The sequence below is a fragment of the Bacillus sp. L_1B0_5 genome (assembly GCF_000836715.1).
Taxonomy (GTDB): Bacteria; Bacillota; Bacilli; order Bacillales; family Bacillaceae_G; genus Bacillus_A; species Bacillus_A thuringiensis_S.
In genome coordinates this window covers 1-57,671 of the sequence record NZ_JXIS01000045.1, presented here as the reverse complement: position 1 = coordinate 57,671, position 57,671 = coordinate 1, and the positions used below count along the sequence as shown (strand labels likewise).

The following is a 57,671-nucleotide window of genomic DNA, read 5'->3' as shown; positions in this document are numbered from 1 at the left end:
GAATTTCGTAATCCGCTTACTTCCATTATGGGATTTGTCAAATTATTAAAGGCAGATCATCCGAGTTTATCGTATTTAGATATTATTTCGCATGAATTAGATCAATTAAATTTTCGTATTTCGCAATTTTTACTCGTATCGAAAAAAGAAATGTGGAATGAATCGGAACGGTTTTGGCTTAATGACTTGTTTCAAGACATTATACAATTCTTATATCCGAGTTTGGTCAATGCGAATGTTTCGATTGAAAAGAATTTACCGTATCCAATTCCGCTTGTTGGCTATCGAAGTGAAGTGAGACAAGTATTTTTAAACATATTAATGAATTCAATTGATGCTCTTGAATCAATGAAAGAAGAACGGAAAATTATCATTGATGTATTTGAAGAAGATCAAGCTATTCGAATTGTGATAAAAAATAATGGGCCAATGATTCCAGCTGAAAATGTAGAAACGATTTTTGAACCATTTGTAACTACTAAAAAGTTAGGAACAGGTATTGGATTATTTGTATGTAAACAAATTGTGGAAAAACATAATGGGTCCATTATGTGTCGATCAGATAACGATTGGACAGAATTTCAAATTGCATTTCAAAAATAAACAGTCTACACCAAATGAATGGTGTAGACTGTTTTAATTTGTAAGTATAACTGCTTCTAATTTAGGATCTTTATTTGAATAACCTGCTATTGAAATTGTATAAATAACATTTGGTTCAACATTGAATTTCGGTATAGTCAATAAAACGTTTTTATTATCTGCGAGTGAAATTTCAATATCTGCTGTACCGGGGCTAACTTGCAAAAAATCTGTTATTTGTTTAAAGAGTACATTTTCAAATAAATGATCCCCATCTTTTAAATCTACATTTACAACAGGGGTATCTGGAGAGAAATGTGCAAAGCGTATTTTGGCTTGACCAGCTGGTAAATGTGTATTATCAAGTATAGGTTGTAATTGTAGGTGATTATCACTGTTTATTGCAGCAAGAGTATAAGTATGATTTCCCATTATTGGTACCAATGCTGAAAAGATTGGAGTTTCATTTCCGACGGGTACAATATCTATACGGTATTTACCTTGTACTAATGATAAATAAGGGCTGAATTGCTTAAATGAAATATTTTTAATAATCTTTTGTCCGTTTACTAAAATGTCAACCGCCGGTATATTTGGATCGGCATGAAAAATTCTTATATGTGACGGTAAAGCAGCTTCTTGTGAATCCCTTGTTTCATACGCCTGTACAAGTTTCGATAGTGCATCGCAATATTTCATATATAATTCTATATATTTTTTAGGATTACGAAACTGATAGTAACGTGCGAGCTGTTCGTATTGCGTAACTTCTTGTCCATATTTTTCGATTTCAGGTTGAGACATGAACATTCCTCCTTTGTCATCATTAAAACTATATGCGAAGCAAGAAAGCGGTTATGCGAAAAAAATAATTTTATAAAGGGAAAATTAAAAATTGACAACAAATATGTCGTCATAAAGAGGTGCTGGTACTTACGAGTATTTCGTAGATTAAAGCAGTACATATGACTGCACGAAAGTAAAAACATATAAATGCCAAATTGACAGTGCATTTCAATTAACATATTGAATACATGTCCAACAATCGCTAGAAAACTAGAGTTTTTTTAAATTATAGGCAAATACACATACAAAGTGATAATTGTCCTACATAAATTATAAAGGAAAGGTAGTTTGAATCTGAGGAAAGGGGTGCCACTTCGGGATAGGGATATCCCGATAGTAATTGTGAATGAAGTTATGAAAAGGTTTTGTCTTATAGGCTGTAGGATGAATTTGTAAACTTGATTTTTCTATTTATTTAAGCAATTGACAGTATTAACCCATAAGAGAGCGTCATGACGAACTGATTAGTGTGGTTAATCGGTTCTTTTTTTATAGTTTAAAAATGAAAAGTTTACATATTAAATATGAATCTGAATTGATTAGTAAGGCAGGGTGTCGAAATTTGTTTTAAAATATGCAATTTAAAGTAGGATAATAGGAAGGAGTTTAACCGGAGTTCCGTCGAAGTGTACAGAATGTCGGCATATAAGGGCAGCTGGCATTATGCTATAAAACCATTTGGTGATGTAGTCATTTCATATAAAAGGGAGGGTTATTTGGGCGTATAGAAAAGGGTTGGTCTTCGTTTTGAGTTCTGAATTTTCTGTTTTATAAATATTTTTAAGCACTCATTTGTATATTTTATAATAGTTTTTTGATAAATTCACTGCTTTTGCAGAGGATTCTTTTTTATGAAAGAAACGTCAATTTTCTTCATATATATATACAAATTGGAGAAATGGGGGAGCGCTATGCGCGATTACTTAATTAAACCACTTGTTGGTCAGCCGTATCCAATGATTTCACATGGAAAAGGTGTTTATTTGTATGATCAAAATGGCAATAAATATTTTGATGGTTCGTCAGGAGCAATTACGGCAGGTATTGGGCATGGCGTAAAGGAGATTGCAGACGTTATTAAAAAGCAAGCTGAGGAGATTGCTTTTGTTTATAGATCACAGTTTACGAGTGAACCAGCTGAAAAATTAGCGAAGAAGTTAAGTGATTTAAGTGTAGGAGATTTGAACTGGAGTTTCTTTGTAAATAGTGGTACGGAAGCAAATGAAACAGCTATGAAAATTGCAATTCAGCATTTTCAAGAGCGAGGCATTCAAGGGAAACACAAAATATTATCAAGATGGATGAGTTATCACGGCATTACGATGGGTGCGTTATCGATGTCTGGTCACCCACTACGTAGACAACGTTTCGTATCTATTTTGGAAGATTATCCGACTATACCAGCTCCATATTGTTTCAGATGCCCTGTTCAAAAGGTATATCCAACTTGTCAGCTGGCATGTGCGACTGAACTAGAAAGATCAATTGAAAGAATTGGTGCAGAGCATATTGCTGCTTTTATTGCTGAGCCGATTATCGGAGCAGCTGGAGGCGCGGTTGTTCCGCCGAAAGACTATTATAAAGTCATTAAAGATATTTGCGACCATTACGATATTTTATTTATTGCGGATGAAGTAATGACTGGGCTTGGTCGTACTGGAGCATGGTTTGCGATGGAGCATTGGGGTGTAGAACCGGATATTATGACACTTGGTAAAGGGTTAGGAGCGGGATATACACCGATGGCAGCGACAGTTGTAAGTGATCGTGTTATGGAGCCAATATTACGTGGGTCACGTTCAGTAATGAGCGGTCATACGTTAAGTGCAAATCCATTGTCTGCAGCAACGGCTTTAGCTGTTATTGAATATATGGAGAAACATAATCTCCCTGAAAAAACAGCAGAAAAGGGAGAGTATTTAATAAAAGGCTTACAGAAAGTTCAGCAACAATCGACAATCATTGCTGATGTGCGCGGAAAAGGGTTGCTAATCGGAGTAGAATTGCAACCGTTTACAAAAGCGTCGGAGCTTATTTCAGTTGCAGCTAAAAATGGCCTGCTTTTATATCAAGCAGTTTCAGGGCAAGCAGGAAAAGAAGATAGTGCACTGCTTGTAGCACCGCCAATGACAACTACATATTCCGAGTTAGATGAATTACTTTCAATTTTCTCTAAAAGTGTGGAAGAGATGATGCAAAAAGGAGGGCATAGTATCGCATGACAACTATTACAAATACATTCGGTAAATTAAAAGAAATTGAGGAAGTAATTTCTTTGTTCCATGATGATATGACATTAATGTTTGGGGGATTTGGAGGGATTGGATCCCCTCCATCTTTAATACAGGCAATTTTAGAAAAAGGCGTTACAAATTTAAATTTGATTGGAAATGACACTGGATTTCCTGATGTAGGTATCGGTCGTCTTGTTACAAATGAAAGAGTTAAATCACTAATTACTTCTCACATTGGATCCAACCCAAATGCAGGAAGGCAACTAAACGAGGGAAGATTACAAATTGAGTTTTCTCCGCAGGGAACATTAGCGGAACGCATTCGCGCAGGTGGTGTTGGTCTTGGTGGTATTTTAGTTGATGTTGGTGTTGATACGATTGTGGAAGAGGGAAAACGAACAGTTGAAATGAACGGTAAGACATATTTAGTTGAAACAGCATTAACTGCTGAAGTTTCAATTGTATATGCGAAAAAGGCAGATCCGTTTGGTAACCTTGTATTTGACAAAAGTGCACGAAATATGAATCCTCACGTAGCAATGGCTGGGGATATAACAATTGTAGAAGCAGAAGAAATAGTCCCGCTAGGAAGTTTAGATCCAGAGGAAATTGTCGTTCCAGGTGTTTTCGTAAATTATATTGTACCGTCGGAAGGAGTGAACTGGAAATGGGTATGGGCGTAGAAGTGAGGGATAAGATTGCTAGGCGTGCGGCGAAAGAAATACAAAATGGTATGATTGTAAATTTAGGTATTGGCATACCATCGCTTGTACCAAATCATTTGCCTGACGATATAAATGTTATGTTTCATGCGGAAAATGGAATCGTCGGCATGGGACCAACGCCAAGTAAAGGGAATGAAGACGAAAACTTGTGTAATGCAGCAGGTTTACCAACTTCTCTTATAACAGGAGCGAGTTATTTCGATAGTTGCACAGCGTTTGGGATGATTCGAAAAGGTTTGCTAGATATAACGATTCTTGGTTCATTACAAGTAAGTGAAAATGGTGATTTAGCAAACTGGATTGTACCTGGAAAACGTGTTCCAGGTATTGGTGGAGCAATGGATTTAGCACAAAAAGCGAAGCGGGTCGTTGTTGTGATGAATCATGTTGATAAGTACGGAAATGCAAAAATTGTTTCAGAGTGTACATTGCCATTAACTTCAAAGAAATGTGTAGATTTAATTATTACTGATATGGCGGTCATGGAGGTAACTCCGAGTGGACTTATATTACAAGAATTAATGAGCCCATACACAGTAGAAGATATAAAACGACATACAGAAGCGGATTTTCAAATTAGTTCTAACTTACTAGTAATTGAATGAAGGGAGATGTAATATATGGAGCAATTAAAAAAGCAAGTTTGTGATTATATTGAGAGACATGAAGAAGAAAGTGTGAAATTTTTAAAACGATTAATTCAAGAAAAGAGCGTATCTGGTGATGAAAGCGGTGCGCAGGCGATTGTGATTGAAAAATTACGTGAATTAGGTTTGGACCTCGATATATGGGAGCCTTCTTTTTCTAAAATGAAAGATCATCCTTATTTTGTATCACCCCGTACAAGTTTTTCAGATAGCCCAAATATTGTAGCAACTTTAAAAGGAAGTGGAGACGGGAAATCTATGATATTAAATGGGCATATTGATGTAGTTCCAGAAGGGGATGTCAATCAGTGGGAACATCATCCTTATAGCGGTGAGAAAATAGGAAATCGTATATATGGCCGTGGAACGACGGATATGAAAGGCGGAAATGTCGCACTCATGCTTGCGATGGAAGCGATTATTGAATCTAGCATTGCATTAAAAGGAGACATCTATTTTCAAAGTGTAATAGAAGAGGAAAGTGGCGGAGCAGGGACATTAGCAACTATATTACGAGGATATAAGGCAGATGGTGTCATTATTCCAGAGCCTACTAATATGAAGTTTTTCCCGAAACAACAAGGTTCCATGTGGTTTCGTTTACGTGTAAAAGGGAAAGCTGCACACGGTGGAACGCGTTATGAAGGGGTTAGTGCAATTGAAAAAAGTATGTTTGTTATAGAACATGTAAGAAAGCTAGAGGAGAAAAGAAATAGTCGAATTACAGATCCGTTATTTAAAGGGATTCCGATTCCAATTCCAATTAACATTGGGAAAATTGAAGGAGGGAGTTGGCCAAGTTCTGTTCCAGATGAATTAATTTTAGAAGGAAGATGCGGTGTTGCGCCGAATGAGACTATAGAGGCGGCAAAAGAAGAGTTTGAGAATTGGATTGTTGAATTAAATGATGTGGACAATTGGTTTGTTGAAAATCCAGTAGAAGTAGAGTGGTTTGGAGCGAGATGGGTTCCTGGTGAATTAGAAGAGAATCATGAACTCATTACGACACTTCATCACAACTTTGTTGAAATCGAAGGGAACGAACCAATTATTGAAGCATCTCCGTGGGGGACTGATGGAGGTTTATTTACACAAATTGCAAACGTACCAACAATAGTATTTGGTCCAGGAGAGACGAAAGTAGCACACTATCCAAACGAATATATAGAAGTTGATAAAATGATAGCTGCCGCAAAAATTATTGCATGTACATTACTAGATTGGTGTGAGGTGAAAAAATGAAATACTATGAATCTTTTAGAGAACAGACGAATTGTTATACAGTAGAAGGCGTTTTAGATTATTTTAATAAGCGTATTCGGGTAGATCACTATACAGGAAATGTTGAAAGTATTATACAGACAATTGACGAACTAGCAGAGAAGCATTCTTTCACTAAATGTATTATTAAAGGAAAGGGAGAGCATGTTTCAACATGGCTCTCTTTCGGTTTTTTGTTGGAAGCAACGATACCTCATTATTTTCAAGGACACGATGCATACTTTTTTGTGAAATATAATAATGATGAAAGACGAAATAGTATGCATTGGACTGAGGAAGATACTATATTAAGCGGTGTAAAAGGAAAAGAAATAAAAGAAAAAGTAGTTCCAGAGAAATTTTTGCTGAGAAAAGCGAATGAAGAAGATGCAGAAGAATTAGCAACTGTATTCGGAAAAGTATTTGAAGTGTATCCGACACCTTTAAATGAAGCGAGTTATGTATTACAGACGATGAAAGAAGACGATACAATTTACTACGTATATGAATTTGAGGGGAAAATTATTAGTACAGCATCTGCAGAAATGAATATAAAAGAAGGGAATGCAGAATTAACGAATTGTGCTACTTTACCTGAATATCGTAAACATGGATTTATGAAAAGTTTACTAATTAAATTAGAGGAAGAGCTTCGAGAAAGATCTATTTTCTGCTCCTATACAATTGCTCGATCGCTTTCTTTCGGAATGAATGCTGCCTTTCATCAATTAGGCTATACGTATACAGGAAGACTGGCGAATAATTGCTACATTTTCGATAAGTTGGAAGATATGAATATATGGGTGAAAGATCTATCTAGCTATTCTAAAGCAGTAAAACTTCCGCCTCAAAATTCGGCTGTAAAGCAAAACAGTTAGGTGGAGCTGGGTGTTCGAAAAGCTATACTAATTAGAGTTTCGAGTTATCTAATGAAAATATAAAATTGGTCAAAATTATAGAACGGAATCGTCATGCTTACAATCGCACATAGGTGTGCCGAAAATTCGGCATGTAATTGCTGGATTTTCGGCAAGAGGGGGGATGACATTGCTAGCAGTTTCGACACAAGAAGTCATTGAAGCGATTTTGGGCAGTATTGATGAGGCTATACACGCTGTAGATGAAAATGGAATTACAATATTTTATAATTCTGTAGCTGCAAAACACGATGGATCGAAGATTGAAAAAGTGTTAGGGAAACATCTATTAGAAGCGTTCCCGTCTTTATCAAGGGAAACGAGTACATTGATGAAAGTACTAGATACAAAAAAACCTATCGTACATCAAGCACAGCATTATCAAAATTTAAATGGTGAAGATGTTTGTACAGTAAATACGACGTTACCTATTTTTATAGATGGGAATATTGCTGGGGCTGTTGAAATTGCAAAGGATTACTCTACAATTCAAAAACTTACTGACACAATTGTTGACTTACAGTCGAAAATAAAGCGATCATCTAGAAAAAAAGTGATTAAAAAGCATGCTGCATTTGAGACGATAGTGACAAATGATACGCGGTTTAAACAGACGAAAGAGTTAGCACAAAAAGTAGCACCAACAGACGCAAATGTTTTAATATATGGTGAAACAGGAACAGGAAAAGAACTGTTCGTACAAGCAATTCATGAAGCTTCTAAAAGAAAAAACAAGCCATTTATTGCACAAAACTGTGCAGCTTTACCAGAGTCGTTATTAGAAAGTTTATTGTTTGGAACGACAAAAGGAAGCTATACAGGAGCGATTGAAAGAGCTGGGCTATTTGAACTTGTTGATGGTGGTACATTATTTTTAGATGAACTGAATTCAATGCCTCTTGATTTGCAGGCAAAAATGTTACGAGTGTTAGAAGATGGAGTCATTAGAAGAATTGGTGATAATAAGACGAGAAAAGTAGATGTTCGTGTTATTACCGCAATGAACCAGCCTCCAGAAATATGTTTACGAGAGAATAAAATTCGCACTGATTTATATTATCGCTTAAACGTATTTTCATTATATATCCCACCGCTTCGTGAAAGAACTGAGGATGTATTATTATTAGCATCATATTTTTTGAAAGAATATAATAAAAGTTATAAAAAAGGTGTACTTCAAATTGATGAGGAAGCGAAAGATAGACTGCAAGCTTATCAGTGGCCTGGAAATGTCCGGGAGTTAAAACATACGATTGAACATGCTGTTATTATTGCAGAAGGGAATACATTAACAGCCAATTGTTTACCACGTACATTTCGGAAAGAGAATTTTTCGAAGAAGAAGGGTATAATGCCACTTAGAGAAGCACTTCATCAAACAGAAAAAGAATTAATAGATCAAGCGTTGATTGAAACGGAAGGGAATATATTACAAGCCGCAAAAATGTTAGGTATCCCTCGTCAAACGCTTCAATATAAACTGAGCAAGTACGACAAAACCGCCGAATAATCGGCGGTTTTTGTGTGTTTGCACGAATAAAAGAGCGTTTACATATATAAAAAGTAATGAATATGATGTTAAGTATTGATTTCATACAACGCTTAAAAATATTTTTTCGCTTATGTAATAGGGTTCTCCGCACATTTACTTATCAACAATGTAAAGTTGGCATAACTATTGCTTATATAAAGGATGAGCGTATAAAAAGGGGGAATAGCAATGTTACATGATGTATACAAACCAAATCGTCACTGGAAGGATATCGAATTATGGAAAGATGTTACTGAAGAGCAATGGAATGATTGGGTTTGGCAATTAACGAATACGATCAAAACGTTAGATGACTTAAGAAAAGTAATTAACTTAACACCTGAAGAAGAAGAGGGCGTTAAAATTTCAACGAAAACGATCCCGTTAAACATTACACCGTACTATGCTTGGCTAATGAATCCTGATGATCCACGCTGTCCGATTCGGATGCAATCAGTACCGATTTCGGAAGAGTTATATAAAACAAAATATGATTTAGAAGATCCACTTCACGAAGATGAAGATTCACCAGTTCCAGGGCTAACACATCGTTATCCAGACCGTGTACTATTCTTAGTAACAAATCAATGTTCTATGTATTGTCGTTACTGTACACGCCGTCGTTTTAGTGGACAAATTGGAATGGGTGTACCGAAGAAACAATTAGATGATGCGATTGCTTATATTAGTGAAACACCACAAGTACGAGATGTATTAATCTCCGGTGGTGATGGACTTCTAATTAACGATAAAATTTTAGAATATGTATTAAAAAATTTACGAGAGATTCCGCATGTTGAGATTATTCGTATCGGAACGAGAGCACCAGTAGTATTCCCGCAACGTATTACAGAAAATTTATGTAACATTATTAAAAAATACCATCCAGTATGGTTAAATACACATTTCAATACATCTATTGAAATTACTGAAGAATCGAAAAAGGCATGTGAAATGTTAGCGAATGCTGGTGTTCCAGTCGGAAACCAAGCAGTAATTTTAGCTGGTATTAACGACAGCGTTCCAATTATGAAAAAACTTATGCATGACTTAGTAAAAATCCGTGTACGTCCATATTATATTTATCAATGTGACTTATCTGAAGGTATCGGTCACTTCCGTGCACCAGTATCTAAAGGTCTTGAAATTATTGAAGGTTTACGTGGACACACATCTGGTTATGCTGTTCCGACATTCGTTGTTGATGCGCCAGGTGGAGGCGGTAAAATTGCACTTCAACCAAACTATTTAATCTCACAAAGTGCAGATAAAGTTGTACTTCGTAACTTTGAAGGTGTTATTACGACGTATCCAGAGCCAGAGAGCTATATTCCAGGAAGAGCGGAAGGATACTTTAAAGAGATTTATCCGAACTACGAAGAAAAACGTTCAGATGTTGGTATCGCAGGTCTTATGAGCGATAAGAAATTTAACCTCGTTCCAGACGACTTACAGCGTATGAACCGTCGTAAAGACTATGAAGATAATGATACTCATGCATCTTTAAAAGATAAACGTGATAAGCGCGATCAATTAAAAGATAAAAAATATCAAGCACAAATGGCTAAATTAGAAGAAAACGACAAAAAAACTGAGGGTGATGCAGTATGAATTGTATGTGGTGTGACAGTACAGAAGCGAAAGAAAGCTTGAATACTGTATATTGGGAATTACCAGATGGTACGAAAGCCATTGAAATCCAAAAGACACCATGTATTTCTTGTTCCTCGTGCGGGATGGACTATCAATCAGACCATACAGTAAAAGAAATTGAAGATCAATTATTTTTAATTTATACGAAAGATTTACCAAAACAACTAACATATGAAGAATTAATGGGAAGACCACGTCTATTAAAAAGAAATTATTTCGACTTTTAACCAGCTTTTATGCTGGTTTTTTTCTTTTTTGCCTTGTATAATGTACCCAAGTTAGAAAGGTAGGGAATATTTTTGAAAAAAACATTTTACCATTATATGATGAAGCATCGTGCAGCTTTATTTAGAAATGAAATTTCAGATTTAGCAGAGGCGATGTATGATGATTTAAGTTTTCCGAAGCAATCTGAAGACTATGATGAAATTAGTTCATACTTAGAGTTGAGCGGAATGCTAGAAAGTATGTCTATATTTGATGAAGCCTGGGATTTATACATACAAGATAGATAAAAACTATTTGAAAACATACAGAATACATTACTTTGTTTAAAGTGAAGTATTCTGTATGTTTTTTTATACGAAATTTGTTGATTTGAAGCTAGTCTAGTTACTAGCTTTTTTTGAGTGTAACGTAAATTTTATAAGATTATAATTTTTATTGAAAAAATTTATGAATATAAGCTTCTGTGATAAGCGTTTTTATGTAGGTTGCATATACTGATATCAAAATCACGACGTCAAAAAAAGGAGAGATAGAGATGGCAAGAAAAAAACAACCTAAATACAACGTAGGGGACATAGTCGTGATTACGCTATATGGAACCGTTGGGAAAATTACAAATATGAAGGTTTTAGATGGAGTTTATGTATACGAAGTCAATAATCACGATGGATTTTACGTAGAGCAAACATTGCAGCACGTTACAGAGCAAGATATGAAAAAGGGCGATACGGAGTGGATTGAATTAAATTATAATTTCACGTTTGGTGATCTTGTGCAAGTAACTGGATATGATAAAGATGTTTTCCGTATTGTTGGTTTTCGTACAGAAGTATGGAGATATAAGAATGACGCCTGGGAAGATACAATTTATGAATTGTCACGGATTACGGATGGTGAATGGTTAGAAGCGGATGAGTCAGATTTAACGTTACTTGCGAATGCTCAAACGGCAAATGCAATTTTGAAGAAACTGAAACAAGATAAAGCAGGTATGAATAAATTAGATTTAGGTAAGTTAAAGTCAATTAACAACTCGAAAAAAGTGAGTGTTAAGACGAATCGTCAAGAAATCATTGATGGGTTACTTGATATTTATAACGATTATCAATTATTGTTCGATACATTTAAAGATGAAGAATATAAAATTGTAATGGATGTTGTTCATAATTATTTAGTTAAATTGACAGAGAAAAAATAGTTAACTAGAAAGAGAGAATAAATTGAACAACAACATATGCAGTATAAGGTATGCCTACAACTATTAAAAAAATAAAAAGCCACTTTATAAGAGAGTCTGCCCATTGATCTTCATGCATGAACTCTTCTTTTGTTTGTCCTACTTCATATTGATTTTCCATTATTATTTCCCCCTTTGAATAGCTTGTACTACAATCGTATGCATCTCGTCCAAAGCTTATGACCTATAAAAAAATAAAATCTATTTTTCTAATCTCATATACATAATTTTGAGATTTTTTCATAAAACAGAAATAAAGGAGTGATGCTCATGAAGGAAATTGAAGTCGTGATTGATACGGAAGAGATTGCGGAGTTTTTTTATGAGCAACTAATTGAAAGAGGGTACGTCCCAAAACGAGAAGAAATTGAAGATCTCGCAGATATTACATTTGAGTATTTATTAGAGAAATGCATGATTGATGAAGTTTTTGATGAAGAGGATGAATGAAAGTAACGACGGGCATAACTCGTCGTTTTTTACTCTTTACAAACCTGTCACAAATATAGTCAATAATTATTGGTATAATGAAAAGGAAATTTTACTCAAGAGGTGAAGGGATGTTCAAAAAAATTATTGATTCTTTATTAGGAAAGAAAAAATATCGTTCGTATTCAAGTAGTGATTATCGTCGTAGAGGGCGCTCTTATTCAAGTAGCGATTATAAACGACGTTCATCTGGTTATGGACATCAACATTATAAAAGAAAACGTAAAAGCCGTAGCTTCTTTTCAAGTAGCTGATGAAATGGCGTCGTGTACTAGCATTATTTGATAGACCACTGCGAAAAAATACAATTGTTGCAGAACGTTATAAAATTGAATCAGTAATTGGAATGGGCAGTTATGGGGTTACATATGTCGTTAATGATTTACAAATAAATAGATATAAAGTCTTAAAACAATTAAGACAAAGTAAACAAAGATATGAGTCTGGTAGAAAATCATTTGAACAAGAGAAAATGATTTTACAAACATTGAATCATCATGCAATTCCTAGTCTATATGATCATTTCATATGGGAGAAAAAGAGCTTCTTTGTGATGGAGTACATGCCTGGTAAAAATTTTGAAGATTATATTTTCATAGATGGGTATGTATATACAGAACGTGAAGTTTTTGAGATTTTATATGAAATATTAGAAATTGTATCGGTGTTTCATAGTGAAGGCATTATTCATCGAGATTTACGCATTCCAAACATACTAATGAAAGAAAATCAAATTAGTATTATTGATTTTGGATTGGCTAAATGGAAAGGTGAGGATGATGAGCGAGCTACAACTTACGAAGGTGAACAAGCTTTGATGCGAGAAGTTCACTTTCGTAGCGACTTTTATGCGCTCGGTCATTTCTCATTATTTTTATTATATGCAGGATATGAATCTAATGAAAAACAGGAAAAACCATGGTACGAAGAATTAACTTTGGAAAATTATAATCGCGAAATTCTTATGAGAATGTTACAAATAAAAACGCCGTACTATGAGAATGTACAAGATTTAAAACAAGATGTAGCTTCTGTTTTAGAAAGGATGGAGACTCCATGTTTCAAAAGTTTTTAGCAAGCGTTGGTATTGGAAGTGCAAAGGTAGATACTGTTCTTGAAAAAGATGAGTATATTGTTGGGGAAGAAATAGTTGGAAAGGTTCATATAACTGGAGGTTCAGTTAGCCAACAAATTGAAAGCATTTACTTAACATTATCGACGTCGTATGTACGAGAAGTGGATGATAAAAAAGTAACAGCAACATATGATTTAGAGCGAGTACGCTTAACAGAACCTTTTTCTGTAGAACCGAATGAAAAAGTTGAAATTCCATTTTCTTTTCCAATGCCAATTGAAGCACCACTTACACTTGGTATGAAAACGGTTTGGATTCATACAGGTCTTGATATTAAACGTAGTATAGACCCAAGTGACCGCGACTACGTTCAAGTGTTACCCAATGCATTATTAAGTAGTGTTTTAGATAGTGTAAATGAATTAGGGTTTAAAGCACGTCATATAGAATGTGAAGAATTACCGCATCGATTACGTAAGCAAGTTCCATTCGCACAAGAATTTGAGTTTATTCCGGTTTCTGGAGAGCATTATGGGAAATTAGATGAATTAGAATTATTAATCTTGCCATGTGCATACGACCGACTAGAAATTATTATGGAAGTAGATAGAAAATCCCGTGGTTTAGCTGGATTATTCGCTGAGGCGCTTGATCTTGATGAGAAGGTGATTCGTTTTACCGTAACAAGAGAAGATATCCCTGAGATGAAGCAAAAAATTAATAATTATATTTTTTAATAAACTATGCATAAAAAAGAAATGGAGAGGAAAACTAAAACAACCGCTCCATTTTTTTGCATAGTGAGGTTATGTATGTGAAACGATATCGACATTTATACTTGCTAAGTTTTACGTTACTCATTTGTTTTGTCGTATTATCACTTTCGTATCATACCGCTTGTATTGAGAATTTTGACAATATAGTCGCACATTTTATTCAAAGCTTTCGAAACGATTATTTGACGACCTATTTTACTTGGGTGTCTTTTATCGGTTCCAAAAGAATATATTTTCCATTACTCATTATTCTTGTAATGTATTTTCTCGTTAGAAAAAAGTTGCTTAGTGCGTTACTTCTAACAATTAATTACTACGGATCTCGTTATTTAAACAGTATGCTTAAACTATGGTACGAACGAGCAAGACCTGATGTCACGCAGCTTGTTACTGCGACTGGATATAGTTTTCCGAGCGGTCATACGATGAATGCTACTGCTTTTTTAGGATTTATTGCATACGTCACAATTACTGAAGATCGTATTTCGTTGCATAAAAAATTATTAATTATTCTTATAGCAAGCTTTGTTGTATTATCTATTTCAGTTAGCCGAATATATCTTGGCGTGCACTATCCATCTGACGTATTAGCAGGATGGGCAGCTGGCGGTAGCTGGCTCGTTTTATGTGTTATATTTCATAAAACGTTCATAAAAAAAGAACCTATGTCATAATAGGTTCTTTTTTCATTGGCTCAACATGAATGTGTGCATGGTAAATTCCAAACTTTTTGCGAAGCATAGCCTCGATATTGTCAGTAATACAGTGACTTTCTCCAACATCCATACGAGCATCTACTTCAATTGTAATATCAACGTACGTTTGATTCCCGTACATACGTGCTCGAATATCTACAATGTTTTCCACACCGCCAATATGCTCAATAGCATCAGCGTATTCTTCCATTTTATCAGGATCAATTCCATCTGTTAGCATATGAGAAGATTCTACGAAAATCTCCCATGCAGTTTTACAAATAATAAGACCGACAATTAAAGCGGCAATAGGGTCTAAAATAGGCATTTGGAACTGAGAACCGACAATACCTACTACAGTACCAATACTTACGAGTGCATCTGATAAATTATCCTTTGCAGCGGCTTCTAATGATTTACTTTTTGTTCGTGCTGCAATTTTTTTCGTATACAAATACACGCAGTACATAACGACAGCAGAAAATAAAGCAACCCATGCAGCGAGTACATTTGGTGCTGCTTGTTTCGGATTTAAGAAAGATTGAATGGCACTAATAACAACTTCTAATCCGACTGTTGCCATAATGAAGGACGCAACAAGTGATGCGATTTGTTCGGCCCGCGAATGCCCATACGGATGATCTGGGTCACGAGGTTTACGAGATATTTTTAGACCAATTAATATCGCTAAAGAAGCACCGATATCCGTTAAGTTATTTAAACCGTCAGCACGTAATGCACTAGAGAGGGTAATATAACTGATGATGATTTTCATAGAGGATAAAAATATGTAGGCCATAATGCTGACAATAGCACCTTTATCAGCTTCTTTATGAGAAAGAGTATCCATTTTAATCACTCACCTTTCTTTAAAGGAATTTCTTTCTATAAATAGAGTATCAAACGAAAGTCGTGTGGGTCTATACAAACATTGTTGACGTTTTATAGCTTTTTAAGAAGGGGATAACAAAGTTTCGTGAAGGAAAAATATGTTGAAAAGTACAAAGTCAGGGTGTAAACCGAATGGGAGTTTATTTACTAAAGAGATAGGAGGCTAGATGGATGAAGAAACGAATACTTTTCTTACTATGTATTATTCTTATAATGACAAGGTGTAATTCATTAAACGATGAAAAACGTCAAAAGATAATTGTGAAAATAGATGAAAGCCCTCTGAAAAATATTTTCCAGAGGGCTTTTATTTTAGTATGCTTCTAAAAACTCAGTAACTTGCTCTTCAGTTTTTGCGTTAGCACTATGTAAGTGGCCTAACTTCTCACCATTTTGGTATACAAGTAAACTTGGAATACCCATTACTTGATACTCTTCAGCGATACTTGGAAACTCATCTTTATTAATAGAATACCATTCAAATTTATTGAACTCTTCCATTACATCTCCGATAAAGTTGTCCATACGTACGCAATCTGGGCACCATGTAGTAAAGAACTTAACAACTACTGGCTCCTCGCTTGCGATGAGGTCTTTGAATTCTTGTTCTGTTTTAATTTCTTTCATAAGTAAAACTCCTTTCAATATCACACGAATTTATATGCAAAATTCGTATTTGCAAACATGTTGCAAACTTATTATTTGTTTTTTAGTTTTGTAGTTCGTTCACACTTATAAAATTGTATGTAACATGACTGCGCTACTAAGTGTGAAAATAACGGAACCTCACTTTTCTTTATAAGCTTTTTCCAGGATTGTGTCAAACTTTTGAATTTTATACAGAAATTAAAGAAGCCCACACTTTGATTGAGTATGGGCAGAGTGACTAAAATTAATCGCTTATTAATTTCGAATAGATATTTAAATCGATAAGCTTTCCAGCTGATTTTTCGCTCTTTCTCAGAGTACCTTCAAAAGTAAAGTTTAATTTTTCTAATACTTTTATGGAATTTACATTTGCAGGTTCAACTTTTGCTTCAACACGATTTAGTTTTAGATGTGTAAAAGCATAATCTAATAAAGAGGATATTGCTTCAGGTGCATATCCTTTACCCCAAAATGTTTTTGAAATATCATAGCCAATCTCAGTCTTTGAGTTTTCAAAATCTAAGGAATTATAGCCACATGAACCGATAATGTGATTAGATTCTTTTTCAATAATAGTAAAACGTATAGCTTTATTATTTTGAGCGAGTTCGTTAAGGAATTGAATCATATCTTTTGCCTGGTTCTCATCAGTGAAATTACTTATATTCATGAATTTAGTAACATCAGGATCAGACCATATTTTAAACATACTTAGTGAATCAGATGCTTTCATTTTCCTTAAATATAATCTCTGTGAGTGTAGTTCTGTAATCAATACTTTTACCTCCGTTATGTTGTAATGATAGGTAGATTAAAAATATTGATATCTGCGCATAATTCAGTCCCTTCTAGATTAATTAACTTTTATTATACAAGAAAATAACTACATTGAACAAAAGCGTTAATTGGAGGTAACGAAATGACAAACTAATCAATTGAATATTGCGTTCAGTGTGATTAAGAAAGTGGTGTATAAAGATGGGACGAGATGAGAGTTACTGCCAAACTAAAAAAAGAGTAAATAATTTAAAAACATTTTACATTCATTTAACCATCTACATACTAGTCAATCTGATGCTTTTTTACTTTTTAAGTAGTGAATTAGCTATTTTTTATTCTATAAAGAAATAACTCCGAAGCTCATATCTTTTCATGATAATATAAAGTGAAGAGGAGGGCCTTCCCTTTAATTATTAGTACACACTAATCAGGTTTTACGGGTAGTTAATTTTTTATCTAACTTCCCCGTATGTACTGAATTTTAATGTGGAAATGTTCGTTAATGCGAGATAAAAGAAAAAAGAGGATATATGAATGCTTGTATTAGGTTTTATGTTAATTGGTTTAGGTATTTTTATTGTTTGTCTGACTGTAATTGATGGAATCAGAGAGACAAAGGAAGATGGTTTCAGTGGGTTTAAAGATTTTATTATTATTGTGCTGGTGCATATTATAGAAATAATCAGTGATTTATGGGGATTCCAATTGCTATTCATATTGATAGGATTGGTTTGCATCGGATTTGGCGTTGCTATTTTAACAGTAGAATTGTAGTGGAAGATAAGTAAAGGGCATCTAATTAAGATGCCTTTTTATATTAATTACAAAAATTGAATCAGGTTAGAAATTATATGGTTGTAATGGGAATTGAGGGATATGAATAAAAAAATTATCCTGCATTAACGGGCAGTAAGCCCCCCACTGATTAAAGTTTCACTTTATTAGGGATTTGCCTTAAACATTTATTGCAGTCAAGAATATTTATAATAATATGAACTAAAAAAGGTCCAATTTTTGTAATGTTGGAGGGGATTATTGTGGACATAACTCAAAGCGTATCAAGAATAGTGGTTAATGGGAAAGACCTTTCTTTCACTTCAGTTCAAACCTCTGCATGGAATCATGGACCTGTAAATGATTTAATCGTTACGACGAATCAGAGAGTGAATGAGCTTTATCAATTTATGTGGTCACAAGTACCGGTTACGATTTCGGTATATTTCCTTCAAGGAGCGGATTTACTTAGGTTCGTTAGGGTTGCGGGAATTAATGAGCGTGTAACGGGAGAATATGTATATCATTTCATTTGGTGATAAGAAGAATTCAAAGTAGTCTAGCAGCTACTTTTTTATTTTGTCATTTGAATATAATCGAGCGGACTAGCTTTATAGTACCCACTGAAATAATGAATCATAATATAATTTGTAATAAATTATACGGGAAGGGAGCTGAAAATAATGTTTTATTCATATTTTAATTCTGAAGCTGGTATGCGACCAGCTTATGGTACATCTATAACGTATAGTGGAGCACAAAGTACAGTCCAAGCTATTCAACAAGCATTGCAAATGCAACAACAATTGCAAATGCAGCAGCAAGGTGTACAACCGTATTATTCATCCGTAGAGTATTTTTACCCAGTACATCAAGTTACACCGTACGGAAGTTCTTTTCTGACTATTCCATATGGGACTGTATACAACTTATAACTAGTAAGGAATGAAGTGGTGTATATAAATAAGGGTGCAGGTTAATAGCGCCCTTATGAATAATAAAAATAGCTAGTCCAAACCTTATAAATCAAGCTTACATAATATGTAGTAATAAGTTTGAAAGGGGAATTAGTATGTCTTGTTATTACTACTGTAAGTATTGTAAGGAGTATAAAAAGAAGCATCATGATTGTTGTAAGAACACTAGTAAGTGTCATGATAACAAGGACAATCTTGTTAGAGCATCGGCATTTAGAGCTAGAAATACTGTGAATCAAAATGTTCCTGCTAATACTTTTGTGAAAGTGTTATTTCAAAATGAACAATTTGATTTAGCGAATGAGTATAATCCAGCAACATCTATTTTTATGCCGAAGACTAAAGGTGTATATTCTATTATTGGAACGATTGGTTTCTTTCCAAACGATCCAACTTTAAATTATAGAGCACGTGTAGAAATTCGTGTGAATGGAAACGCAGCGATAGCAATAGATAATGACTTTTTTGGTCCAATAAGTTTTGGAAATGTCGTAAGTGTTTCGACGATTGTTCAATTGAATGCAGGGGATGAAGTTGAGATTTATGCACAAAGTAGTATAGATGGAGTTTTAAGTCCTTTAGAAGATGGTGCACATTTTGAAGCAGCAAGATTTCCTTCTCCAATTAAATAAAGTCATTAAACAATGAGTTTACAGAAGCTTAAAGGTAAATCCTCACCGAAATGGTGAGGGTTTTTTACTCTATGAAAAGTAGTAACAGGTCGTCCAAACTATTCTAATCTATATTGCATACTTTGTAATAATTAATGTAAAGGGGGACTTACTATGACTTATTATTACTGTAAGTATTGTAAAGATTACAAAAAGGAAAGTCATGATTGTTATAGGAAAAGTAGTAAATGTGATAGGAAGCATGTAAAGGTGAAGTGTTGTGATGATAAGAAAGAGGAGCTTGTAAGGGCATCGGCATTTAGAGCAGTGAATACAGTTAATCAACCTGTTCTAGCAAATACTCCTATTAAAGTATTATTTCAAAATGAACAATTTGATCTAGCGAATGAATATAATCCAGTAACATCCATTTTTACTCCGAAAACTAGAGGGGTATATAGTGTATTAGGAAATATAACATTTTCTCCAAATGATTTTAATGTGAATTACAGAGCTAGAGTAGAAATTCGTGTAAATGGAAATCCAGCAATAGCGATAGATAATGATTTCTTTGGAACAGGAGTATTTTTTAATAATGATGTTTCCGTAACTACTATTCTTCAATTAGAAGCAGGAGATTTAGTTGAAATTTTTGCAGAAAGTAGTATTGCGGGCGTAATTGTACAAAATGTTAATGGTGTAAATACGGTTCACTTTGAAGCAGCAAGATTTCCTTCTCCAATTAAATAAAGCAGATCATCAAATGTTTTTTAGTAGGTTTAGTTAATCCCCTTACCAAATGGTGGGGGATTATTATTGTTTTTCTAAAATATATAAGTAAATAGGTAAAGTGTAGTTTAATTTTTAGATGCTTCAACCTTCTTCAGATAATGAACAAAATAATACGTAAATAAGTAACATGCTTGTGAAAACTCAGTGTTAGTAAGTTTACTAGTTTTCTTATAGAACAAGAAAGATGGAATACATAAAAGATCGTATCATTACGTTTTTTTTACTATATAGAAATTATATATTGAACATAGATTTGTGTAGGGAATGCTAATACACTGAAAAGAATAACATAAAGACGATTACACTATATAAAAACAAAATCAATCCTAAGATGAGTAGTATTGGATGCAGCTTGAACATATTTGACCTCCTTGAGTATATAAAGAATTTTAATATATTGTAGGTCAATTTAGAAGGGGAAGGTTACATAAAAAAAGAGCATACATAAAAAGTACGCTCCAAAGAAAGATAGGTTTTATGAGTGGATAATCTCCATACAATAATATATGCTCCTTTAATGAAAAAGTGTAAAGAATCAATAAATTATCAATGGAATATCATAAAATGAGTAATTTTAGTTTAGGAATGCAGTTATTTTCTTTCTCAGTTATTTTAGGTAACAAAGTTGTGAAAATCGTACATTATGCGGACTAACAACGGGATAGCGATCGTACTTCAGTTACATATTTCTTAAAGTCTGGGTATTGCGTGATAGTCTGACATTTAGGGGTGCATAGTTGATTAATTATAGACACATTTGTAATTACTTCGTTACAAGGACCGAAAAATGTAACTTTTAGTTTTGAATTAGGTGGAACTTTAAATATGATAGGTTTTTTTTTCACGAAATCAGCTCCTAATATTCCATAATATATATGCGTCACCTCTTTATTTAAATAATTATTAAGGTGTATTTATATAGTATGAAATCTTAGTTAAGTTGATTATAGTATAGAGCCTTATGGCCATATAAGTACTTAAACATGTGAAAAAAAACTGAGAATACTATATGAAATGTTTAATTAATATAATATGAAAAATGAGTAGTTTATCTAATGCATTTTTTGTCCTAATACATATTATGGTAGTGAGAATTGTATGAGGAGGTAATAAAAGAATGCAAGAAAATGTACAAGCTCAACCTCAGCTTTCACCACCGTGGATCACATATTTTAATAAATTGGTAAATTCAATAGGCGCTGATCCAACTGTTACAGTTGGTCCACTTATTCCAGTTGGTGGGAATTTTATTATTTTAGTGCATGCGTTAAGTAATGAAAAAGCGATAGCGTTAGCAACGCTTCTAAAATCTTTTGTAGAATTTGGGAACGTAAGTGTGACAGTTATTGTAACGAATAATGAAAATCAAATCGTAAATCCAGTACCTTGTCCACTAGATGCTTTTGAAATTGCACATTTATTTCTAGTAGCACTAGAAAATAATCCTTATTTTGATCAAGTTGTGGTACAGCCTCAGTTCCCTGGCGGATCTAATGTTGTCTTTCCGGTGTTTAAAGCCGAAGTGATTCAATTTTTTAATGATGATATTTCAAATTTATGTCAAACGTTTACAGGTGTTGCTGCAAATGTATTTCATGATGTTATGCAGGATGAGATTTGTGATATCCCAATTCTATTTTCCACAAGTTGTGTTATGAGTAGTGAAAATCAAGAATTGCAAAATGCAGATTTAGCACCAAAGTTATTTTATTAAACTGTAGAAAGACATTTTCATGAATAGAAAATGTCTTTTTATATGTATCAAAGTCGTTTTTTTAGCTAATATCCCGTTGATTAAAATTTTTCTAAATCTCAGCATGTAAAGATAGTAATTTTGACTTAAGAATATATAGAAAATGAGGGATGAATTTTTTAGTTGAAAGGGAATTGATATTGGAAATTTTAATTTAATAATGTAGGAGGATTTTTTCTAATATCCGTAAAAATGATTGATAGGACGAGATTACATAACAAATGAATAGTAGGGTGTATTTCAAATATTTTATGTGGCAAATATGTTAAAACTAATAGAAATATTTCTGAAAGAGAATATATTTTTAAAAACAGTAAAGATTCTTTTTATTTATATTATAGATAGCTAGTTTCAGAGAGGGGAGGCTTACAATAAAGCAAGCTATGAATAGGACATTAAAAAGGAGCTGGAATGTATGGGTTATATTGTAGATATTTCAAAATGGAATGGAACTATCAATTGGGATATTGCAGCATCTCAGCTAGATTTAGTGATAGCTAGAGTTCAAGATGGCTCTAATACGGTGGATTTTATGTATCAAAACTATGTTAGTGAAATGAAAAAGCATAGTATCCCATTTGGTAATTATGCTTTTTGCCGTTTTATATCTATTGCTGATGCAAAGAAAGAGGCACAAGATTTTTGGAATCGTGGTGATCAATCAGCTAAGTTTTGGGTGGCGGACGTAGAAGTTCAAACGATGGCAGATATGCAAGGCGGGACACAGGCATTTATTGATGAATTACGCCGTTTAGGTGCGGAAAAAGTAGGATTATATGTAGGGCATCACACGTATTTATCATTTGGAGCACGTAATATGGAAGCTGATTTCGTATGGATTCCTCGTTATGGAGGGAATAAGCCAGCATATCCATGTGATATTTGGCAATATACGGATTCAGGGAATGTTCCTGGGATTGGGAAATGTGATCTGAATCGATTAGTAGGAAATAAGTCACTTTCTTGGTTTATAGATTCGAACAAAGCAAATCAACCTAACATAGTGTATACACAGCAACCGAATGGCATTGGTATTGCAGTTTCGAAATATCCTGATGGATACGGAATAAATTTATATGAAAACCCCATGAATCCTCAATTTACAGGTGCACTCACTCAGAAAATTCCATATTTAATCTTAACAGGTTATTGGGGAGGCGGTGAGCAAGATATGATTTGTTTAGGGAACGATAAGCAGTGGGCATATTTAAAACATTTTAAGGTGAAATGGTTTTATACAACTTCGAAATATCCTGTTGGCTACAGAGTAAATTATTATGAAGAGCCTGAATGTATGAATTATAAAGGAACTATAGATGGATCGACATCTTTTCGAGTGTGGGGTAGAGTGGGAAATGCAGTAGATATCGGGCAGAATCGTTGGATACCTGAAGAACATGTAAGTATTAAGTAACTATAGCAGTCGTATTGTTTTTGAGGTGTATGTAAAGAGTCTTCTTACTATACATAATAGTAAGAAGACTCTTTATGTTTGGAAATGGAAATGCATGATACATAGTCAACTCATATGAAATGAATTACATGTAGAAAACACACTGTTTTCACAATGCCTGTGTATAGTTAATTTGCATAATGATAAAAGTGAGGTATTTGAATTGAAAAAGAAAAAAATATTTATTGGAACAATTATTTCATGCGTGATGCTAGCATTATCTGCATGCGGTTCCTCAGACAACGTAGTAACATCAAAAGTAGGAAATGTTACAGAGAAAGAATTAAGTAAAGAATTACGACAACAATATGGAGAAAGTACTTTATATCAAATGATGTTAAGTAAGGCATTGTTAGATAAATATAAAGTTTCGGATGAGGAAGCAAAAAAGAAAGTAGAAGAAGCAAAAGATAAAATGGGTGAGAACTTTAAATCGACTTTAGAACAACTTGGATTGAAAAATGAAGATGAATTAAAAGAAAAAATGAAGCCAGAAATTGCATTTGAGAAAGCGATTAAAGCAACAGTCACAGAAAAAGATGTGAAAGATAACTATAAACCAGAAATGAAAGTAAGTCACATTTTAGTGAAAGATGAAAAAACGGCTAAAGAAGTAAAGGAGAAAGTAAATAATGGTGAAGATTTTGCTGCCTTAGCAAAACAGTATTCAGAAGATACTGGGTCAAAGGAACAGGGTGGGGAAATATCTGGTTTTGCTCCTGGACAAACAGTGAAAGAATTTGAGGAAGCTGCGTATAAATTAGATGCAGGCCAAGTAAGTGATCCAGTTAAAACAACTTATGGTTACCATATTATTAAAGTGACGGATAAAAAAGAATTAAAGCCATTTGATGAAGTAAAGGAAAAAATTCGTAAAGATTTAGAACAACAAAGACTACAAGATACGACAGGTAAATGGAAACAACAAGTAGTCAATGATTTATTGAAAGATGCTGATATTAAAGTGAATAATAAAGAATTTAAAGATACATTTAAATTTCTAGAAAAGAAATAATGATTGTAATCATAATTAGAAAAGGGAACTCATATAGAGTTCCCTTTTCTAATTAGTGTGTGAGTTATAAATAGATAGTAAGACAATACAATATTACATTTAAATATTAAGAATTACAATGGGAAATTATGGATGGTAATTAAAGGTGCTATAATTATTTCAACGAAAGTGTATATTATACGGTTTTCATTATGCAAGGGTGTTACATATATTTATCCTTTAATAATGGATATCGAACATAATTTGAAAAATAATACATATAATGTTTTTGAATAAATATTTAACATGGATAATTAGTAAAAAGCTGAGCATTCGAATGGAAAGGATGTTCTTTTTGGTGTGAAAATTTTAGGATAAAGAATGAATCGTTTTAAACGCGTCATTTACCACATCAATAAATTAAGGTGGGGAGAATATATGAAAGTAATCTTTCAAGGAGAGGGCGGCGCGAAAATTTTTGAGTCATATGATGAAAATGTAAGTGATTTATTAGCTATATTAAAAGAAACGAAAGGGATTAAAATCGGGATTGTTGAGTATAAAGTGTTAAAGTACGAACTTAATTATTTTCGTCATCCGAAAAAAGCGGATACAGAGAGAGAGTTACATATAATAGTACAACCTAAGTATATGTAATGAAATGTAATAATAAAAATCACTGATTCAGTTTTGTAAAGTTTCATAGAGTATGTAAGAAAAGAGAGTGTTGTAAATGCTCTCTTTTCTTATGCTTTGTGAGTTCGTTCATCATAGCATATGTTTTCAGTTATAGATGGTTAATAAACGAAAAAATTTAAAACTTTTTTGTTTAGGCAGGGATTTTATATTTAAGTAAATAAATATACTATGAAGTATTTTTATACGAATATTGGAGGAGTATAAAATGAGTTTAGCAAGTTACATAGGCTGTAATGTAGAAATTCCGTTAACGGATCCAGATTCTAATGATGTAATTGTTTTTGGACCGTGTTTTGCAGATGAAAGTATGCTTGAAATTGTACATGAGTATCAATTCCAAACAAATTACACATATGAGGTTTCAACTAGTTGGGGAATTGAACTTGTCGAGTGGCAAAACGTAAAGGAAAAAAAGAAGCGAAAGAAAAAATTTTAACTTTATGCAAGATTATGGAAGGTTATTCGGAAGATGGAGACTATTTCGAATTATTTAGTTGTTGGGTTGGTGATGAAGATAAGGAACGAGTAGGGGAATTGAAATTAAAAATAAATCATTTTAATATAGATGAATTATGTATTCCAGAAAGAACATTAGTTAGGATAGAAAAATAAAATTTGAAATATTTTTTAGAAACAGGCGATTTCACTTTGTGTGAAGTCGCCTTTTAGTTGTTATATGCATTTTACATAAAAAATGAGAAGTTTATTTGATAAAGGAAAAAAGTATGGAGATAATTAAAATTTTGTTTTTTGTTAAAAAATAATAAGTATGGCTCTTCTCAAAAGAACGTAAGTTCGTGTATGATAAGAACGAATGTTCTTTTGAGAGGGTAACCTAATTATAGTTTAGAAGTAAATCCGAGTTTAGTGAGTATTAAAAATAACTAAGGGATAGTATGGCTAAATAAATGTATAAATGATCAAGGAGATAAAAAATGAACGATGTAAAGATACAAAAAGAAGAAAGAGAGTGGGTTCCGTTTACAGTAATGTCCGAACAACTTTTAAATATGAGAAAGATTATTGGAGAGAAATTAAAAGTACAAAAACCGCTTTTAACAAACGAAGCAAAAGAGAGAATTTCTGATAAATTATTAACGTCATTACTGTCTGAGAAAGAAATATTGGTAACATATTTTGAAGATGGCTACATATTAACAAGCTATATGACAGTTGTACATATCAATCCGGTAAAACAAATTGTAATTTGTACAGACGCCTTTTATAAAACTTATGTATTTAACGCTATGGATATTATTGAAATAACGTAAAAGAAGCTGAATATTAAATGGCAGCTTCTTTTATTTCTGATTTATGAAACAAATAATACAAGAAAAAGCAGCTAGCTTCGTGCTAGCTGCTGAGCCCCAGGGAAAGGGAGAAAAAGATAGGGTACTCCAAAATCAACAAGAGCTGTCAAACAGCCTGATTATAGTATAGACAAATTTAAATTTTCTATACAGAAAGTTGAACATAAGATTAGGCTGTACCCACTTGGTTTTGATCTGCAAGGTCAGAATCAAATGTATTGGTCGCACTAACACCGCTAAAAGTATTAACAACAAAGCCAACGTTTGATGCGCCGGAACCATTATAAGCTTTCGTATTTTCTTTCGGAGAAACGTTGTAGAAATCACCTAAGTTAAATGAACCATTACTATTTTGTACAACTAAATTCCCTACAACTGATGGCATAATTTTCACCTGCTTTATAATAAGTTGTTAACATTACTATATGGAGGTATAGTCCAGATGGTTCATATAATAAAAATTGTGGAACAGTAAAACGTTTGGAGCATGGATTTCAATAAAAGTGTGTTAAAATTAATATAATAAAGTTGAGTAATTTTTTAAAAAAATTTGTATAATTGATATATACGAAAATAAAGGAGGCAAAATGTAATGAAAGATATTATGAAAAAAGTTGATTTAACAGATGCCAAATCAAGTAATCTTGTTGCACTAATTTATAGTAATGAAGTTATATTAGTTGAAGACGCATTTTGTCCAAATGAAATAAAATTAAAGTTTAATGAAATTGCAATTTTATCTGCAATTAAAACAGCTCATATTGCGAAAGTGTCTATTAGGAAAGAACTTGAAGCGCTTTTTCATGATACGGGTGTTATATTAGTGAAACAAAATGTTGATTATGGTAGTAGCCAATCTATTACCATGCATTTTGAGCAATTTAAAAAATTGCAACATGAGATTGAATATTTAAATAAAAGTATGTAATAAGGCAGCTAAATAAAGGTTCTATCATAAGGATGGAATGTGTTGTGTTGAAAAAGTGGTTTGAAAATTATTTGAGTGAATCGCATTGTAAACATAAATATATTTTTATTAAGATGCAGGATAATGAAAATTTTTGAAAAAGTACACTAGGTGTAGTTTATCCCGCTATTTGCCGGGCAGCTCGATTGGTTCAACTAATAATCAGTGGAGGATGAACAAAACCCTCACTGATTAAAGTTTCACTTTATATGTATCAATGTGAGAAATGTGGAAAAGAGAAGTTGAAATGTAAAAACAATAATGAAATAAACAATGAATTTTTAGATATATAGCAAAAAGTAACCATGATGGTTACTTTTTTGTTTATGTATGCAATATCAAAACCATTACTAAAGTATGAGTTGAGTTGATACTTTAGTAAATGGCTGAATAAAAATGAAGAGAGTAAGATATAGGGAAGGAGGATGAGAGAAATGAAGCGAAAAGAAATTAGTAAATCTGTAATTATTACAGGCGTGACACAAGGGCTAGGACGTGCGATGGTTGATCGATTTCATGAATTAGGGTGGAACATATATGGTTGTGGACGTTCAAAAGATAAAATTGAAGAACTGAAAAAACAGTACAGTAAAATACATGATTTCCAAGTAATTGATGTTTCAGATTCTCAGCAAGTTAACAATTGGGCAAATTATATACTTAATAGACATACGGCTCCCGATCTTATAATAAATAATGCATCGATTGTAAATCAAAATGCACAACTTTGGAAAATTACGGCTCAAGAATTCGAAAATGTAATGAATGTAAACGTGAATGGTGTAGTAAATGTAATAAGAGCGTTTGTTCCCGCAATGGTAGCTAGGAAAGAAGGAATTATCATTAATATGAGTTCTAGTTGGGGGAGAGAAGGTGAAGCTGAGCTTGCGCCATATTGTGCCTCGAAATTTGCAATTGAAGGTATCACTAAATCTATGGCACTGGAATTACCCCATGGCATGGCTGTAGTTGCTTTAGATCCTGGAGGGAGTATTAGCACTCCAATGCTGAAGTCATGTGCGCCACAATATATAAATGAATCACCTACACCTGAAACTTGGTCACATAAAGCAATTCAATATATATTGAATATAACAATAGATGAAAATGGAGATTCATTGACATGCCCAGCATGCATATAAAAAAGCACCTTTAAGGTGCTTTTTTATATTAGTAACACATTATATCATTCACAAAATTACATCTGAAAAATAAAATAAAAGATTAAGGATGGAATTTGTTTATCCCGCTATTTGCCAGTCAGTAAGACCCCCACCTCAAAATTCAGCGAAAGCAAATAATTTAGGCGGAGGATGAAGAAAAAACCACTGATTAAAGTTTCTCTTTATTTTGAAAGGTTTAGAAAATATTTAAATAGGTGATAAAAATGAATCCAAGCGGTTTAAAAGTGACAGGGGCATGGTTTCAAGTAGGAGGGAACCTTACAGCTGCAATTGGAACGACAAGAGGGTTTATTGGAGAAGAGAAAGTTGAATCGGATCTTGTTATTGTAGGAAGCTCATTACAAGCCCTCGGGTATATATTACAAATCATTGCGAGCAAGTATAATGACGGGGAAGAAAAAAGGGAAAAGCAAAATATAGGCTTAGAGAATCAAAGTAAATTACTTGATCGAATAGGAATTGAGTTATTAGCATTAGGGAATATATCAACTGTAATAGGAACATATTTTAATATAAATGAACAATTGAAAGAAAATGATTATCTTATCATTACAGGGAACAGTTTACAATCAATCGGTGCTTTTTTAGGAGTAGAAGCAGCTTTGATAGATATAAATGTATTACAGAAAATTATTATATTAGGTAACTCCATGCAAAGTTTAGGTGCTGGATTACAAGCGTATCAAGGTGTTTCAAATGTATTGAAAGATGAGAGAGAAAATGAAGATAGTATTTTTGATAAGAAGGATGAGAGAATAATTGCACTCATTGGTATTTGGATACAAGCGATAGGAACGTTAATTTCTGCAATTGGAGTAACTGCAATAGAGGAAGAAAATAGGCTAGAAAAAAATGGGAAGTCTGAAATACTTATATAAATAGAAGGAGATACATTGATTTTAGAAGCAGGTTAAGATTAAAATAGTAGTAGGTTTTTTTGCCTATAGTTAGAATATATTAAAGTAAGAGATGCTATGTATACTTAATGAAAATTTATGTAATGCCAACATCATAAGGTTTCTTTGCTTATATTTTGAAAAGTGATATATAAAATACAAAATAAGGAGTTTTCAAGGGATGATGTATTTAGTAGCAATTTTTCTTCCACCTGTTGCTGTATTATTTTGTGGAAAACCAATTCAGGCAATAATAAATTTCATATTAACATTAATATTTTGGGTTCCAGGAGTTATACATGCAATTCTTGTAGTGCATGATAAAAAAGCTGATCGGCGTTTGAAAAAACAAATTCAAGCATATGATGAAATCAATAAGAGGAATCGAAGATAATTCATCTATAAAATATTTTTAAAAGAAAGGAGGATTAACCTCCTTTTTTTAGTGGGTGTTAAGTTTAAATTTTTGTGTGGCGGAAAGAATTTTTAATATAAGTTTTATGGTAATAACTTTTAGATTGTGCATGTAATAGGCCAGTATAAATACTTTCTGGTACATTAAAGAAATCGTACATACCATTCTTTAATTGGATTCGCAAAATCATAGAAAAAGGATTATAGCCAACAGCAACTATATTTTTTGAAATCACGGGAGATAGCTTCATCATTACGCAACTCCTCACTTTTCATTTTTAATAATTTCTTGTAGATGTTGAGGTTGTGAAGTTGAAATCCTTATAATTTAAGAGGTATTATACTTATATGCAATATATTAAATATTTGTTATACGTAATTATAAAGAAGTTCACACGAAGTACATATCGTTGTGCTATTTTTATTTCACCTTTGATTTATAAATAAGAAAATATTGACCATTTGAAAAAAAGGTATATTATTTATACGAGGTATTAAAAATTCACTTTTTACATTCTATGCTTAAAGGGGCAGCGTTATTAGGAAAAATAGAAGTGAAAATAGTTTGTATAAGAAGTATTCTAAAATTTATAATCTGTGAATTGGGAAAATATTGAATGCTCCAGGTCAATATACTTTCTTAATCAAATTCATTTTAGAAAGTGACCTCAATATTTTTAAGTAAATCAACGGGAGAATTGAAAGGCAGGAGAAAGTAACATGTCAGAAAATTATCGTTCTCGAGAGGAACGACGACAAGTTAAAAAGAAAAAACAGCCAGCTTCTAAAACACAAAAACCAAAAGGTAAAACATCATTCTTTCGCAAGTTTTTAATTACTTGTTTATTACTTGGTATTGTTGGTTTAGTGGCGGGGGTTGCTACCTTTTTCGTAATGATTAAGGATGCACCAAAACTTGAGAAAGCAAAACTTGTTAATCCGTTATCCTCAAAAATTTATGATAAAAACGGGGATTTGGTATATGAATATGGAAAAGAAAAAAGGACGAATGTTACGTATGAGCAAATACCTAAATTAGTAGAAAATGCATTTTTAGCGACAGAAGATTCACGTTTTTATGAGCATAGCGGAGTAGATTTTAAAGGTACTGCCCGTGCTGTTCTAGTAAGTCTTAAAGGAGATTATGGTTCTCAAGGTGGAAGTACGATAACACAGCAAGTTATTAAAAATTACTTCTTATCAATGGACAAAACACCAAAGCGTAAGGCACAAGAAATATATTTAGCTTATAAGCTAGAACAACAGTATTCAAAACATGAAATATTAGAGATGTACTTAAATAAAATTAACTTAGGAAACCGTTCATATGGGATCGCAACAGCAGCACAAAACTACTATGGTAAAGAATTGAAGGACTTAACATTACCAGAAGTTGCGATGCTTGCAGGTTTACCGAAAGCACCGAATAACTATGATCCAACGAAAAAAGAAAATGTTCAAAAAGCAACAGAAAGAAGAAATGTTGTTCTAAACTTAATGAATCGACATGGATATATAACAAAACAGGAAATGGAAGAAGCATCAAAAGTTGACGTAGAAAAGGGACTCAAGCCTGCAACTCAACTACAAACAATGCCATACCCTGCATTTATGGATGCAGTTGTGAAAGAAGTAGAAAAAGAATTACCAGATGCTAATATCGGTTCTGACGGTTTAGAAATTTATACAACGTTAGATCCGAAAGCACAGAAACTTGCTGATAATATTTTAAATAATAATATCATTGATTATCCGAATGATAAATTCCAAGGTGCATTTACATTTATGGATACGAAAACAGGAGAAGTTCGTGCTATAGGTAGTGGCCGTGGAGAAAATAAAGCTGTATTTAAAGGGCATAATATGGCAATTGAATTAGATCGTGCAGCTGGTTCAACGATGAAGCCGATTTTCGACTACGCTCCTGCAATTGAATATTTAAAATGGGCAACGTACCATCAAATTGATGACTCTCCATTTAAGTATTCAACGGGACAAGAAGTACGAAATTCAGATAGAAGTCATATGGGTCCAATTACAATGCGTGTAGCATTAGAAAAGTCACGAAATATCCCAGCAATTAAGACTGCGAAAGAAGTTGGAATTAATAAATCAAAAGACTTCTCTGAGAAATTAGGCATTACATTTAATGCGGCACCGACTGAATCAACAGCGATTGGTACAAATGAAGTATCACCAACTGAAATAGCGGGCGCTTATGCGGCATTTGGTAATGAGGGTAAATATACGAAACCGCATTTTGTTAAGAAAGTCGTTTATCCAGATGGTAAGTCACAAAGTTTTGGACAAAAACCAAAACAAGTTATGACAGATTCTACAGCATATATGATTACAGATATGCTTCGTACTGTAGTTACATCAGGTACTGGTACATCTGCAAACGTAGCATCCTTAGATGTAGCTGGTAAAACGGGTACGACAAACTACTCATCAAAACAATTAGCTCAATATAAAATTCCAGAAAGTGCAACTCGTGATAGTTGGTTTGCTGGATATACACCGCAATATACGATGGCAGTATGGACTGGGTATATGAAAGATGGTAAAGACGAGTATATTAGTAGTAAAAATACGAAAATTGCACAGTTGATCTTTAAAGAAATGATGAGTGAAATGGCTACAGATAAATCACGCTTTAAAATGCCAAGTAGCGTCATTCAAGAAGGTAGTGAGCTACGTATAAAAGGTGAAAAACGTGATTCATCGCCAAATACTAGCGTGCCGGATACAACGGAGCAACCAAAACAAGATCAACAGCAAAAAACTGAAGAAGAGAAAAAGCAAGAAGAATTAAAGAAACAAGAAGAACTGAAAAAACAAGAAGAACAAAAGCAACAAGAGGAACTTAAGAAGCAAGAAGAACAAAAGAAACTAGAAGAGCAAAAGAAACAAGAAGAAGAAAAGAAACAAAATGAACAAAATAACGGAAATGGTCAAGGAACGACACCTCCAGCGAATAACGGAGGAGGCCAAGGAACGACACCTCCAGCAAATAACGGAGGAGGTCAAGGAACGACACCTCCAGCGAATAACGGAGGAAACCAAGGAACGACACCTCCAGCAAATAGCGGAGGAGGCCAAGGAACGACACCTCCAGCACATAATGATGGAGGTCAAGGAACTCCAACCCCACCTGCAACAGTACAACCAAATAATGGTGGAAATACAGGAGAGGTTCCTGCCAATAATGGACAATAAGAAAAATTTATAGAAAAGTTTTCAAAAGAGCACTTAAGATTTGTAGGAATTTACAATCTTAAGTGCTTTTTTCATTTTGCTACAGAAAATGTAATGTTAAGGGCTGGATAGAAGAAAAAGAGTGAATTAACGTAAAGAGAGGAAAGTCTATTTGCAAAAGATGGTATGTGTTGGTTATCCCGCAAAGTGACTAACTGTGATGAATCATATAAAGTATTAAATAAGTAAAAATTATATTCAAATCTTTAATAAATATCTTTCTTTAATGGTTACTTTAGTTGGGGAAACAATTTAAAAAGTCGAATTTCTTATTTAGGAAATTCGACTTTTTTATGTTGAAACTGGAGTGAAGTTAATCTTTATTGCAATGTAGGGGGAATACAGTGATGGCTATTAAATGTTAAACGTACCATAAAAATTTTGAAAATAAATTGATGGGAAATGATAAAAGACTTGGGCCTGAGGTGGTGGAGCGTAGCTAGGGTGATAAAAGGTAGTGCTACTTGGATGGGCACCATGATGCCAAAATGAAGGGGTAGTTTGACCTGGTGATTGGTATTGTTGCCAAATTGCTGGAAGTTCAATGCCGACATCGGAACTTGCTGTATGAACGGCGGGGGCATGTATTTCGGGTATCGAAGGAACCGCGACAGTTACTCTTGATGATAATACCCACATAAAATAATCACTCCTAAGTTGTGATAATAAATTAGTATATTCTTTTCACACGTATAAAGGTACATATATAGGACTTTCGTTTAAAACATGCGTACAAAGTCTTAAGACTAATGTAAGCTGATGGTGGACTATTTAATAAGAAAAGATACGTCTATTTGCGGAGGGAAAAAAGATCAATAAAATGTACAATGAGGGTGTTAATCGTAATATTTTACGAGTGTATGGAGGGATTTTTATGGAACGATTATGGACGAAATCATTTATTCAAATGACTTTCGCAATGTTATTTTTATTTACAGGATTTTATTTACTTGTCCCAACGCTACCGCTATTTATTAAAGAGATAGGTGGCAATGAATCGCAAGTTGGACTCATGATGGGGATGTTTACAATAGCTGCTGTTGTAATACGACCGATTATTGGAGGAATGTTAGATCAATATGGTAGAAGATCCTTTATTATTTTCGGACTCATCTTTTTTGGATTAACGATGTATTCCTATAATATAGCATCGACTATTGTCCTTTTAGCTGTTTTACGTGTTATTCACGGAGTAACATGGGCTGTTTCTACAACAGCTGTTGGAACAGCAATAACGGATATTATTCCAGATTCACGCCGCGGTGAAGGTATGGGTTGGTACGGGATGGCGATGACAATTGCAATGGCGATCGGACCAATGATTGGACTATGGGTTGTACAAAATTATTCATTTCATGGTCTATTTTTATTAGCGACGTTGTTATCTTTTATGGCAGTCGTATTATCACTAATAACGAAGATGCCATTTACGCCACAAAAAGAAAAAGGAAAAATTCAGCTATTTGAGAAATCCGTATTAACAATCACGATTGTAGTATTCTTTTTATCGTTTGCATATGGAGGAATTACAACCTTTTTACCGTTATTTGCATCATCAATTCATGTGAATCCGGGAACTTTCTTTCTTGTATATGCAATTGCATTAACAATTGTAAGACCAATTTCAGGGAAACTATTAGATAAGTATGGAGAAGTATTCATCATACTCCCCGCATTATGTATTACTATTTTAGCTATAGTTGTTTTAACTATTTCAAATGGTTTGTTAGGTGTAATTATCGCAGCAACATTATACGGTATTGGATTTGGTTCAGCGCAGCCAGCTTTGCAAGCGGCAATGCTTACAATTGTTGATCCGAGTAAAAGAGGAGTTGCGAATGCTTCATTTTTTACAGCATTTGATTTAGGAATCGGATTAGGTGCTATTTTACTTGGAGTGGTTTCACAAATGTTTGGTTATCGTATTTTATTTTCAGGGAGCGCAATTTCAGCATTAATAGCCTTAATTATTTTCGTCTTCTTTGTAAAACAACGATTAGGAAAAAAAGAGTTTGCGTAAACTGGAGGAATAAAGATGAGAATTTCAATTGATCGTAAAGCTCTGCAATGGTTCCAGGAAGAATTACGTATAAAGCACGGTGAATCTGTACGTTTTACTGTAAGGTACGGAGGGGATAGTTCAATTCAGCCCGGATATTCTTGAGGGGTTGTTGCTGAGAAAGCAGATGGGGAAATAGTGTCAGTTGAGAAGGAAGGTATTATATTCTTTGTAGATTGTGATGATCTTTGGTATTTTCAAAACTATGATTTATTTGTAAGTTATTATGAGAAAATGGAAGAAATTCAATTTAATTATGTAAAATAATAACTTTATTAAAAATGAATAAGTTTTATATAAAAATTATATTTAAGAGATAGTGAAATAAATATCATATAGTAACGAGCTGTATTTATGTACAGCTCGTTTTTTCTATTTCTCAAATAAAATTAGAATAATGGTGTATTTGGCGGTGTTATATGAAAAATCTTTATATCTTGTTTTTAAAAATACACAAAGAAGTCTATTCTTTCTTTATAAAACATAATAATTATTTTCAAAAAATTGTATTGTTACAGTAAAAAAAGTGTAGGAAACTTATCATTATAAAATAAATTGAAATCTTCTAAAAACTCTGATACATTGAAATAGAAATGTAGTTTCACAATATTGTAAAGGCTTACAGTTATGTGCACGAAGATCTATTAGGATTGGAGGAAATAATGATGAAAGCTGAAGAAAAATTTTCCCCGGGATTAGATGGTATAGTGGCAGCGGAGACGAAAATCTCGTTTCTTGACACAGTAAAAGGTGAAATTGTAATTCAAGGGTATGACTTAATCGAACTCTCAAAAACAAAAGAGTATTTAGACATTGTGCACCTTTTATTGGAGGAACAACTACCGAATGAAGATGAAAAAGCAGTACTTGAAAAGAAATTAAAAGAAGAATATGCAGTACCAGAAGGTGTATTCAACGTACTAAAGGCATTGCCTAAAGAGACGCATCCTATGGATGGATTACGTACAGGTGTGTCGGCGTTAGCTGGTTACGATAATGATATCGAAAACCGCTCGTTAGAAGTGAATAAAAGCCGAGGGTACAAGCTGTTAAGTAAAGTGCCAAACATTGTAGCGAATAGCTATCATATTTTAAATAATGAGGAGCCAATTGAACCTCTTAAAGAATTATCTTATAGTGCGAATTTCTTCTATATGTTAACTGGTAAAAAACCAACTGAACTTGAGGAGAAGATCTTTGATCGTTCCCTTGTTTTATATAGTGAGCATGAAATGCCAAACTCTACATTTACAGCTCGCGTTATTGCATCAACACAATCAGATTTATACGGTGCTTTAACAGGTGCAGTTGCATCTTTAAAAGGAAGTTTACATGGCGGTGCAAATGAAGCGGTTATGTACATGCTTTTAGAAGCTGGTAATGTTGAGAAATTTGAAGAGTTATTACAGAAGAAACTATATAACAAAGAAAAAATTATGGGCTTTGGACACCGTGTTTATATGAAGAAGATGGATCCAAGAGCACTTATGATGAAGGAAGCTTTAAAACAGTTATGTGATGTAAAAGGTGATTATACACTATATGAAATGTGTGAAGCTGGAGAAAAGATTATGGAAAAGGAGAAGGGAATTTATCCAAATCTTGATTATTATGCAGCTCCAGTATATTGGATGCTAGGTATTCCAATTCAACTTTACACACCAATCTTCTTTAGCTCTAGAACAGTGGGATTATGTGCACACGTTATTGAGCAACATGCAAATAATCGTTTGTTCCGTCCACGTGTAAATTATATTGGCGAGCGACATGTACTTAGTAAATAAGAACAACTGGGGAGTTGTTAGCGCCGCCCGCCAGATGGGTGTTTGACCGACACCCATCATTAATAATAACGAATTTTCGACAGAAAGGGAAGGATAGCATGATTAAAACAAATGAAATTAAGCAAAAAGATGCATTATTAGAAGAGATTACGGATTATGTATTAAATAAAGAGGTTACTAGTGCAGAAGCATTCAGTACAGCTCGTTACGTATTACTTGATACACTTGGATGTGGAATTTTAGCACTACAATATCCAGAATGTACGAAATTACTAGGACCAGTTGTGCCAGGAACAGTCGTGCCAAATGGTACACGTGTACCAGGTACGTCTTATGTACTAGATCCAGTAAAAGGTGCATTTAATATCGGATGTATGATCCGTTGGTTAGACTATAACGATACTTGGCTTGCAGCAGAGTGGGGACATCCATCTGATAACTTAGGCGGAATTTTAGCGGTTGCAGATTATATTAGCCGTGTTCGTATTTCAGAAGGAAAAGAAGCTTTAAAAGTACGTGAAGTATTAGAAATGATGATTAAAGCACATGAAATTCAAGGCGTCCTTGCTTTAGAAAACAGCTTAAACAGAGTTGGTCTTGACCATGTATTATATGTAAAAGTAGCAACAACTGCAGTAGTTGCGAAAATGCTTGGCGGAACACGTGAAGAAATCTTTAATGCATTATCACATGCGTGGATTGATAATTCTAGTCTTCGTACATATCGTCATGCTCCAAATACGGGCTCACGTAAATCATGGGCTGCAGGTGACGCAACGAGCCGCGGTGTTCATCTTGCAATGACTGCTCTAAAAGGTGAAATGGGTTATCCAACAGCATTATCTGCACCAGGTTGGGGATTCCAAGATGTATTATTTAACAAACAAGAATTAAAATTAGCTAGACCACTAGAGTCTTATGTAATGGAAAATGTATTATTTAAAGTATCATATCCAGCAGAATTCCATGCACAAACAGCTGCAGAGTGTGCTGTGAAATTACATCCAGAAATTAAAGAAAGATTAGATGAGATTGACCGTATTACAATTACAACTCATGAATCAGCAATTCGTATTATCGATAAAGAAGGTCCATTAAATAACCCGGCTGATCGTGATCATTGTTTACAATACATTACGGCAATTGGTTTATTAAAAGGAGATATCGTTGCGGATGACTATGAGGATGCAGTAGCAAATGATCCACGTGTAGATGAATTACGTAATAAGATGGTTGTTGTTGAAAACAAACAGTACAGTTTAGATTACCTTGACCCGAACAAGCGCTCAATCGCCAACGCTGTTCAAGTTCATTTCAAGGATGGCACTGTAACAGAAAATGTGGAATGTGAATATCCACTTGGTCATCGTTTCCGTAGAGACGAAGCAATTCCAAAAGTTGTTCGAAAATTCACTGCAAATATGGCAGGTCATTATTCTAGTAAGCAACAAGAACAAATTCATGAAGTTTGTTTAAATGAAGAAAAGCTAGAAAATATGAATGTAAATGAATTTGTAGATCTATTCTTAATTTAATAATAGGGGGAATTTAGAATGGCTTGGGTTGTGAAAAAGCAGTCAACACAAGAGGAGCTTGCGAATCGATTCCGAGCTTTAGTAGAAGCAAATGAAATTTTGCAAATTCCAGGTGCTCATGATGCAATGGCGGCTTTAGTTGCAAAAAATACAGGTTTTTCAGCTCTTTATTTATCAGGAGCTGCTTATACTGCAAGTAAAGGCTTACCAGATTTAGGTATCGTGACGTCTACTGAAGTGGCTGAGAGAGCAAGAGATCTAGTTAGAGCTACAGATTTACCAGTTCTTGTTGATATTGATACAGGATTTGGCGGTGTATTAAACGTAGCGAGAACAGCAGTAGAAATGGTGGAAGCAAAAGTTGCGGCTGTTCAAATTGAAGATCAACAATTACCGAAGAAATGTGGACATTTAAATGGTAAGAAACTTGTTACTACAGAAGAATTAGTTCAAAAAATTAAAGCGATTAAAGAAGTTGCGCCAAGCTTATATATTGTGGCACGTACAGATGCTCGCGGTGTAGAAGGCTTAGATGAAGCGATCGAAAGAGCGAACGCCTATGTAAAAGCAGGTGCAGATGCGATATTCCCTGAAGCGCTTCAATCAGAAGAAGAGTTCCGTCTATTTAATAGTAAAGTAAATGCGCCTTTACTTGCGAATATGACTGAGTTCGGGAAAACACCGTATTATAGTGCAGAGGAATTTGCAAATATGGGCTTCCAAATGGTTATTTATCCTGTAACTTCACTTCGTGTTGCAGCGAAAGCATATGAGAATGTGTTTACTTTAATTAAGGAAACAGGTTCTCAAAAAGATGCACTTTCAAGTATGCAAACGAGAAGTGAGTTATATGAAACAATTTCATATCATGACTTTGAAGAATTAGATACTGGAATTGCAAAAACAGTATTATCAGAGGATCAATAGATAAAACAACTAAGGCGATGAGAATACATCTTTGGCAAAACGAACTGCTTGATGTGAAAATTCATCGCCTTCTGTTTTCAAAAATAAGAAATTCCACTCATCGTAGACGAGCATACATAGTAGCAAGTAAGGCCGAAATGATAGGGGGATTCAGATGGAGAAAACGAAGTTACCGTGGGATGAATTTTTTTCACTTAATAAAGATGTGAATCATGCTTTCTTTACGCCAGAAGATTTTTCAGGTGATGAAGATTTAATCGCAAAAACGACAGAACAATTCGTTAAACAAGAAATTGTTCCACAAATGGACAATATAGAAAAACATAACTATAAAGTTTCTCGTCAATTATTTGAGAAAGCTGGGGAACTTGGATTATTAGGTATTGAGGTACCAGAAGATTATGGCGGATTCGAGTTAGGAAAGGCTGTCTCAGGTCTTGTAGCAGAGAAAATGGGTTACGCTGGGGCATTTAGCGTTTCCTTTAATATACACGCTGGTGTTGGTACATTGCCTTACATATATTACGGAACGAAAGAACAGAAAGAAAAATATTTGCCGAAAATTGCGTCTGGAGAATGGATTGGGGCTTATGCTTTAACTGAGCCAAATGCTGGCTCGGATGCATTAAGTGCAAAAACGAGCGCAGTATTGAATGAAGATGGTACAGCTTGGAAGTTAAATGGTGAGAAGCAATGGATTACAAATGCTCATATGGCAGATGTATACGTTGTTTTTGCGAAGACAAATAAAGGAATGACAGCGTTTATTGTCGAAAGAACATGTGAAGGTGTATCTATTGGATTAGAAGAAAAGAAAATGGGGATTAAAGGTTCTTCAACGGCTACCCTAATTTTAGAAGATGTTGTCATCCCTGCTGAAAATGTTTTAGGGGAAGTTGGGAAAGGGCATCACGTAGCTCTTAATATTCTTAACTTTGCTAGACTTAAACTTGCTTTTGGAAATATTGGAACGGCAAAACAAGCAATTGGTTTGTCGGTACAATATGGAAAAGAGCGAAAACAGTTCCAAACGGAATTAGTAGATTTTACGATGATTCAAGAGAAAATTGCAAATATGATCATTGCTACATATGGAGCAGAAAGTGCAGCTTATCGTACAGCAGGTGTAATCGATGAAGCAATTCATGAGAGCGATGAAGATCTTATGAAGAAAATGTCCCAATTTGCAATTGAATGTGCACTGAATAAAGTGAACGCTTCTGAAACACTTGCTTATATCGTAGATGAAGCTGTACAAATTCATGGTGGTTACGGTTATATGCAAGAGTATGAGGTAGAACGATTATATCGTGATGCTAGAATTAGTCGTATTTTTGAAGGAACGAATGAAATTAATAGATTAACAGTTGCCAAAATGTTAATGAAGCAAATCGAACAATTAGAAGATACTGAAGTAGAAAGTGATGTAGCAAATGTCGAAAGAAACCATCGTTACATTTTATTAGCGAAAAAATTGTTGAAACAATCTTTGAAAACGCTCTCTAAAACTCCAGGTCTAAAAATCGACCAAGAACAAGAATATTCACGTGTAATTTCAAATATGTTGACGGACGTGTACGTCATGGAATCAGCGTTTTTACGTACGAGAAAAGCGGTAAGTAAAAATGGTGAGGAAAAAGAACGTACGAAGCAACTCATAACGGATGTTATTTGTGAAGAAGGATACCGTAAAGTAGAAGAAGCAGCGATTTCTGTACTTTCGGCGGCTGTCACAGAAGAACAAGATAGACATGTGATTTTAGCTGAAATCCGTCAATTATTAGTACCTTTATACACGAACGTATTTACGAAGAAGAGAGAAATTGCGAAAGCTATTATAAATCGCGGGAAATATATTGTGTAAATAGGAGGAAAGCGATATGAAAAAGATTGGTTTTATCGGTTTAGGTAACATGGGTCTTCCGATGTCAAAAAATCTAGTTAAATCAGGTTACACAGTATATGGCGTGGACTTAAATAAAGAGGCAGAAGCGTCCTTTGAAAAAGAAGGCGGAATTATCGGTCTATCAATCTCAAAACTAGCAGAAACATGTGATGTAGTTTTTACAAGTTTACCTTCACCTCGCGCTGTTGAAGCGGTATATTTTGGAGCAGAAGGATTATTTGAAAATGGTCACTCGAATGTAGTTTTCATTGATACAAGTACGGTATCGCCGCAGTTAAACAAACAATTAGAGGAAGCTGCAAAGGAAAAGAAAGTAAACTTTTTAGCAGCACCTGTGAGCGGCGGTGTAATTGGAGCCGAAAATCGTACATTAACGTTTATGGTTGGTGGATCAAAAGAGGTATATGAGAAAACGGAATCTATCATGGGCGTACTAGGCGCGAATATTTTCCACGTTAGTGAGCAGATTGATAGTGGTACAACTGTTAAGTTAATTAATAACTTATTAATTGGTTTTTATACAGCTGGTGTGAGTGAAGCTTTAACATTAGCGAAAAAGAACAATATGGATTTAGATAAAATGTTTGATATTTTAAATGTAAGTTATGGTCAAAGCAGAATCTATGAACGTAATTTTAAAAGTTTTATAGCACCTGAAAACTACGAGCCAGGATTTACTGTGAACTTATTGAAGAAAGATTTAGGGTTTGCAGTTGACTTAGCTAAGGAAAGCGAACTCCATTTACCGGTAAGCGAAATGTTATTAAACGTATATGACGAAGCGAGTCAAGCTGGATATGGTGAAAACGATATGGCAGCTTTATATAAGAAAGTTAGCGAGCAATTAATTTCTAATCAAAAATAAATTATACAAAGGAGAGAATATAATGATTACAACTGAAATTAAACGAGTAAAAAATCACATTAACGGTGAGTGGGTTGAATCGACAGGTACGGAAGTAGAAGCAGTTCCAAATCCAGCGACTGGAAAAATTATCGCTTACGTTCCACTATCTCCAAAAGAAGATGTTGAAAAAGCTGTTGAAGCGGCAAAAGCAGCATTCGAAACATGGTCTAAAGTACCAGTTCCGAATCGTTCAAGAAATTTATATAAATATTTGCAGCTATTACAAGAAAATAAAGATGAGCTTGCAAAAATCATTACGCTAGAAAATGGTAAGACGCTAACGGATGCAACAGGTGAAGTACAGCGTGGTATTGAAGCGGTAGAACTTGCAACATCTACGCCAAATTTAATGATGGGTCAAGCGCTGCCGAATATTGCTAGCGGAATTGATGGATCGATTTGGCGCTACCCAATCGGAGTTGTTGCTGGTATTACGCCGTTTAACTTCCCGATGATGATTCCGTTATGGATGTTCCCACTTGCAATTGCTTGCGGTAATACATTCGTATTAAAAACATCGGAAAGAACGCCACTTTTAGCGGAGCGACTTGTAGAATTATTCTATGAAGCAGGTTTCCCAAAAGGCGTATTAAATTTAGTACAAGGCGGAAAAGATGTTGTAAATAGCATTTTAGAAAATAAAGATATTCAAGCTGTTTCGTTCGTTGGCTCTGAGCCGGTAGCTCGTTACGTATATGAAACAGGTACGAAGCACGGAAAACGTGTACAAGCGTTAGCAGGTGCGAAAAACCATGCGATTGTAATGCCAGATTGCAATCTTGAGAAAACAGTACAAGGTGTAATTGGATCTGCATTTGCAAGTAGTGGAGAGCGCTGCATGGCATGCTCAGTAGTAGCAGTAGTGGATGAGATTGCTGATGAATTCATTGATGTATTAGTAGCAGAAACGAAAAAATTAAAAGTAGGCGATGGCTTTAACGAAGATAACTATGTTGGACCATTAATCCGTGAATCTCATAAAGAGCGCGTTTTAGGCTATATTAATAGCGGTGTAGCAGATGGGGCAACTTTATTAGTAGATGGCCGTAAAATTAATGAAGAAGTTGGAGAAGGTTACTTTGTAGGTGCGACAATCTTTGATGGCGTGAATCAAGAAATGAAAATTTGGCAAGATGAAATTTTTGCTCCAGTATTAAGCATTGTACGTGTTAAAGATTTAGAAGAAGGTATTAAACTAACAAATCAATCTAAATTTGCAAATGGTGCGGTTATTTATACGTCAAATGGTAAACATGCACAAACATTCCGTGATAACATCGATGCTGGTATGATTGGTGTAAACGTAAACGTTCCAGCACCAATGGCATTCTTCGCATTTGCAGGAAATAAAGCTTCATTCTTTGGTGATTTAGGTACAAATGGTACAGATGGCGTTCAATTCTATACACGTAAAAAAGTTGTAACTGAGCGCTGGTTTTAATATAGAGTAAACAGCCAAATCAGCTATTAAATGAAAACCACCACTATTAATAGTGGTGGTTTTCATCTTGTTAATTATTTTTTTCAAAAGCTAGTTTAATACCAAATCCAATTAGGACGACTCCTGTTAGCCCTTGAATATAACGTTGCGTCTTTGGTTTTTTCATAAAAGCACTAATTTTATCAATTAAAAATATATAAAATGCAAACCAAATGACTGTTAAAACGAGGTAAGTAAGGCCCATTACAAGAAGTTGAATAAATGTATTATGATTTGGATTTAAAAATTGCGGTAAAAAAGTTAAAAAGAAGACTGCAACTTTAGGATTTAATAAATTTGTAAGAAATCCTTGGCGAAAGCAAGAAGTATGTTCGTTTTCATTATTCAAAGATAGATCATTTGTATCTAAGTTTTCTTTGTTTCTTACTGCTAAAAGGGCTTTAATACCGATATATATTAAATAGAGAGCCCCAACGTACTTGAAAATAGAAAATAAAAGAGCTGACTTTACAATAAGTGCAGAAAGACCAATTACAGCAGCTAAAGTATGAATTAATAGTGCAATACATGTACCAAACACTGTTTTCACTCCACCGATTTTACCAGCAACCAATGTGTTTTTCGTAGCCATTGCTGTATCTGGACCAGGTAAAATGATAAGGCAAATAGACATAATGATGAAAAGAAGATAATTTTCTATCATAGCCGCCCCTCCTTTTTATTTTTAGAATATTTGATTAAAATCAGTGTAGCACAAAAATGGATTTAATAAAATTAAATTTTATTAAAAATTATTAAATAAAAAAGGCTATATAGTAGCTGTAATTTCACTACTATATAGCCTCGATTTTATCCCGCTATTTGCGAGTAGTAAGATTTCCACCGCACAAGATTTAGCTGGAGCAAAGAAATTAGGTGGGGGATGAACAAACCACCCACTCGTTACAGTTTCATTTTATGCATTAAGTAAATTAAAGAAACGATTCACATCTTCTTCTGAAACGTCACTTAACTGTTTATATTTATAATTCGGATTTTGATCTTTATCAACGACAACGGAGCGTACTCCTTCGAAGAAATCTTCATGTCTCATGAAGTTTTTAGCAAGTATAAGGTCCGTAGCGAAACATTCTTCAACGGATTTATCTTGTCCATCAATAAACTGTTTTAATGTTACTTTTAGTGAAATAGGGGATTTTGATAACAGTGTTTCTTTCGTTTTTAGAGCAAAGGAGCTTTCATCTTTCTCCAATGAATGGATGATTTCTTCAATTGTATCGAAAGCAAAATGTGAATTGATTACTTCTAATGAAGGAGTCAGCTCGCTTTCTAAGTTTGGAGCAGTTGCGAATGTACGAATAACTTCTTTTAAATTAGTATGTACATCATCTTCTTTATGCCAATTTACACTTTCAAGTTCAGTAAGAAACTCTTGTAATGAATCAGATGTCATAAAGTAATCAGCAGCATTAATAAATAATACGTCAGAAGCTTTTAAAATAGATGCTGTTAAAGCAACGAAGCGTCCTGTATATCCAGGTGCTTTATTTAAGAAATATGCAGCTCCGACATCTGGGAAGAAGCCGATATTCATCTCTGGCATTGCCCATTTCGTACGTTCAGTTACAATGCGATACTTCGCACCATTTGTAAGACCGACACCACCGCCCATTACAATTCCATCTAAACAAGCAATAATCGGTTTTGTATATTGATAAATATATGTATCAATTTCATACTCTTCTTCAAAAAAACTTTCTGCATGTTGCAATGCCACTTCATTGGAACGCGCTTCATAAAGAGTTTTAATGTCGCCACCTGCACAAAAACCTTTTGTGCCAGCTCCTTTTAACACGATAAGTGCAATACGCTCATCGCGTTCCCACTCTTTAAGTTTTTGTCCGATAGGTTGTAACATGTCATAAGATAAAGAATTAAGTGCTTTTGGACGGTTTAAAGTAATTGTTGCAACGCCGTTTTCACTAACAGAAAATAAAACGTGTTCAGTCATAATGCATCCTCCCTTACATATCTTCTTATTCTTAATTCTTGATATGTACTGAAATGTCCTTTATAAATTTCGTCAAAAGTTGACGGTAAATATTAATTTGGTCACCGCGTATTTTGACGAGTTATCTTTGCAGGATTTCAGAGACTGAGGGGGAATATTACAACATTACTGTAAGTGTAATTATTTGAAGTTATAATGATAAAAGCGCTATTATATAGGTGTGAATTGTTCATTATCAATTCTAAAAAGAGTGTTTGAAGAAAAAATGAATCGTACAATTGTAATAAAAAATTTTACACTGAATTAGAAATAGAGAAAGGAGAAATCGGAATGCCAGGACCTTTACTATTGTCGGTTATTATTTTGTCTTCTTTAATGATAGGGATAACGCAGTATTTTCATCATACAGATACGACAGAAGAAGTGAAGGATAAAGTACGTCTCGTATTTCCGATTTTTATAATATCTATTTCATTCTGTATTTTATTAAATAAAGATGGGTACATTGTCGCAGTGTTCTCATTTTTCGTCGCAATCGTTTTAATTACCGTTTTATATTATGTAATGAAAGACTTTATACAAAAATAAAGATGTCATAATAGGCATTTTTATTTTGGGAAAAATATAAAATTTCACATACCGTATTTTATATAAAATACATAAAACATATAACAATAGAAAAGTATGTACTTTGCTGTGTATGTACTTGTCAATCTTGCATAGCCACTATACTATTAAAATGTAGAGATTATAAAAAGGGGTTGTATCTATCATGAAATTTGAGATGCACACAAAAATTATTTCAAATGAAAAAGAAGTAAGATTACATATTGAAGAAAATATATTTCAATTAATATTGGATGGTTATCACTTATTTACAATTCAAGAAATATTGCCTTTATATAAATCAAATGAAGAAAGAATTGGAAGTGCAACGATATTGAAGCTAGAGTGGGAGAACGGAAAAACTACAATAAACTATCAACTCGTTTCACTAAAATCAGTAAATTAAAAGGAGTAGAAAAATATGAAGTTATTTCATACAGCGGATTGGCATTTAGGTAAGCTTGTTCATGGCGTGTATATGACTGAAGACCAAAAGATTGTATTAGATCAGTTTGTACAGGCTGTTGAAGAAGAAAAACCAGATGCTGTAATTATTGCAGGGGATTTATATGACCGAGCAATTCCACCTACAGAAGCAGTAGACTTATTAAATGATGTGCTGCAAAAAATAGTTATTGATTTACAAACACCAGTTATTGCAGTAGCTGGTAATCATGATAGTCCGGATCGTATCCATTTTGGAAGTAGTTTAATGAAAAAACAGGGATTACATATTGCAGGCCAATTTCAATTCCCGTATGAACCTGTTGTACTAAATGATGAATATGGAGAGGTTCACTTCCATCTAATACCGTATGCAGACCCAAGCATAGTTAGACACGTGTTGAAAAATGAAGACGTACGTTCTCATGATGATGCGATGCGCATTTTTATGAATGAGCTCTCTGAAACAATGGATAAAGAAGCTAGACATGTATTTGTTGGACATGCATTTGTAACTTCTTCAGGAGAAGCGGAGGAGAATACAAGTGATGCAGAACGACCACTTTCAATTGGTGGTGCTGAATATGTAAATAGTCATTATTTTGATAAGTTTCATTACACAGCGCTTGGACATTTACATCAAGCGCATTTCGTACGTAATGAGACCATTAGATATTCAGGTTCACCACTTGCCTATTCAATTTCTGAAGAGAAACATAAAAAAGGTTATTACATTGTAGAACTGAATGAAACTGGTGAAGTAGCAATTGAAAAAAGGTTACTTTCACCACGTCGTAAAATGCGAACAGTAGAAGCGAAAATAGATGAATTATTACAGCACCCAGTAAGTGAAGATTACGTATTTGTAAAATTATTAGACGAAAACCCTGTCTTACAGCCAATGGAGAAAATACGATCTGTATATCCAAATGCAATGCACGTTGAAAGAGCGATGCAAAGGCGAGAACTCACAGATACAAATGAAGTAACTGTTTCAAGACATAAAACGGATGATTTATCTCTTTTAAAGGCTTTCTATAAAGAAATGAAAGGGTTAGATTTATCAGAAGAGAAAGAACGCCTATTTATAGATGTATTACAAACAGTGCAAGAACGGGAAGGTGAACGAGGATGAGACCGATTCAGCTTATTATGACAGCATTCGGGCCATATAAACAGAAAGAAGTAATCGATTTTGAAGATCTTGGAGAACATCGTATTTTCGCTATTTCTGGGAATACGGGAGCTGGAAAAACAACGATTTTTGATGCGATTTGTTATGTGTTATATGGTGAGGCTAGTGGAGAAGAACGTAGTGATACGAGCATGCTTCGAAGTCAATTTGCTGATGATGATGATGTTTATACAAGTGTAGAACTAACCTTTCAGTTAAAAGGGAAGCGCTATGAAATAAAAAGACAACTTGGACATAAAAAACAAGGGAATAAGACCATTACAGGACATGCAGTAGAATTATATGAAGTGATTGATGGAGAAAACGTTCCAGCCGTCGATCGTTTTCATGTAACAGACGTAAACAAAAAAGTGGAGGATTTAATTGGGTTAAGTAAACATCAATTTAGCCAAATTGTTATGTTACCACAAGGGGAATTCCGAAAACTATTAACATCTGAGACAGAAAACAAAGAAGAGATTTTACGTCGCATTTTTAAAACGGATCGTTATAAATTAATGCGTGAGTTACTTGATCAAAAGAGAAAACAATGGAAAGACGTCTTGCAAGAAAAACAAAAAGAGAGAGAGCTCTATTTCCGTAATGTTTTTAAATTACCAATCCGTGATGGAGCATTATTAGAGACATTAGCGGCACAAGAACATGTAAATACGCATCAAGTAGTAGAAGCGTTAGAACAAGAAACAACAGTGTATAAGGCAGAGGTTGAGCAATTACAAGTAGAACAAGATGTTCAAACGAAGCAATTAAAGGATGCAGAAACACGTTTTCATGCAGCAAAATCTGTAAATGAGAAATTTATAGATTTACAACAAAAGAATGAGAAATATAACACTTTACAAGAGAACCGTGCAGCAATTGAAAGAAAAGAAAAATCCTTTAAACGTGCGGAACAAGCAAAGCGCTTATTACCATTTGAACAATGGTATGAAGAAGCGATGCAAAATGAGCAGAAAGCTGAAAGTTTGTTAAAACAGATAATCGTCAAACAAGAACAGATAATGAACAGCTTTGAACTTGCTGAGGAGAAGTATGAAGTAGTAAAGAATAAAGAAGCTGAACGAGAAGAGGCTAAAAAACTTGTTCAAAGATTAGAAGAGTTACAAGCAATCATTGAATCATTAGCTGAGAGAAAGCTGAATTTACAAAATGCCGAGATTCAAATAGGGAAATTAAAAGAAAGTATGCAAAAGTTGGATCAACAACTAGAAGAGCATACAAGCCAAAAACAGAGAATGTCTGATGAATTGCAACAATTAGAACAAGCACTTGAGCAATATGTAGCTAAAGTAGAAGAACTAACGAATATGCGAGAAGATGCAAAAGTTTTAAAGCAAGCATATGATGTTTGGCAAGAAAAACAAAAATTCGAGCAAGAAAAAGAATCGGCAAATAATAAAATGCAAGTGGCAGTTCGCGCATACGAAAACATGGAGCGCCGCTGGTTAAGTGAACAAGCTGGTATATTAGCTCTTCATTTACATGACGGTGAATCTTGTCCAGTATGTGGTAGTACGAATCATCCGCAAAAAGCTACAGAGCAAAGTAATGCGATCGATGAAAAAGAGTTAAACGATTTAAGAGATAAGAAGAACATTGCTGAAAAATTACATGTGCAAGTAGAGGAGAAATGGAATTTTTATCGACTACAATATGAACAAGTGATAGAAGAAGTTGTGAAGCGTGGCTATAACTCCGAAAAATTAGTTGAAACATATAGTGCACTTGTTCAAAAAGGAAAACAATTAGCAGCAGACGTTAATACGTTAAAAGCAAGTGAAGAAACACGTAAGCAGATTGCTGCGAACATGAAAAGCGTAGAAGAAAAAATAGAAGAACTTCAGAAACAAAAACGGGAAGTAGAAACAATGCAGCACCGTACAGAAATGGAGTGCATGCAACTTCGTACGTCATATGAACATGATAAACGAAATATTCCAGAAAACATACAAACAGTACAAGCTTGGAAAGCACAGTTTGACCAAGCTATGCACGAACTCAAGTTTATGGAGGATGAATGGAAGAAAGTGCAGGAAGCGTATCAGCATTGGCAAAATGAAAATATACGTATTCAAGCAGAACAGAAAGGTGCTTCTAATCAATTTGAAAGTGCAAAATTGAAGAAAGAAGAGACTTTCGCACGCTTTATGAAAGAACTAGAACAAAGCGGATTTACAGATCAATTCACGTATAAAGCAGCCAAATTAAGCGATGCCGAGATGGAGATGTTACAGAAAGAAATTCAAGGTTATTATTCATCTCTTGAAGTGCTTGCAAAACAAATTGAAGAGCTAAACTCAGAATTAAAAGATAAAGAGTATATGGATATTACATCTTTAGGTGAACACATAAAAGAACTAGAAATTAATCTCGATATAATTAAAGAAAAACGTCAACGTGCGCAAAATGCGGTAACATATATTTCTGATTTACATGAAAACATTAGACGTATTGACGAACAAATTCACGAGGAAGAAAAAGCCTTCCAAGAACTTGTTGATTTATATGAAGTAATGAAAGGTGATAACGAAAGTCGTATATCATTTGAACGTTACATTTTAATTGAGTATTTAGAACAAATCGTTCAAATCGCAAATGAACGACTACGTAAATTATCAAATGGACAATTTTATTTAAAACGAAGTGAACGAGTTGAAAAAAGAAACCGTCAAAGTGGATTAGGCTTAGATGTGTACGATGCATACACTGGCCAAACGCGCGATGTAAAAACATTATCCGGCGGAGAGAAATTTAACGCATCACTTTGCTTAGCGCTAGGAATGGCAGATGTCATTCAAGCATATGAAGGTGGTATTTCTATCGAAACGATGTTCATCGATGAAGGGTTCGGTTCATTAGATGAAGAATCATTAACGAAAGCAGTAGATGCCTTAATTGACTTACAAAAATCAGGTCGATTTATCGGTGTCATTTCACACGTCCAAGAGCTGAAAAACGCAATGCCAGCTGTATTAGAAGTAACGAAGCAGAAGGATGGTTGTAGTCAGACTAGGTTTGTGGTGAAGTAAGCTTAGAAAATGTAGTAGGGAATCTACTGATACTTTTAGTGTCATATGTATGAATCATAAAACGTCGTCTCTTCATATTGGAGGCGACGTTTTATTTTATAAAATATCTATGAATTATCTGTAGAAGGCGGCGTATTCTCCAAACGATTATAAGCTTTAAAGGCTGAAATTGCTGAGATAACCCCGCCTACTAAAAATAAAGCGGATCCTCCAACTAAGATGATACGACTGACATATGTTTCCCGTGCTTCTTCGACTTCTTCTTGTAACGCTGTAGGCATATGAATTCCCCTTTATAAAAGTTGTTTTATAAATAGTATATACAAACGCCTAAAATGTGTTAAAATAACTGATGATTTTATGCAGTGGGTAATTAGATGAGTAGGATGCGAGTGGCTAAATAAATCTTCATCACAAATTTATGCGAACTTCACATAGAGCACATATTAACATTGTATTATGTATATGTACCAAATAAATAAAGTGAATGTAAGTTCTGTTTTCAAAAATTTAAAATCCTTTTATTTCTATATAAAAGTTTTAATCGAGGGTTTTAAAAATTTTGGAAATAGATCTTATAAAAATGGAATTCATATAAAAGGGGAATGTCTTATGACAACATATACAAGTGAAATGAAAAAAACTTTAGTTTCAGAAGAAGATGTAGATATTTTAAAAATTATGGCGCATCCAATCCGACTGCAAATTGTAAATGAATTAAGTACAAGAAAAACTTGTAATGTAACACAATTAACAGAGTTACTGAACATCCCGCAATCTACTGTTTCACAACATTTATCAAAAATGAAGGGTAAAGTGTTACGAGCAGAGAGAAGAGGTTTAGAAATTTATTATCATATTAACAATTTAAAAGCGAGTAAGATTGTTAATGTTTTAGGGTATATAAACTAGTGAAATATTTTTATATAAAATAGCCCCTGCTGTTGAGCAGGGGCTATTTTGTGTTGTTTTATGTATTTGTATTTAAAACTTTATAGTTTTTATGATTTACAATTGTTCGATCAAATTCAAAAGTACCACCGCTTACATTTGTAATTTCAACTAAGACCGATTCAGTATAAAGTTTTAATACAGATCCTGTAATCTTTAAATTGTTTCGTTGAAAAAGTATAGTATCCCCTACGTTTGCTTTCATAGTACCTCCTCATTAAAGACAGAAATATTTTTTATTATATATATTAAACCACGGATAGATATATTAGTGAATATTTAGTTTTATTTATTGGGAAAAAAATTGTGATTTTATGAAAAATAAGGTGAATCGAAGTATAAAAAAATTTTCTATTGTATTTAATCAGTAGTTTTTTGTATTTCATCCTTCGTTTCTTGTAACTGATTCCATGTTTTTGACGCTCTATCTTGTAAGTGCTTACATAAGCGGAAACATCTTATACAATGAAGGTGTTAAATCAAAAGAGGTGACCAAAATGAACATAAAAAAAGTAATTTTAGCGAATAGCATTGAAATAGAAAGAGGAGGCGGAAAGATATGAAAAAATCAACTGTTAATCCATGGTTTGTTGTCCTTGGCACAGTTATAGTACAAATGGGGCTTGGAACGATATATACATGGAGTTTATTCAATCAGCCTTTAGTTAGTAAATACGGTTGGAGTCTTAACGCTGTTGCGATAACTTTCTCAATTACTAGTCTTTCTTTAGCATTTTCAACTTTATTTGCGAGTAAATTGCAAGAAAAATGGGGACTTCGTAAACTTATTATGATAGCTGGATTAGCATTAGGACTAGGGTTAATACTTAGTTCACAAGCGTCTTCATTAATATTGCTTTATGCACTAGCAGGAGTTGTTGTAGGTTATGCAGATGGTACAGCATATATCACTTCACTATCAAATTTAATAAAGTGGTTTCCAGAGCGTAAAGGTCTAATTGCTGGTATTTCTGTCTCTGCATATGGTTCAGGTAGCTTAATCTTTAAATACGTTAACGCACAGTTGATTGAATCAGTTGGTGTATCGCAAGCATTTATATACTGGGGTTTAATTGTTACAGCTATGATTGTAATTGGTGCTTGTTTAATTCATCAAGCTGCAGATCAAAGAGCAGTTCATGAAACAAAAACTAAGGAATACACAACGAAAGAAATGTTAGGCACAAAACAAGTATACTTATTATTTATCATGTTATTTACATCATGTATGAGTGGCTTATACTTAATTGGTATGGTAAAAGACATTGGTGTTCAACTTGTAGGACTTAGCGCAGCAACAGCAGCTAATGCGGTGGCTATGGTTGCAATCTTTAATACATTAGGTCGTATCATTTTAGGACCGTTATCGGATAAAATCGGGCGTTTAAAAATCGTTACTGGTACTTTTGTTGTTATGGCGAGTTCAGTCTTAGTTCTAAGTTTTGTAGATTTAAATTACGGTATATACTTCGTATGTGTAGCAAGTGTAGCGTTTTGCTTTGGTGGAAATATCACTATTTTCCCAGCTATTGTTGGTGATTTCTTCGGTATGAAAAACCATAGTAAGAACTACGGAATTGTGTATCAAGGATTTGGATTTGGGGCGCTTGCAGGTTCCTTTATCGGTGCACTTCTAGGTGGATTCAAACCAACGTTCATGGTGATCGGTGTATTATGTGTCGTGTCATTCATTATCGCAATTTTAATTCAAGCACCTAAACAGAAAAAAGAACACGAAGAAGAGTATCGCAGCGTAGCGTAAGTATACAAATCTTCTATAACACTATGATTACGAAAAAGCATCCTATTCTATTAATTAGGATGCTTTTTTTTATGAGTTATTTTAACAAGGTTAAATTACTTTTGGGATTTTTATAGATGTAAAAGTGAGTGGAACACCCATTTGGATTATATTGGAATATAATAAATTGATACATCGCATTCGAAATATATATTAAATCTTAAATGATAAAGAAGACATTCGTTAGTATTTGTAAGATATATTTTCAGAAAAATATTGAGAAAATATATACTTGAGTTTTTCATAAAGCATTGTAAATGAACGTATCTCTAGTTTGTCTTCTTCAATTTTAAAAAGAGGATTTGGAATTTTATTTATAATATAAGTACATTTAATACGTTTACATATGATTTTATTAAGAAGCATTAAAATACTTTGTCTGAAAAATAAAAAAAGATTGACAAGTTTATTGAGAAACATTATCATTTCGGTGTAAGATAGTAAATGAAAAACATTATCAATAAAATGGATTTTAAAGTAATGCGCACTTGACCAATTAGTTTAGTAAGTGTATTATTTTTTACAACACAACTGATAATGAAAATCAATATCGTTGGTGTTACTTAATGAAATTAATGTTTATGTGAAAGGATAGAGAAAATGAACTTAGGGGAATTTGATGGGAAAACAGTTTTAGTAACAGGTGCAGCACAAGGCATAGGCAGTGTTGTTGCCAAAATGTTTTTAGAAAGAGGAGCCACAGTTATTGCGGTTGATCAAAATGAAGAGGGGTTAAATGTACTCTTAAATCAAAATGAATTAAATAATACACGTATGAAAACGTTTCGTTTAGATGTGAGTGATAGCGCTGCTGTTGAAGACATGGTAAATCATATTGCAAATGAAATAGCGCCAATAGATATTTTAGTAAACGTTGCAGGGATTTTGCGTATGGGACCAATTCATTCGTTAAGTGATGAAGATTGGAATAAAACATTCTCTGTAAATACTACAGGGGTTTTCAATATGTCCCGAACGGTAAGTAAAAATATGATGTTAAGAAAATCAGGGGCAATTGTTACAGTCGGTTCAAATGCGGCAAATACGCCGAGAATGGAGATGGCTGCGTATGCTGCGTCAAAGGCTGCAACGACGATGTTTATGAAATGTTTAGGACTAGAGCTTGCGGCATACAATATACGCTGCAACTTAGTTTCTCCAGGTTCTACTGAAACTGAGATGCAAAGATTACTATGGGCTGATGAGAATGGAGCTAAAAATATAATTGCTGGTTCTCAAAATACATATAGACTCGGAATTCCATTACAAAAAATTGCACAACCTTCAGAAGTTGCTGAAGCAGTGTTATTTTTAGCCTCAGATAGAGCAAGTCATATTACAATGCACAATTTATGTGTCGATGGCGGTGCTACGTTAGGAGTTTAATAAAAATTCAGGAGGTTATTATATTATGAATGAACATATAGCTGTAAAGGAATTGTCAGAAAAACTTTTAGAAGATTATAAGACTGAATCTTCATTCTTTTTCGCTTCACCAACTCGAACTATATTAGCAGAAGGAGAGTTTACTACAGTAAAGCATCGTGAAATTGAAAATTTCCCAGAGCTTGTGCAAGCGACATTAAGTAATGCGAAACAAGCTGGAAATCCAAATCCTATCGTTGTGGGTGCTTTGCCATTTGATCGTAGAAAAGAAGTTCAACTTATGGTACCAGAATATAGTAGAATTTCTGAGCGTTTACAATTGGATACAACAAATCAGCTTGAAACAAATGAGAACGTAACATTTGAAATGACGCCAGTACCAGACCCTGAAGTTTATATGAATGGTGTGAAGCAAGGAATTAAAAAAATACAGGACGGTGATTTAAAGAAAATCGTTCTATCTAGATCGTTAGATGTTAAATCTTCCGAAAAGATTGATAAGCAAAAACTTCTGCGAGAATTAGCAGAACATAATAAGCATGGATATACATTTGCTGTGAATTTACCGAAAGATGAAAAAGAGAACAGTAAGACGCTAATTGGAGCAAGTCCTGAATTGCTTGTTTCACGTAATGGTATGCAAGTTATTACTAATCCGTTAGCTGGTTCAAGGCCACGTAGTGAGGACCCAGTAGAAGATAAAAGAAGAGCAGAGGAATTACTTTCTTCTCCAAAAGATTTACATGAACATGCGGTAGTAGTTGAAGCGGTTGCCGCTGCACTTCGTCCGTATTGTCATACATTACATGTTCCAGAAAAGCCATCAGTTATTCATAGTGAAGCGATGTGGCATTTGTCTACAGAAGTGAAAGGTGAACTTAAGGATCCAAATACTTCTTCTTTACAATTAGCAATTGCCCTTCATCCTACGCCAGCAGTTTGCGGAACTCCGATGGAAAAAGCAAGAGAGGCTATACAGCATATTGAGCCATTTGACCGCGAGTTCTTTACAGGAATGCTAGGATGGAGCGATTTAAATGGAGATGGAGAATGGATTGTTACAATTCGTTGTGCTGAAGTACAAGAAAATACACTTCGTTTATATGCAGGAGCTGGAGTTGTTGCTGAGTCAAAACCAGAAGATGAGTTAGCAGAAACATCGGCTAAGTTCCAAACAATGTTAAAAGCTTTAGGGTTAAGAGATAGTTCACTTAATGAAAAATAGGGGGAAGAAAGAATGCTAGTAGGTTATACGGAATGGCCAAAAGAATTTGCAGATCGTTATCGAGAAGAAGGGTGTTGGCTTGGTGAAACATTTGGAGGAGTGTTAAGAGAGCGGGCTGAGAAATACGGAGATCAAATCGCGGTTGTAAGCGGTAAGACGCATATAACGTATAGTGAACTTGATAAAAAGGTAGATTGTTTAGCAGCAGGTTTACTGAGTTTAGGAATAAAGAAAGAGGACAGAGTTGTAATCCAGTTACCTAACATTATCGAGTTTTTCGAAATATGTTTTGCACTATTTCGAATTGGAGCGCTTCCTGTCTTTGCACTACCTTCACATCGAAGTAGTGAAATTAGTTATTTTTGTGAGTTTGGCGAGGCGAACGCTTACGTTATTTCAGATAAGGCTCTCGGTTTTGATTATCGAAAACTAGCAAGAGAAGTGAAAGAGAAAGTGCCAACTTTACAACGTGTAATTGTAGTGGGGGAAGAAGAAGAGTTTGTGAACATAAATGATCTGTATATGGATCCCGTCTCATTACCAGAAGTTCAGCCAAGTGATGTTGCATTTCTCCAATTATCAGGAGGGACAACAGGTCTTTCTAAATTAATTCCTAGAACACATGATGACTATATTTATAGTTTACGTGTAAGCGCTGAAATTTGTAATTTGAATGCAGAAAGCGTCTATATGGCAGTTCTTCCAGTAGCACACAATTACCCAATGAGTTCTCCAGGGACATTTGGAACTTTCTATGCGGGTGGAAAAGTGGTATTGGCAACTGGTGGTAGTCCAGATGAGGCATTTGCTCTCATCGAAAAAGAAAAGGTTACAATTACAGCGCTCGTTCCGCCATTAGCAATGATTTGGCTTGATGCTGCATCTTCTCGTAATGCCGATTTATCAAGCCTAGAGGTTATTCAAGTAGGTGGTGCTAAGTTTAGCGCTGAGGTTGCAAAACGTATACGTCCTACATTTGGATGTACGTTACAGCAAGTATTCGGTATGGCGGAAGGATTAGTGAACTATACAAGATTAGACGATCCGGAAGAAATTATTATTTATACACAAGGTAGACCAATGTCTGCACTCGATGAAGTACGAGTTGTTGATGAAAATGACAACGATGTAAAACTTGGCGAAGTAGGTAGTTTATTAACACGAGGTC

The 57,671-nt window shown here is 34.2% G+C and carries 62 protein-coding genes and 3 pseudogenes (1 of these 65 running past the window's edge); 52 read left to right on the top strand and 13 right to left on the bottom strand.

Annotation, left to right across the window (positions count from 1 at the left end; all coding sequences use genetic code 11):
* Positions 1–603: the 3' portion of a BA2291 family sporulation histidine kinase gene (locus RT27_RS14840; RefSeq protein WP_080117203.1), read on the top strand. Its footprint begins 531 nt before the window's first position; the window shows 603 of its 1,134 coding nt (coding positions 532–1,134); the start codon falls outside the window, past its left edge; it ends in the stop codon at positions 601–603.
* A gap of 33 nt (positions 604–636) precedes the next feature.
* Here the strand turns inward: RT27_RS14840 and RT27_RS14835 are convergent, their stop codons facing one another.
* Positions 637–1,386, bottom strand: coding sequence for a DUF4397 domain-containing protein (locus RT27_RS14835; RefSeq protein ID WP_016081752.1), 750 nt, complete (start codon positions 1,384–1,386; stop codon positions 637–639).
* A gap of 953 nt (positions 1,387–2,339) precedes the next feature.
* Here RT27_RS14835 and RT27_RS14830 point away from each other — a divergent pair.
* The 10 genes from RT27_RS14830 to RT27_RS14785 all read left to right on the top strand — a co-directional run bounded on the left by RT27_RS14830 (position 2,340) and on the right by RT27_RS14785 (position 11,821).
* Positions 2,340–3,650, top strand: a complete 1,311-nt coding sequence (locus RT27_RS14830; protein ID WP_001205877.1) for an aspartate aminotransferase family protein — start codon at positions 2,340–2,342, stop codon at positions 3,648–3,650.
* Positions 3,647–4,345 carry an acetate CoA-transferase subunit alpha gene (atoD, locus tag RT27_RS14825; RefSeq protein ID WP_016081751.1) on the top strand — a complete coding sequence of 233 codons (699 nt, stop codon included), beginning with the start codon at positions 3,647–3,649 and terminating at the stop codon, positions 4,343–4,345. Before RT27_RS14830 ends, atoD begins: the two co-directional genes overlap by 4 nt.
* The gene (locus RT27_RS14820; protein ID WP_000525277.1) at positions 4,330–4,992 is read left to right on the top strand and encodes a CoA transferase subunit B; all 663 of its coding nucleotides are present in this window, start codon (positions 4,330–4,332) and stop codon (positions 4,990–4,992) included. Before atoD ends, RT27_RS14820 begins: the two co-directional genes overlap by 16 nt.
* Positions 4,993–5,007: 15 nt before the next feature.
* Complete coding sequence (locus RT27_RS14815; RefSeq protein WP_016081750.1) at positions 5,008–6,276, top strand: peptidase; 1,269 nt, start codon at positions 5,008–5,010, stop codon at positions 6,274–6,276.
* Positions 6,273–7,172 carry a putative beta-lysine N-acetyltransferase gene (ablB, locus tag RT27_RS14810; RefSeq protein WP_043936532.1) on the top strand — a complete coding sequence of 300 codons (900 nt, stop codon included), beginning with the start codon at positions 6,273–6,275 and terminating at the stop codon, positions 7,170–7,172. The genes RT27_RS14815 and ablB overlap by 4 nt, the downstream gene beginning before the upstream one ends.
* A 163-nt stretch (positions 7,173–7,335) precedes the next feature.
* Positions 7,336–8,721 (top strand): arginine utilization transcriptional regulator RocR, encoded by a 1,386-nt coding sequence (gene rocR / locus RT27_RS14805; RefSeq protein WP_023521852.1) that lies wholly within the window; start codon positions 7,336–7,338, stop codon positions 8,719–8,721.
* 210 nt (positions 8,722–8,931) lie between these two features.
* Positions 8,932–10,353, top strand: coding sequence for a lysine 2,3-aminomutase (gene ablA / locus RT27_RS14800; protein ID WP_000902145.1), 1,422 nt, complete (start codon positions 8,932–8,934; stop codon positions 10,351–10,353).
* Entirely contained in the window at positions 10,350–10,622 is a 273-nt protein-coding gene (locus RT27_RS14795) for a YokU family protein (protein ID WP_000995766.1), read from the top strand. Before ablA ends, RT27_RS14795 begins: the two co-directional genes overlap by 4 nt.
* Before the next feature lie 72 nt (positions 10,623–10,694).
* On the top strand, positions 10,695–10,910 hold the full coding sequence (locus tag RT27_RS14790; RefSeq protein WP_000750717.1) for a YozE family protein: 216 nt from the start codon (positions 10,695–10,697) through the stop codon (positions 10,908–10,910).
* 248 nt (positions 10,911–11,158) lie between these two features.
* On the top strand, positions 11,159–11,821 hold the full coding sequence (locus RT27_RS14785) for a hypothetical protein (protein WP_000101498.1): 663 nt from the start codon (positions 11,159–11,161) through the stop codon (positions 11,819–11,821).
* 4 nt (positions 11,822–11,825) lie between these two features.
* On the opposite strand, the gene RT27_RS33450 is transcribed toward RT27_RS14785, so the two are convergent.
* Positions 11,826–11,981: a DUF3930 family protein gene (locus tag RT27_RS33450; protein WP_000431486.1), complete on the bottom strand. Its 156-nt coding sequence runs from the start codon at positions 11,979–11,981 to the stop codon at positions 11,826–11,828.
* A gap of 149 nt (positions 11,982–12,130) precedes the next feature.
* Between RT27_RS33450 and RT27_RS14780 the strand changes: the two genes are divergently transcribed.
* The 5 genes from RT27_RS14780 to RT27_RS14760 all read left to right on the top strand — a co-directional run bounded on the left by RT27_RS14780 (position 12,131) and on the right by RT27_RS14760 (position 14,874).
* Positions 12,131–12,310 (top strand): YozD family protein, encoded by a 180-nt coding sequence (locus RT27_RS14780; RefSeq protein ID WP_000658451.1) that lies wholly within the window; start codon positions 12,131–12,133, stop codon positions 12,308–12,310.
* A 110-nt stretch (positions 12,311–12,420) separates the two neighbouring features.
* On the top strand, positions 12,421–12,603 hold the full coding sequence (locus tag RT27_RS14775) for a hypothetical protein (RefSeq protein ID WP_000473371.1): 183 nt from the start codon (positions 12,421–12,423) through the stop codon (positions 12,601–12,603).
* On the top strand, positions 12,603–13,424 hold the full coding sequence (locus tag RT27_RS14770; RefSeq protein WP_043936531.1) for a protein kinase: 822 nt from the start codon (positions 12,603–12,605) through the stop codon (positions 13,422–13,424). Before RT27_RS14775 ends, RT27_RS14770 begins: the two co-directional genes overlap by 1 nt.
* A complete protein-coding gene (locus tag RT27_RS14765) occupies positions 13,406–14,161 on the top strand; it encodes a sporulation protein (protein ID WP_029442235.1) in 756 nt (251 codons plus the stop codon). The genes RT27_RS14770 and RT27_RS14765 overlap by 19 nt, the downstream gene beginning before the upstream one ends.
* Before the next feature lie 77 nt (positions 14,162–14,238).
* Positions 14,239–14,874 carry a phosphatase PAP2 family protein gene (locus RT27_RS14760; protein WP_000833369.1) on the top strand — a complete coding sequence of 212 codons (636 nt, stop codon included), beginning with the start codon at positions 14,239–14,241 and terminating at the stop codon, positions 14,872–14,874.
* Here RT27_RS14760 and RT27_RS14755 read toward each other — a convergent pair.
* The 3 genes from RT27_RS14755 to RT27_RS14745 form a co-directional block, all read right to left on the bottom strand.
* Positions 14,864–15,745, bottom strand: a complete 882-nt coding sequence (locus RT27_RS14755) for a cation diffusion facilitator family transporter (RefSeq protein ID WP_000380385.1) — start codon at positions 15,743–15,745, stop codon at positions 14,864–14,866. The genes RT27_RS14760 and RT27_RS14755 overlap by 11 nt on opposite strands.
* Positions 15,746–16,098: 353 nt before the next feature.
* On the bottom strand, positions 16,099–16,413 hold the full coding sequence (locus RT27_RS14750) for a thioredoxin family protein (protein ID WP_016081745.1): 315 nt from the start codon (positions 16,411–16,413) through the stop codon (positions 16,099–16,101).
* Positions 16,414–16,678: 265 nt separating this feature from the next.
* Entirely contained in the window at positions 16,679–17,209 is a 531-nt protein-coding gene (locus tag RT27_RS14745; RefSeq protein ID WP_000627261.1) for a GNAT family protein, read from the bottom strand.
* A 203-nt stretch (positions 17,210–17,412) separates the two neighbouring features.
* On the opposite strand from RT27_RS14745, the pseudogene RT27_RS33445 reads away from it, so the two are divergent.
* The 6 genes and pseudogenes from RT27_RS33445 to RT27_RS14720 all read left to right on the top strand — a co-directional run.
* Positions 17,413–17,517: pseudogene (locus RT27_RS33445) on the top strand (2TM domain-containing protein); the annotation flags it as partial.
* Between the two features lie 231 nt (positions 17,518–17,748).
* Positions 17,749–17,988 carry a hypothetical protein gene (locus RT27_RS14740; protein WP_029442237.1) on the top strand — a complete coding sequence of 80 codons (240 nt, stop codon included), beginning with the start codon at positions 17,749–17,751 and terminating at the stop codon, positions 17,986–17,988.
* A 263-nt stretch (positions 17,989–18,251) separates the two neighbouring features.
* A complete protein-coding gene (locus RT27_RS14735; RefSeq protein ID WP_000355695.1) occupies positions 18,252–18,527 on the top strand; it encodes a hypothetical protein in 276 nt (91 codons plus the stop codon).
* Between the two features lie 144 nt (positions 18,528–18,671).
* Positions 18,672–18,923, top strand: a complete 252-nt coding sequence (locus RT27_RS14730; protein WP_029442238.1) for a DUF3947 family protein — start codon at positions 18,672–18,674, stop codon at positions 18,921–18,923.
* 137 nt (positions 18,924–19,060) lie between these two features.
* Complete coding sequence (locus tag RT27_RS14725) at positions 19,061–19,597, top strand: hypothetical protein (RefSeq protein WP_001278088.1); 537 nt, start codon at positions 19,061–19,063, stop codon at positions 19,595–19,597.
* 153 nt (positions 19,598–19,750) lie between these two features.
* The gene (locus tag RT27_RS14720; RefSeq protein ID WP_043936530.1) at positions 19,751–20,326 is read left to right on the top strand and encodes a hypothetical protein; all 576 of its coding nucleotides are present in this window, start codon (positions 19,751–19,753) and stop codon (positions 20,324–20,326) included.
* Between the two features lie 692 nt (positions 20,327–21,018).
* Here RT27_RS14720 and RT27_RS14715 read toward each other — a convergent pair.
* Complete coding sequence (locus tag RT27_RS14715) at positions 21,019–21,213, bottom strand: hypothetical protein (RefSeq protein WP_043936529.1); 195 nt, start codon at positions 21,211–21,213, stop codon at positions 21,019–21,021.
* 272 nt (positions 21,214–21,485) lie between these two features.
* On the opposite strand from RT27_RS14715, the gene RT27_RS14710 reads away from it, so the two are divergent.
* From RT27_RS14710 to RT27_RS14680, 7 genes are all read left to right on the top strand, one after another.
* On the top strand, positions 21,486–22,082 hold the full coding sequence (locus RT27_RS14710; protein WP_016081741.1) for a hypothetical protein: 597 nt from the start codon (positions 21,486–21,488) through the stop codon (positions 22,080–22,082).
* A 454-nt stretch (positions 22,083–22,536) separates the two neighbouring features.
* The gene (locus RT27_RS14705) at positions 22,537–23,535 is read left to right on the top strand and encodes a glycoside hydrolase family 25 protein (protein ID WP_029442240.1); all 999 of its coding nucleotides are present in this window, start codon (positions 22,537–22,539) and stop codon (positions 23,533–23,535) included.
* A 202-nt stretch (positions 23,536–23,737) separates the two neighbouring features.
* Entirely contained in the window at positions 23,738–24,589 is an 852-nt protein-coding gene (locus RT27_RS14700; protein ID WP_000727352.1) for a peptidylprolyl isomerase PrsA, read from the top strand.
* A gap of 417 nt (positions 24,590–25,006) precedes the next feature.
* Positions 25,007–25,225 (top strand): hypothetical protein, encoded by a 219-nt coding sequence (locus RT27_RS14695; protein WP_000864277.1) that lies wholly within the window; start codon positions 25,007–25,009, stop codon positions 25,223–25,225.
* A 247-nt stretch (positions 25,226–25,472) separates the two neighbouring features.
* Positions 25,473–25,703 (top strand): hypothetical protein, encoded by a 231-nt coding sequence (locus tag RT27_RS35780; RefSeq protein WP_042968896.1) that lies wholly within the window; start codon positions 25,473–25,475, stop codon positions 25,701–25,703.
* Positions 25,658–25,879 (top strand): hypothetical protein, encoded by a 222-nt coding sequence (locus RT27_RS35775; RefSeq protein WP_043936528.1) that lies wholly within the window; start codon positions 25,658–25,660, stop codon positions 25,877–25,879. Before RT27_RS35780 ends, RT27_RS35775 begins: the two co-directional genes overlap by 46 nt.
* Before the next feature lie 323 nt (positions 25,880–26,202).
* On the top strand, positions 26,203–26,538 hold the full coding sequence (locus RT27_RS14680; RefSeq protein ID WP_001999741.1) for a YolD-like family protein: 336 nt from the start codon (positions 26,203–26,205) through the stop codon (positions 26,536–26,538).
* 208 nt (positions 26,539–26,746) lie between these two features.
* Here RT27_RS14680 and gerPF read toward each other — a convergent pair whose 3' ends face one another.
* Positions 26,747–26,962: a spore germination protein GerPF gene (gerPF, locus tag RT27_RS14675; protein ID WP_001141569.1), complete on the bottom strand. Its 216-nt coding sequence runs from the start codon at positions 26,960–26,962 to the stop codon at positions 26,747–26,749.
* Between the two features lie 207 nt (positions 26,963–27,169).
* On the opposite strand from gerPF, the gene RT27_RS14670 reads away from it, so the two are divergent.
* From RT27_RS14670 to RT27_RS14655, 5 genes and pseudogenes are all read left to right on the top strand, one after another.
* Positions 27,170–27,505, top strand: coding sequence for a hypothetical protein (locus RT27_RS14670; protein ID WP_016081736.1), 336 nt, complete (start codon positions 27,170–27,172; stop codon positions 27,503–27,505).
* Between the two features lie 44 nt (positions 27,506–27,549).
* Positions 27,550–27,837, top strand: a pseudogene (locus RT27_RS36230) (hypothetical protein).
* Positions 27,838–27,978: 141 nt separating this feature from the next.
* Entirely contained in the window at positions 27,979–28,686 is a 708-nt protein-coding gene (locus RT27_RS14665; protein ID WP_016081735.1) for an SDR family oxidoreductase, read from the top strand.
* A gap of 245 nt (positions 28,687–28,931) precedes the next feature.
* Entirely contained in the window at positions 28,932–29,606 is a 675-nt protein-coding gene (locus tag RT27_RS14660) for a hypothetical protein (RefSeq protein ID WP_043936527.1), read from the top strand.
* 199 nt (positions 29,607–29,805) lie between these two features.
* Positions 29,806–30,018: a YqaE/Pmp3 family membrane protein gene (locus RT27_RS14655; RefSeq protein ID WP_016081733.1), complete on the top strand. Its 213-nt coding sequence runs from the start codon at positions 29,806–29,808 to the stop codon at positions 30,016–30,018.
* A gap of 64 nt (positions 30,019–30,082) precedes the next feature.
* Here the strand turns inward: RT27_RS14655 and RT27_RS14650 are convergent, their stop codons facing one another.
* Positions 30,083–30,292: a KTSC domain-containing protein gene (locus tag RT27_RS14650; protein ID WP_000977080.1), complete on the bottom strand. Its 210-nt coding sequence runs from the start codon at positions 30,290–30,292 to the stop codon at positions 30,083–30,085.
* Between the two features lie 466 nt (positions 30,293–30,758).
* On the opposite strand from RT27_RS14650, the gene RT27_RS14645 reads away from it, so the two are divergent.
* Positions 30,759–33,257 carry a PBP1A family penicillin-binding protein gene (locus RT27_RS14645; protein WP_043936526.1) on the top strand — a complete coding sequence of 833 codons (2,499 nt, stop codon included), beginning with the start codon at positions 30,759–30,761 and terminating at the stop codon, positions 33,255–33,257.
* A gap of 393 nt (positions 33,258–33,650) precedes the next feature.
* On the opposite strand, the gene RT27_RS14640 is transcribed toward RT27_RS14645, so the two are convergent.
* Entirely contained in the window at positions 33,651–33,935 is a 285-nt protein-coding gene (locus RT27_RS14640) for a hypothetical protein (RefSeq protein WP_016081731.1), read from the bottom strand.
* Between the two features lie 235 nt (positions 33,936–34,170).
* On the opposite strand from RT27_RS14640, the gene RT27_RS14635 reads away from it, so the two are divergent.
* From RT27_RS14635 to RT27_RS14600, 8 genes and pseudogenes are all read left to right on the top strand, one after another.
* Positions 34,171–35,316: an MFS transporter gene (locus RT27_RS14635; protein WP_014482022.1), complete on the top strand. Its 1,146-nt coding sequence runs from the start codon at positions 34,171–34,173 to the stop codon at positions 35,314–35,316.
* A gap of 15 nt (positions 35,317–35,331) precedes the next feature.
* Positions 35,332–35,622 (top strand): annotated as a pseudogene (locus RT27_RS14630) (cytoplasmic protein).
* A gap of 395 nt (positions 35,623–36,017) precedes the next feature.
* On the top strand, positions 36,018–37,139 hold the full coding sequence (gene mmgD / locus RT27_RS14625) for a citrate synthase (RefSeq protein WP_016081729.1): 1,122 nt from the start codon (positions 36,018–36,020) through the stop codon (positions 37,137–37,139).
* Between the two features lie 98 nt (positions 37,140–37,237).
* A complete protein-coding gene (prpD, locus tag RT27_RS14620; protein WP_029442243.1) occupies positions 37,238–38,674 on the top strand; it encodes a 2-methylcitrate dehydratase in 1,437 nt (478 codons plus the stop codon).
* An 18-nt stretch (positions 38,675–38,692) separates the two neighbouring features.
* Positions 38,693–39,601, top strand: a complete 909-nt coding sequence (prpB, locus tag RT27_RS14615; RefSeq protein ID WP_029442244.1) for a methylisocitrate lyase — start codon at positions 38,693–38,695, stop codon at positions 39,599–39,601.
* Between the two features lie 154 nt (positions 39,602–39,755).
* The gene (locus RT27_RS14610) at positions 39,756–41,465 is read left to right on the top strand and encodes an acyl-CoA dehydrogenase family protein (protein WP_029442245.1); all 1,710 of its coding nucleotides are present in this window, start codon (positions 39,756–39,758) and stop codon (positions 41,463–41,465) included.
* A 16-nt stretch (positions 41,466–41,481) separates the two neighbouring features.
* A complete protein-coding gene (locus RT27_RS14605) occupies positions 41,482–42,372 on the top strand; it encodes an NAD(P)-dependent oxidoreductase (protein WP_016081726.1) in 891 nt (296 codons plus the stop codon).
* Positions 42,373–42,394: 22 nt separating this feature from the next.
* On the top strand, positions 42,395–43,855 hold the full coding sequence (locus tag RT27_RS14600) for a CoA-acylating methylmalonate-semialdehyde dehydrogenase (protein ID WP_000633344.1): 1,461 nt from the start codon (positions 42,395–42,397) through the stop codon (positions 43,853–43,855).
* A gap of 70 nt (positions 43,856–43,925) precedes the next feature.
* Here the strand turns inward: RT27_RS14600 and RT27_RS14595 are convergent, their stop codons facing one another.
* Both RT27_RS14595 and RT27_RS14590 read right to left on the bottom strand, forming a co-directional pair.
* The gene (locus RT27_RS14595) at positions 43,926–44,558 is read right to left on the bottom strand and encodes a LysE family translocator (RefSeq protein WP_000572348.1); all 633 of its coding nucleotides are present in this window, start codon (positions 44,556–44,558) and stop codon (positions 43,926–43,928) included.
* A gap of 252 nt (positions 44,559–44,810) precedes the next feature.
* A complete protein-coding gene (locus RT27_RS14590) occupies positions 44,811–45,866 on the bottom strand; it encodes an enoyl-CoA hydratase/isomerase family protein (RefSeq protein ID WP_029442246.1) in 1,056 nt (351 codons plus the stop codon).
* A 330-nt stretch (positions 45,867–46,196) separates the two neighbouring features.
* Here RT27_RS14590 and RT27_RS14585 point away from each other — a divergent pair, with 330 nt between their 5' ends.
* From RT27_RS14585 to RT27_RS14570, 4 genes are all read left to right on the top strand, one after another.
* Entirely contained in the window at positions 46,197–46,454 is a 258-nt protein-coding gene (locus tag RT27_RS14585; RefSeq protein WP_001119409.1) for a hypothetical protein, read from the top strand.
* A 184-nt stretch (positions 46,455–46,638) separates the two neighbouring features.
* The gene (locus RT27_RS14580) at positions 46,639–46,878 is read left to right on the top strand and encodes a DUF2584 family protein (RefSeq protein ID WP_000667344.1); all 240 of its coding nucleotides are present in this window, start codon (positions 46,639–46,641) and stop codon (positions 46,876–46,878) included.
* A 15-nt stretch (positions 46,879–46,893) separates the two neighbouring features.
* Complete coding sequence (locus RT27_RS14575) at positions 46,894–48,051, top strand: exonuclease SbcCD subunit D (RefSeq protein WP_000765150.1); 1,158 nt, start codon at positions 46,894–46,896, stop codon at positions 48,049–48,051.
* The gene (locus RT27_RS14570) at positions 48,048–51,140 is read left to right on the top strand and encodes an SMC family ATPase (RefSeq protein WP_043936524.1); all 3,093 of its coding nucleotides are present in this window, start codon (positions 48,048–48,050) and stop codon (positions 51,138–51,140) included. The genes RT27_RS14575 and RT27_RS14570 overlap by 4 nt, the downstream gene beginning before the upstream one ends.
* A 107-nt stretch (positions 51,141–51,247) precedes the next feature.
* On the opposite strand, the gene RT27_RS35245 is transcribed toward RT27_RS14570, so the two are convergent.
* The gene (locus RT27_RS35245; protein ID WP_016081721.1) at positions 51,248–51,421 is read right to left on the bottom strand and encodes a hypothetical protein; all 174 of its coding nucleotides are present in this window, start codon (positions 51,419–51,421) and stop codon (positions 51,248–51,250) included.
* 331 nt (positions 51,422–51,752) lie between these two features.
* Between RT27_RS35245 and RT27_RS14560 the strand changes: the two genes are divergently transcribed.
* Positions 51,753–52,052: a metalloregulator ArsR/SmtB family transcription factor gene (locus RT27_RS14560; protein ID WP_000214794.1), complete on the top strand. Its 300-nt coding sequence runs from the start codon at positions 51,753–51,755 to the stop codon at positions 52,050–52,052.
* Between the two features lie 58 nt (positions 52,053–52,110).
* On the opposite strand, the gene RT27_RS14555 is transcribed toward RT27_RS14560, so the two are convergent.
* A complete protein-coding gene (locus RT27_RS14555; protein ID WP_000646793.1) occupies positions 52,111–52,296 on the bottom strand; it encodes a YkvS family protein in 186 nt (61 codons plus the stop codon).
* Between the two features lie 354 nt (positions 52,297–52,650).
* Between RT27_RS14555 and RT27_RS14550 the strand changes: the two genes are divergently transcribed.
* The 4 genes from RT27_RS14550 to RT27_RS14535 form a co-directional block, all read left to right on the top strand.
* Positions 52,651–53,853 (top strand): OFA family MFS transporter, encoded by a 1,203-nt coding sequence (locus RT27_RS14550; RefSeq protein ID WP_043936523.1) that lies wholly within the window; start codon positions 52,651–52,653, stop codon positions 53,851–53,853.
* Positions 53,854–54,492: 639 nt separating this feature from the next.
* On the top strand, positions 54,493–55,278 hold the full coding sequence (dhbA, locus tag RT27_RS14545; RefSeq protein ID WP_016081719.1) for a 2,3-dihydro-2,3-dihydroxybenzoate dehydrogenase: 786 nt from the start codon (positions 54,493–54,495) through the stop codon (positions 55,276–55,278).
* A 25-nt stretch (positions 55,279–55,303) separates the two neighbouring features.
* Positions 55,304–56,503: an isochorismate synthase DhbC gene (dhbC, locus tag RT27_RS14540; RefSeq protein WP_043936522.1), complete on the top strand. Its 1,200-nt coding sequence runs from the start codon at positions 55,304–55,306 to the stop codon at positions 56,501–56,503.
* 12 nt (positions 56,504–56,515) lie between these two features.
* Positions 56,516–57,671 (top strand): AMP-binding protein (locus RT27_RS14535; protein WP_043936521.1); only part of this gene is annotated, 1,156 nt, incomplete at its 3' end.

Bases quoted from the DNA above. Each gene is read 5' to 3' on its own strand.
- RT27_RS14740 (WP_029442237.1), top strand. From the start codon at position 17,749: ATGCTTGTATTAGGTTTTATGTTAATTGGTTTAGGTATTTTTATTGTT.
- RT27_RS14705 (WP_029442240.1), top strand. From the start codon at position 22,537: ATGGGTTATATTGTAGATATTTCAAAATGGAATGGAACTATCAATTGG.
- prpB (WP_029442244.1), top strand. From the start codon at position 38,693: ATGGCTTGGGTTGTGAAAAAGCAGTCAACACAAGAGGAGCTTGCGAAT.
- RT27_RS14680 (WP_001999741.1), top strand. From the start codon at position 26,203: ATGAACGATGTAAAGATACAAAAAGAAGAAAGAGAGTGGGTTCCGTTT.
- RT27_RS14580 (WP_000667344.1), top strand. From the start codon at position 46,639: ATGAAATTTGAGATGCACACAAAAATTATTTCAAATGAAAAAGAAGTA.
- RT27_RS14650 (WP_000977080.1), bottom strand. From the start codon at position 30,292: ATGATGAAGCTATCTCCCGTGATTTCAAAAAATATAGTTGCTGTTGGC.
- mmgD (WP_016081729.1), top strand. From the start codon at position 36,018: ATGATGAAAGCTGAAGAAAAATTTTCCCCGGGATTAGATGGTATAGTG.
- dhbA (WP_016081719.1), top strand. From the start codon at position 54,493: ATGAACTTAGGGGAATTTGATGGGAAAACAGTTTTAGTAACAGGTGCA.
- RT27_RS14585 (WP_001119409.1), top strand. From the start codon at position 46,197: ATGCCAGGACCTTTACTATTGTCGGTTATTATTTTGTCTTCTTTAATG.
- RT27_RS14600 (WP_000633344.1), top strand. From the start codon at position 42,395: ATGATTACAACTGAAATTAAACGAGTAAAAAATCACATTAACGGTGAG.
- ablB (WP_043936532.1), top strand. From the start codon at position 6,273: ATGAAATACTATGAATCTTTTAGAGAACAGACGAATTGTTATACAGTA.
- RT27_RS14660 (WP_043936527.1), top strand. From the start codon at position 28,932: ATGAATCCAAGCGGTTTAAAAGTGACAGGGGCATGGTTTCAAGTAGGA.
- RT27_RS14720 (WP_043936530.1), top strand. From the start codon at position 19,751: ATGACTTATTATTACTGTAAGTATTGTAAAGATTACAAAAAGGAAAGT.
- dhbC (WP_043936522.1), top strand. From the start codon at position 55,304: ATGAATGAACATATAGCTGTAAAGGAATTGTCAGAAAAACTTTTAGAA.
- prpD (WP_029442243.1), top strand. From the start codon at position 37,238: ATGATTAAAACAAATGAAATTAAGCAAAAAGATGCATTATTAGAAGAG.
- RT27_RS14590 (WP_029442246.1), bottom strand. From the start codon at position 45,866: ATGACTGAACACGTTTTATTTTCTGTTAGTGAAAACGGCGTTGCAACA.
- RT27_RS14670 (WP_016081736.1), top strand. From the start codon at position 27,170: ATGAAAGATATTATGAAAAAAGTTGATTTAACAGATGCCAAATCAAGT.
- RT27_RS14655 (WP_016081733.1), top strand. From the start codon at position 29,806: ATGATGTATTTAGTAGCAATTTTTCTTCCACCTGTTGCTGTATTATTT.
- RT27_RS14755 (WP_000380385.1), bottom strand. From the start codon at position 15,745: ATGGATACTCTTTCTCATAAAGAAGCTGATAAAGGTGCTATTGTCAGC.
- RT27_RS14730 (WP_029442238.1), top strand. From the start codon at position 18,672: ATGTTTTATTCATATTTTAATTCTGAAGCTGGTATGCGACCAGCTTAT.
- RT27_RS14555 (WP_000646793.1), bottom strand. From the start codon at position 52,296: ATGAAAGCAAACGTAGGGGATACTATACTTTTTCAACGAAACAATTTA.
- RT27_RS14575 (WP_000765150.1), top strand. From the start codon at position 46,894: ATGAAGTTATTTCATACAGCGGATTGGCATTTAGGTAAGCTTGTTCAT.
- RT27_RS14785 (WP_000101498.1), top strand. From the start codon at position 11,159: ATGGCAAGAAAAAAACAACCTAAATACAACGTAGGGGACATAGTCGTG.
- RT27_RS14560 (WP_000214794.1), top strand. From the start codon at position 51,753: ATGACAACATATACAAGTGAAATGAAAAAAACTTTAGTTTCAGAAGAA.
- RT27_RS33450 (WP_000431486.1), bottom strand. From the start codon at position 11,981: ATGGAAAATCAATATGAAGTAGGACAAACAAAAGAAGAGTTCATGCAT.
- RT27_RS14725 (WP_001278088.1), top strand. From the start codon at position 19,061: ATGTCTTGTTATTACTACTGTAAGTATTGTAAGGAGTATAAAAAGAAG.
- ablA (WP_000902145.1), top strand. From the start codon at position 8,932: ATGTTACATGATGTATACAAACCAAATCGTCACTGGAAGGATATCGAA.
- RT27_RS14830 (WP_001205877.1), top strand. From the start codon at position 2,340: ATGCGCGATTACTTAATTAAACCACTTGTTGGTCAGCCGTATCCAATG.
- RT27_RS14645 (WP_043936526.1), top strand. From the start codon at position 30,759: ATGTCAGAAAATTATCGTTCTCGAGAGGAACGACGACAAGTTAAAAAG.
- RT27_RS14780 (WP_000658451.1), top strand. From the start codon at position 12,131: ATGAAGGAAATTGAAGTCGTGATTGATACGGAAGAGATTGCGGAGTTT.
- RT27_RS14815 (WP_016081750.1), top strand. From the start codon at position 5,008: ATGGAGCAATTAAAAAAGCAAGTTTGTGATTATATTGAGAGACATGAA.
- RT27_RS14770 (WP_043936531.1), top strand. From the start codon at position 12,603: ATGAAATGGCGTCGTGTACTAGCATTATTTGATAGACCACTGCGAAAA.
- rocR (WP_023521852.1), top strand. From the start codon at position 7,336: ATGACATTGCTAGCAGTTTCGACACAAGAAGTCATTGAAGCGATTTTG.
- RT27_RS14775 (WP_000473371.1), top strand. From the start codon at position 12,421: ATGTTCAAAAAAATTATTGATTCTTTATTAGGAAAGAAAAAATATCGT.
- RT27_RS14820 (WP_000525277.1), top strand. From the start codon at position 4,330: ATGGGTATGGGCGTAGAAGTGAGGGATAAGATTGCTAGGCGTGCGGCG.
- RT27_RS14750 (WP_016081745.1), bottom strand. From the start codon at position 16,413: ATGAAAGAAATTAAAACAGAACAAGAATTCAAAGACCTCATCGCAAGC.
- gerPF (WP_001141569.1), bottom strand. From the start codon at position 26,962: ATGCCATCAGTTGTAGGGAATTTAGTTGTACAAAATAGTAATGGTTCA.
- RT27_RS14765 (WP_029442235.1), top strand. From the start codon at position 13,406: ATGTTTCAAAAGTTTTTAGCAAGCGTTGGTATTGGAAGTGCAAAGGTA.
- RT27_RS35245 (WP_016081721.1), bottom strand. From the start codon at position 51,421: ATGCCTACAGCGTTACAAGAAGAAGTCGAAGAAGCACGGGAAACATAT.
- RT27_RS14635 (WP_014482022.1), top strand. From the start codon at position 34,171: ATGGAACGATTATGGACGAAATCATTTATTCAAATGACTTTCGCAATG.
- RT27_RS14665 (WP_016081735.1), top strand. From the start codon at position 27,979: ATGAAGCGAAAAGAAATTAGTAAATCTGTAATTATTACAGGCGTGACA.
- RT27_RS35780 (WP_042968896.1), top strand. From the start codon at position 25,473: ATGAGTTTAGCAAGTTACATAGGCTGTAATGTAGAAATTCCGTTAACG.
- RT27_RS14835 (WP_016081752.1), bottom strand. From the start codon at position 1,386: ATGTCTCAACCTGAAATCGAAAAATATGGACAAGAAGTTACGCAATAC.
- RT27_RS14595 (WP_000572348.1), bottom strand. From the start codon at position 44,558: ATGATAGAAAATTATCTTCTTTTCATCATTATGTCTATTTGCCTTATC.
- RT27_RS14605 (WP_016081726.1), top strand. From the start codon at position 41,482: ATGAAAAAGATTGGTTTTATCGGTTTAGGTAACATGGGTCTTCCGATG.
- RT27_RS14570 (WP_043936524.1), top strand. From the start codon at position 48,048: ATGAGACCGATTCAGCTTATTATGACAGCATTCGGGCCATATAAACAG.
- RT27_RS14695 (WP_000864277.1), top strand. From the start codon at position 25,007: ATGAAAGTAATCTTTCAAGGAGAGGGCGGCGCGAAAATTTTTGAGTCA.
- RT27_RS14610 (WP_029442245.1), top strand. From the start codon at position 39,756: ATGGAGAAAACGAAGTTACCGTGGGATGAATTTTTTTCACTTAATAAA.
- RT27_RS14710 (WP_016081741.1), top strand. From the start codon at position 21,486: ATGCAAGAAAATGTACAAGCTCAACCTCAGCTTTCACCACCGTGGATC.
- RT27_RS14640 (WP_016081731.1), bottom strand. From the start codon at position 33,935: ATGTGGGTATTATCATCAAGAGTAACTGTCGCGGTTCCTTCGATACCC.
- RT27_RS14795 (WP_000995766.1), top strand. From the start codon at position 10,350: ATGAATTGTATGTGGTGTGACAGTACAGAAGCGAAAGAAAGCTTGAAT.
- atoD (WP_016081751.1), top strand. From the start codon at position 3,647: ATGACAACTATTACAAATACATTCGGTAAATTAAAAGAAATTGAGGAA.
- RT27_RS14550 (WP_043936523.1), top strand. From the start codon at position 52,651: ATGAAAAAATCAACTGTTAATCCATGGTTTGTTGTCCTTGGCACAGTT.